The organism is Erythrobacter longus (genome assembly GCF_000715015.1).
GTDB lineage: Bacteria > Pseudomonadota > Alphaproteobacteria > Sphingomonadales > Sphingomonadaceae > Erythrobacter > Erythrobacter longus.
The window spans coordinates 55,056-112,726 of sequence record NZ_JMIW01000007.1 but is presented as its reverse complement, the minus strand read 5'-3'; the positions used below and the strand labels follow the sequence as shown (position 1 = coordinate 112,726).

Annotated in this window: 51 protein-coding genes (2 of these 51 cut by a window edge); 25 read left to right on the top strand and 26 right to left on the bottom strand. The window is 57.8% G+C overall.

Translation table 11 applies throughout. The features are described 5' to 3' along the window. A protein-coding gene (locus tag EH31_RS14400; protein ID WP_051699303.1) for a serine hydrolase domain-containing protein crosses the window boundary here: on the top strand, positions 1-634 show its 3' portion. Its footprint begins 584 nt before the window's first position; 634 of the gene's 1,218 nt are visible here — the last part of the coding sequence; the start codon falls outside the window, past its left edge; it ends in the stop codon at positions 632-634. Here EH31_RS14400 and EH31_RS14395 read toward each other — a convergent pair. The 6 genes from EH31_RS14395 to EH31_RS14370 form a co-directional block, all read right to left on the bottom strand. Beyond that, on the bottom strand, positions 617-1,711 hold the full coding sequence (locus EH31_RS14395) for a glutathione S-transferase family protein (protein ID WP_034961590.1): 1,095 nt from the start codon (positions 1,709-1,711) through the stop codon (positions 617-619). The two genes, EH31_RS14400 and EH31_RS14395, sit on opposite strands and share 18 nt — an antisense overlap. Positions 1,712-1,762: 51 nt before the next feature. Then, positions 1,763-3,208: an ATP-binding protein gene (locus EH31_RS14390; RefSeq protein ID WP_034961589.1), complete on the bottom strand. Its 1,446-nt coding sequence runs from the start codon at positions 3,206-3,208 to the stop codon at positions 1,763-1,765. Next, positions 3,208-3,948, bottom strand: coding sequence for a response regulator (locus EH31_RS14385; RefSeq protein ID WP_034961588.1), 741 nt, complete (start codon positions 3,946-3,948; stop codon positions 3,208-3,210). Before EH31_RS14385 ends, EH31_RS14390 begins: the two co-directional genes overlap by 1 nt. A gap of 187 nt (positions 3,949-4,135) precedes the next feature. Further along, positions 4,136-4,810, bottom strand: coding sequence for an EF-hand domain-containing protein (locus tag EH31_RS14380; protein WP_034961587.1), 675 nt, complete (start codon positions 4,808-4,810; stop codon positions 4,136-4,138). A gap of 273 nt (positions 4,811-5,083) precedes the next feature. Next, positions 5,084-5,470 carry a VOC family protein gene (locus EH31_RS14375; RefSeq protein WP_034961585.1) on the bottom strand — a complete coding sequence of 129 codons (387 nt, stop codon included), beginning with the start codon at positions 5,468-5,470 and terminating at the stop codon, positions 5,084-5,086. An 86-nt stretch (positions 5,471-5,556) separates the two neighbouring features. Then, a complete protein-coding gene (locus EH31_RS14370) occupies positions 5,557-7,371 on the bottom strand; it encodes an aminopeptidase P family protein (protein ID WP_034961583.1) in 1,815 nt (604 codons plus the stop codon). Positions 7,372-7,510: 139 nt separating this feature from the next. On the opposite strand from EH31_RS14370, the gene EH31_RS14365 reads away from it, so the two are divergent. Continuing rightward, positions 7,511-9,703 carry a S9 family peptidase gene (locus tag EH31_RS14365; RefSeq protein WP_034961582.1) on the top strand — a complete coding sequence of 731 codons (2,193 nt, stop codon included), beginning with the start codon at positions 7,511-7,513 and terminating at the stop codon, positions 9,701-9,703. Positions 9,704-9,844: 141 nt separating this feature from the next. Next, on the top strand, positions 9,845-10,237 hold the full coding sequence (locus EH31_RS14360; protein ID WP_034961581.1) for an acyl-CoA thioesterase: 393 nt from the start codon (positions 9,845-9,847) through the stop codon (positions 10,235-10,237). On the opposite strand, the gene EH31_RS14355 is transcribed toward EH31_RS14360, so the two are convergent. From EH31_RS14355 to EH31_RS14340, 4 genes are all read right to left on the bottom strand, one after another. Continuing rightward, positions 10,234-11,052 carry a nucleotidyltransferase family protein gene (locus EH31_RS14355; RefSeq protein ID WP_034961579.1) on the bottom strand — a complete coding sequence of 273 codons (819 nt, stop codon included), beginning with the start codon at positions 11,050-11,052 and terminating at the stop codon, positions 10,234-10,236. The two genes, EH31_RS14360 and EH31_RS14355, sit on opposite strands and share 4 nt — an antisense overlap. Before the next feature lie 14 nt (positions 11,053-11,066). Continuing rightward, complete coding sequence (locus EH31_RS14350) at positions 11,067-12,467, bottom strand: MmgE/PrpD family protein (protein ID WP_051699301.1); 1,401 nt, start codon at positions 12,465-12,467, stop codon at positions 11,067-11,069. A gap of 12 nt (positions 12,468-12,479) precedes the next feature. Next, positions 12,480-14,888, bottom strand: coding sequence for an FtsK/SpoIIIE family DNA translocase (locus tag EH31_RS14345; protein WP_034961578.1), 2,409 nt, complete (start codon positions 14,886-14,888; stop codon positions 12,480-12,482). Positions 14,889-14,964: 76 nt separating this feature from the next. Next, positions 14,965-15,477 (bottom strand): thiamine phosphate synthase, encoded by a 513-nt coding sequence (locus tag EH31_RS14340; protein ID WP_241765944.1) that lies wholly within the window; start codon positions 15,475-15,477, stop codon positions 14,965-14,967. A 44-nt stretch (positions 15,478-15,521) separates the two neighbouring features. Here EH31_RS14340 and EH31_RS14335 point away from each other — a divergent pair, with 44 nt between their 5' ends. Both EH31_RS14335 and EH31_RS14330 read left to right on the top strand, forming a co-directional pair. Then, positions 15,522-16,196, top strand: coding sequence for a YggS family pyridoxal phosphate-dependent enzyme (locus EH31_RS14335; RefSeq protein ID WP_034961574.1), 675 nt, complete (start codon positions 15,522-15,524; stop codon positions 16,194-16,196). Continuing rightward, positions 16,193-16,648 (top strand): hypothetical protein, encoded by a 456-nt coding sequence (locus EH31_RS14330; RefSeq protein WP_034961572.1) that lies wholly within the window; start codon positions 16,193-16,195, stop codon positions 16,646-16,648. Before EH31_RS14335 ends, EH31_RS14330 begins: the two co-directional genes overlap by 4 nt. Before the next feature lie 82 nt (positions 16,649-16,730). Here EH31_RS14330 and EH31_RS14325 read toward each other — a convergent pair whose 3' ends face one another. The 3 genes from EH31_RS14325 to EH31_RS14315 all read right to left on the bottom strand — a co-directional run bounded on the left by EH31_RS14325 (position 16,731) and on the right by EH31_RS14315 (position 24,116). Then, positions 16,731-19,454 (bottom strand): TonB-dependent receptor plug domain-containing protein, encoded by a 2,724-nt coding sequence (locus EH31_RS14325; RefSeq protein ID WP_051699300.1) that lies wholly within the window; start codon positions 19,452-19,454, stop codon positions 16,731-16,733. Between the two features lie 132 nt (positions 19,455-19,586). Further along, positions 19,587-22,361 (bottom strand): [protein-PII] uridylyltransferase, encoded by a 2,775-nt coding sequence (locus EH31_RS14320; protein WP_034961570.1) that lies wholly within the window; start codon positions 22,359-22,361, stop codon positions 19,587-19,589. 33 nt (positions 22,362-22,394) lie between these two features. Continuing rightward, on the bottom strand, positions 22,395-24,116 hold the full coding sequence (locus EH31_RS14315; RefSeq protein ID WP_034961565.1) for a class I adenylate-forming enzyme family protein: 1,722 nt from the start codon (positions 24,114-24,116) through the stop codon (positions 22,395-22,397). A 239-nt stretch (positions 24,117-24,355) separates the two neighbouring features. On the opposite strand from EH31_RS14315, the gene lgt reads away from it, so the two are divergent. The 3 genes from lgt to EH31_RS14295 are packed head-to-tail and all read left to right on the top strand — an operon-like array spanning position 24,356 to position 27,792. After that, the gene (gene lgt / locus EH31_RS14310; RefSeq protein ID WP_422110931.1) at positions 24,356-25,291 is read left to right on the top strand and encodes a prolipoprotein diacylglyceryl transferase; all 936 of its coding nucleotides are present in this window, start codon (positions 24,356-24,358) and stop codon (positions 25,289-25,291) included. Next, entirely contained in the window at positions 25,195-27,306 is a 2,112-nt protein-coding gene (locus EH31_RS18105; RefSeq protein WP_338390487.1) for a class I SAM-dependent methyltransferase, read from the top strand. The genes lgt and EH31_RS18105 overlap by 97 nt, the downstream gene beginning before the upstream one ends. A 54-nt stretch (positions 27,307-27,360) precedes the next feature. Next, positions 27,361-27,792 carry a DUF2147 domain-containing protein gene (locus tag EH31_RS14295; RefSeq protein ID WP_034961562.1) on the top strand — a complete coding sequence of 144 codons (432 nt, stop codon included), beginning with the start codon at positions 27,361-27,363 and terminating at the stop codon, positions 27,790-27,792. Here the strand turns inward: EH31_RS14295 and EH31_RS14290 are convergent. From EH31_RS14290 to EH31_RS14280, 3 genes are read right to left on the bottom strand one after another with little or no spacing between them, the layout of a single operon-like run. Next, positions 27,789-29,327 carry an ABC transporter permease/substrate-binding protein gene (locus tag EH31_RS14290; RefSeq protein WP_034961560.1) on the bottom strand — a complete coding sequence of 513 codons (1,539 nt, stop codon included), beginning with the start codon at positions 29,325-29,327 and terminating at the stop codon, positions 27,789-27,791. The genes EH31_RS14295 and EH31_RS14290 overlap by 4 nt on opposite strands. Then, positions 29,324-30,121, bottom strand: coding sequence for an ATP-binding cassette domain-containing protein (locus EH31_RS14285; protein ID WP_034961557.1), 798 nt, complete (start codon positions 30,119-30,121; stop codon positions 29,324-29,326). The genes EH31_RS14290 and EH31_RS14285 overlap by 4 nt, the downstream gene beginning before the upstream one ends. A 37-nt stretch (positions 30,122-30,158) precedes the next feature. Next, the gene (locus EH31_RS14280) at positions 30,159-30,656 is read right to left on the bottom strand and encodes a hypothetical protein (protein ID WP_034961555.1); all 498 of its coding nucleotides are present in this window, start codon (positions 30,654-30,656) and stop codon (positions 30,159-30,161) included. A gap of 204 nt (positions 30,657-30,860) precedes the next feature. Between EH31_RS14280 and EH31_RS14275 the strand changes: the two genes are divergently transcribed. The 8 genes from EH31_RS14275 (at position 30,861) to EH31_RS14240 (ending at position 36,975) form a co-directional block, all read left to right on the top strand. After that, positions 30,861-32,030: an isovaleryl-CoA dehydrogenase gene (locus tag EH31_RS14275; RefSeq protein WP_034961552.1), complete on the top strand. Its 1,170-nt coding sequence runs from the start codon at positions 30,861-30,863 to the stop codon at positions 32,028-32,030. A 31-nt stretch (positions 32,031-32,061) separates the two neighbouring features. Next, positions 32,062-32,487 (top strand): hypothetical protein, encoded by a 426-nt coding sequence (locus tag EH31_RS14270; RefSeq protein ID WP_152553586.1) that lies wholly within the window; start codon positions 32,062-32,064, stop codon positions 32,485-32,487. 105 nt (positions 32,488-32,592) lie between these two features. After that, a complete protein-coding gene (locus EH31_RS14265; protein WP_034961547.1) occupies positions 32,593-32,910 on the top strand; it encodes a DUF1330 domain-containing protein in 318 nt (105 codons plus the stop codon). Between the two features lie 14 nt (positions 32,911-32,924). Next, positions 32,925-33,287 carry a hypothetical protein gene (locus EH31_RS14260; protein WP_034961545.1) on the top strand — a complete coding sequence of 121 codons (363 nt, stop codon included), beginning with the start codon at positions 32,925-32,927 and terminating at the stop codon, positions 33,285-33,287. Then, entirely contained in the window at positions 33,284-34,891 is a 1,608-nt protein-coding gene (locus EH31_RS14255; RefSeq protein WP_034961542.1) for a carboxyl transferase domain-containing protein, read from the top strand. Before EH31_RS14260 ends, EH31_RS14255 begins: the two co-directional genes overlap by 4 nt. Next, positions 34,891-35,499, top strand: a complete 609-nt coding sequence (locus tag EH31_RS14250) for a hypothetical protein (protein ID WP_034961540.1) — start codon at positions 34,891-34,893, stop codon at positions 35,497-35,499. Before EH31_RS14255 ends, EH31_RS14250 begins: the two co-directional genes overlap by 1 nt. Before the next feature lie 64 nt (positions 35,500-35,563). Continuing rightward, positions 35,564-36,193 carry a lysophospholipid acyltransferase family protein gene (locus tag EH31_RS14245; protein WP_034961538.1) on the top strand — a complete coding sequence of 210 codons (630 nt, stop codon included), beginning with the start codon at positions 35,564-35,566 and terminating at the stop codon, positions 36,191-36,193. A 140-nt stretch (positions 36,194-36,333) separates the two neighbouring features. Continuing rightward, complete coding sequence (locus tag EH31_RS14240) at positions 36,334-36,975, top strand: TetR/AcrR family transcriptional regulator (RefSeq protein ID WP_034961844.1); 642 nt, start codon at positions 36,334-36,336, stop codon at positions 36,973-36,975. Positions 36,976-36,998: 23 nt separating this feature from the next. Here the strand turns inward: EH31_RS14240 and EH31_RS14235 are convergent, their stop codons facing one another. From EH31_RS14235 to EH31_RS14220, 4 genes are all read right to left on the bottom strand, one after another. After that, positions 36,999-37,790, bottom strand: coding sequence for a M50 family metallopeptidase (locus EH31_RS14235; protein ID WP_034961536.1), 792 nt, complete (start codon positions 37,788-37,790; stop codon positions 36,999-37,001). Between the two features lie 3 nt (positions 37,791-37,793). After that, entirely contained in the window at positions 37,794-38,993 is a 1,200-nt protein-coding gene (locus EH31_RS14230) for an AI-2E family transporter (RefSeq protein ID WP_081853431.1), read from the bottom strand. Positions 38,994-39,098: 105 nt separating this feature from the next. Next, positions 39,099-41,666, bottom strand: a complete 2,568-nt coding sequence (gene gyrB, locus EH31_RS14225; protein WP_034961534.1) for a DNA topoisomerase (ATP-hydrolyzing) subunit B — start codon at positions 41,664-41,666, stop codon at positions 39,099-39,101. 96 nt (positions 41,667-41,762) lie between these two features. Then, positions 41,763-42,719, bottom strand: coding sequence for a PIG-L family deacetylase (locus EH31_RS14220; RefSeq protein WP_034961531.1), 957 nt, complete (start codon positions 42,717-42,719; stop codon positions 41,763-41,765). A 143-nt stretch (positions 42,720-42,862) separates the two neighbouring features. Here EH31_RS14220 and EH31_RS14215 point away from each other — a divergent pair, with 143 nt between their 5' ends. The 6 genes from EH31_RS14215 to EH31_RS14190 all read left to right on the top strand — a co-directional run bounded on the left by EH31_RS14215 (position 42,863) and on the right by EH31_RS14190 (position 50,611). After that, positions 42,863-44,431 (top strand): class I adenylate-forming enzyme family protein, encoded by a 1,569-nt coding sequence (locus EH31_RS14215; protein WP_241765942.1) that lies wholly within the window; start codon positions 42,863-42,865, stop codon positions 44,429-44,431. A 1,025-nt stretch (positions 44,432-45,456) separates the two neighbouring features. After that, the gene (gene guaA / locus EH31_RS14210; RefSeq protein WP_034961530.1) at positions 45,457-47,031 is read left to right on the top strand and encodes a glutamine-hydrolyzing GMP synthase; all 1,575 of its coding nucleotides are present in this window, start codon (positions 45,457-45,459) and stop codon (positions 47,029-47,031) included. Between the two features lie 100 nt (positions 47,032-47,131). Next, positions 47,132-47,749, top strand: a complete 618-nt coding sequence (locus EH31_RS14205) for a YceI family protein (RefSeq protein WP_034961528.1) — start codon at positions 47,132-47,134, stop codon at positions 47,747-47,749. A 97-nt stretch (positions 47,750-47,846) separates the two neighbouring features. Beyond that, positions 47,847-48,041 (top strand): hypothetical protein, encoded by a 195-nt coding sequence (locus EH31_RS17745; protein ID WP_081853430.1) that lies wholly within the window; start codon positions 47,847-47,849, stop codon positions 48,039-48,041. Between the two features lie 81 nt (positions 48,042-48,122). Beyond that, positions 48,123-48,839 carry an endonuclease III domain-containing protein gene (locus EH31_RS14195; protein ID WP_034961523.1) on the top strand — a complete coding sequence of 239 codons (717 nt, stop codon included), beginning with the start codon at positions 48,123-48,125 and terminating at the stop codon, positions 48,837-48,839. A gap of 59 nt (positions 48,840-48,898) precedes the next feature. Next, a complete protein-coding gene (locus tag EH31_RS14190; protein WP_034961521.1) occupies positions 48,899-50,611 on the top strand; it encodes a S41 family peptidase in 1,713 nt (570 codons plus the stop codon). Between the two features lie 15 nt (positions 50,612-50,626). Here EH31_RS14190 and gloA read toward each other — a convergent pair whose 3' ends face one another. Next, positions 50,627-51,115, bottom strand: a complete 489-nt coding sequence (gloA, locus tag EH31_RS14185) for a lactoylglutathione lyase (RefSeq protein WP_051699299.1) — start codon at positions 51,113-51,115, stop codon at positions 50,627-50,629. A gap of 33 nt (positions 51,116-51,148) precedes the next feature. After that, entirely contained in the window at positions 51,149-52,129 is a 981-nt protein-coding gene (locus tag EH31_RS14180; RefSeq protein ID WP_034961519.1) for an oxidoreductase, read from the bottom strand. A gap of 175 nt (positions 52,130-52,304) precedes the next feature. On the opposite strand from EH31_RS14180, the gene EH31_RS14175 reads away from it, so the two are divergent. Beyond that, entirely contained in the window at positions 52,305-53,279 is a 975-nt protein-coding gene (locus tag EH31_RS14175) for an NAD(P)H-dependent flavin oxidoreductase (protein ID WP_034961518.1), read from the top strand. A 919-nt stretch (positions 53,280-54,198) separates the two neighbouring features. Here EH31_RS14175 and EH31_RS14165 read toward each other — a convergent pair. The 4 genes from EH31_RS14165 to EH31_RS14150 all read right to left on the bottom strand — a co-directional run bounded on the left by EH31_RS14165 (position 54,199) and on the right by EH31_RS14150 (position 56,415). Further along, on the bottom strand, positions 54,199-54,693 hold the full coding sequence (locus tag EH31_RS14165) for a hypothetical protein (RefSeq protein WP_034961513.1): 495 nt from the start codon (positions 54,691-54,693) through the stop codon (positions 54,199-54,201). Positions 54,694-54,809: 116 nt separating this feature from the next. Continuing rightward, the gene (locus EH31_RS14160) at positions 54,810-55,337 is read right to left on the bottom strand and encodes a DUF4402 domain-containing protein (RefSeq protein WP_241765950.1); all 528 of its coding nucleotides are present in this window, start codon (positions 55,335-55,337) and stop codon (positions 54,810-54,812) included. A gap of 158 nt (positions 55,338-55,495) precedes the next feature. After that, positions 55,496-55,693: a zinc-finger domain-containing protein gene (locus tag EH31_RS14155; protein WP_034961835.1), complete on the bottom strand. Its 198-nt coding sequence runs from the start codon at positions 55,691-55,693 to the stop codon at positions 55,496-55,498. 140 nt (positions 55,694-55,833) lie between these two features. Next, entirely contained in the window at positions 55,834-56,415 is a 582-nt protein-coding gene (locus EH31_RS14150; RefSeq protein ID WP_051699298.1) for a DUF4402 domain-containing protein, read from the bottom strand. Between the two features lie 147 nt (positions 56,416-56,562). On the opposite strand from EH31_RS14150, the gene EH31_RS14145 reads away from it, so the two are divergent. Both EH31_RS14145 and EH31_RS14140 read left to right on the top strand, forming a co-directional pair. Then, the gene (locus EH31_RS14145) at positions 56,563-57,513 is read left to right on the top strand and encodes an ABC transporter ATP-binding protein (protein WP_034961508.1); all 951 of its coding nucleotides are present in this window, start codon (positions 56,563-56,565) and stop codon (positions 57,511-57,513) included. Positions 57,514-57,539: 26 nt separating this feature from the next. Further along, a protein-coding gene (locus EH31_RS14140) for an MBL fold metallo-hydrolase (RefSeq protein WP_206742040.1) crosses the window boundary here: on the top strand, positions 57,540-57,671 show its 5' end (the start). Its footprint extends 861 nt past the window's final position; the window shows 132 of its 993 coding nt (coding positions 1-132); its start codon is at positions 57,540-57,542; its stop codon lies off the right edge, out of view.

Sequence of the window (57,671 nt, the reverse complement as noted above, 5' to 3'; positions counted from 1 at the left end):
GTTGGTGTTTGATCCGCTTGGGATAGAGGGCTGCGCCAACTGGATCGGCTGTTCACCCGAAATGGCGGCGCGCGCTGTGACGCTCTACCGTGACACAGGCGAAATTGCCCGCGATGATGTGCACGATCTTCCGCCTGGCTGCACAATCCCTGTGGCGGACGGGGTTGAATGCTCGCTTGAGGATTATGTGCCCGGCAGCAACGCCTCTGTGTTCAGCCCGCAAGGCGGCGTGCGCATCGGCATGGTGGACCTGGCCCGCGTCGGGCAAGCGCTCGTGCAAGAGGGCGAAACGCTGATCTCTGAACGTTCGATTCAGGCGATGCTTGCCGCCGCTGATCCGGTGATTGAAGGCCAAGAGTTCTTCTGCGGCTATGGCCTGCATATGCAAGCGCTAGAGACGCCGGAGCGCGAGTGTATGGACGCGCTCTTCAAAGATGGTGTCACCCGTTATGGCCATGCGGGCGAAGCATACGGCCTGCGATCTGGCCTATGGTTCGATCCTGTAAGCGGGACCGGCATCGCCTATTTCATCACCGCCGTTCCGCCCCGCCAAAGCGCTGAGGATGAGGGCGGGTTTGATGAAAGAGAGCTGGCCTTGATCGCGCGGTCGCAAAGATTACTCGCTGAGCGGTGAATGGGTCAGCCGAAAGTCTTCAAATGTGAGGCGGCACGGCATCTCAAACTCAAGGAGCGCCTGCCCCCCGCATTCGCGCAGCATCGCCCCTACACTTTCGCGCGCTTCGCCAGTCAATGACGCAAGATAATCGAGAGAACGTTGCAGCATCCACAGGCCGAATGGCAGGGCAGCGCGCTGCCCCGTTATCCCTTCAATGGTGAAGTCCACCATGCCAACCGCGCGCGGGACTCCGGCGCCCGGATTTGCCTTGGCCCAGTGCCCAAGCAAATGTGCGACTGATTGAAGATAGGGGATGTGTTCGCGCATCATCCGTTCCAGCACAGGGATAAGCGTTTGGGGGATTGCATCGCCGGGCAGGAACTCGCCTGAATGGGGAACAGGCGCAATCATCCGTTCAACCCAGCGCGCGACGTTGGGGGCAAGCCGCTTCATCATTTCGCCGCTCTTGGGATCGCGATAATTGTGGGCGTAGAGCGGACCAATGAGGCCATAATCACCAATACTTGGCCGCGATCCCAGCACAAAATCATGGGTGCCAAAATGGGCGTCGAGGTCGCTTAAAAGCGCCTCATACGATGCCTCAATTGCAGGGACGGTGCCTGCGTTAATGCCCAGCATCGGCACAAAGCCCTTGAACATTGCACCGCGCTTTTTGCCCGCTTCATATTGCTCACTCGCTGTTGCGCCGGGAAGCGCGGTCTTGCCAAATTCGGAGTAAATCCACTCCTCATTATAGTGCCAGCGATAATGCATGGCAGGGATCACAAGCCATTCATCGCCAAAGCATTCGAGCAGCAGGGCCGCGAGGCGTTGTCGCGGAGTTTCAGGATAGACGCGGGGGCCATCAGCCTTAGCCTCAAAATGGTCGATGATGATTGTTGTGTCTTGTAACAAGGTCCCATCGGCGAGCTGCACCACGGGGATCACAGGCCTTCCGACTTGGGGGACCACTTGCGAGGTAAACACCGGATCGCTGGGGAGCTTTTCTGTGTACTCAACGCCTTTCCAATCAAGATAGGCCCGCGCCTTTCCTGAAAAGAGCGAAGGGGGTGCACCAAACAACGTGACGCTCATCAAATGATCTCCCTTGGAATGGCCCTTGCGGCTCGGGGCGCTTGCTTTGGCTCAAAGGGGTAAGCGGATTTCTGCCCTTAAGCCACCTTCTTCACGGTTTGCGAGCACCAAGTCGCCCCCATGGGCCACAGCAATCGCGCGCGCCAATGTAAGGCCAAGCCCTGCGCCGCCGGTTGCTCGGTTGCGCGATGCCTCGCCTCTTGTGAAGGGCTCCATCATATCGGCAATGGCATCGTCAGGAATGCCCGGGCCGTTGTCCTCAAATCGCAAAATCGCATACGCCTCACCGCGGACCACGCAAACCTCTGCCTCCCCGCCGTAGCGCACAGCGTTGGATACAAGATTGCGAAGCGCGCGCTTGATCCAGGTGACTTGGACCTCAGCAACAAGGCGCTGCGGATTGATCATTGTGACAGGCTCGCCAAGATCCTCAAACTCCTCGACCACGCCCAGCGCCAATGCCCCAAGCTCTGTCGCCTCGGTTTGCAAAGATCCTTTGCGCCCCATCCGGGCAAGCATCAAAATATCGTCGAGCGTTGCGGTGATGTCTTCAATCGAGGCTGCCATCTTGGCGCGTTCATCATCGTCTGAAACGCCTTCAATCCGGACACGCAAAGCGGCAAGCGGTGTTTTAAGATCATGCCCAATGGCGCCGAGCATCACGTCCTTTTCATCAAGCAAAGCGGCGACGCGTGCTTCCATCGTATTGTGCGCGGCAATCAGGTGGCGGATGTCAGAAGGGCCGGTTTCCTCAAGCTCGACCACTGTGTCAGGGTCGCGTGAAAAGTCGGCAACGCGCTTCGTCAATGCGGCCAGAGGACGGGTGATTCGGCGCAGCACAAAGAACAATGCGGCGATCAGAAATCCGAAGGTCAAAAGCGTCTGCAAAAGCACCGCGCCAAGCGAGCCTGTGGGCCTTCCCGGTGCAAGCAGGCGCGTTGTTTCCCAAACGCCATCTGCTGTGCGCTGGATCGATGAAACGACCAAAGTGCGGTCGCGCCAATTGGGGTTGGCAGCCAGACGCGGGCGCCTGTCGGCCAGACGCCTGAGGCCGGGCGCATCGCCTGCGCGAAGGACACTGACCATGACGGCGTGGGGTCGCACCCCTTCTGCCTCAAGCACTTCTCGAAGCCGTTGTGCGAGGTCGTCGCGCTGCGTTCCTGCCTGAAGGACGGCTGGCGGATTGTCCGACACGCTGTAGCGCAATTGTGGCGGCAATCGGCCGCCGCGCTCACCATCTCGAAAAGCCCTCCTTGGCCCGCGCTCCCCGCTTTCGCGCCCGTTTTGTGTTTCGGGGCCAAGGCGCGCCGCTCTGATCTCAGCGCGCTCGGCCCCGTTGATCAGGCGAAACGCCGATGTTGTGACCGCCGCGCTTTCCCGGCGCTCCTCGCCTGCGCGAAACAGCAAGGTCACTGATATCGCTTGCGATATCAAAAGGGCGAGCGCGACGCTCACCATGACCTGTCCAAACAGGCTGGAGGGAAGGAGACGCTTCATCAGGCAGCAGGGCCTGGTGCCGCTCGTTTCACGTCTGCGGCAAAGCGATATCCGCCTCCGCGCACGGTCAGGATCAATTGCGGATTGCTGGTATCGGCCTCGATCTTACGGCGCAGGCGGCTCACCTGATTGTCGACGGCCCGATCGAACAATTGCGCGGTGCGCCCTTGCACAAGATCAAGCAGCAGGTCGCGGTCCATCACCTGACGCGGGCTATCAAGAAAGGCGCGAAGGAGGCGAAATTCTGCCGTAGAAATGGGGACGGTGACGCCGTGGGCATCGGTAAGCTTGCGCTTTAACGGGTCCAGCACCCAGCCTTCGAATTGGTAGTGCCAATCCTCCATAGCCTCTGGCGAGGCAGGCGTGCGATCGACTCGGCGAAGAACAGTGCGAATGCGCGCAACCAGCTCGCGCGGCTCAAAGGGTTTGACCACATAATCATCTGCGCCCAGTTCCAGTCCAAGGATCCGGTCCATCGCTTCGCCTTTGGCGGTGAGGAAAATGACCGGCAGGCCGCGTGTCTCAACCAGATGGCGGCATAAGGAAAGACCGTCTTCACCCGGCATCATAACATCGAGAAGGACGATATCGGGCTGCCAAGTGGTCAATTCCGAGCGTGCGGCCGCTGCGCTTATCGCCTGCGTCACCGAAAACCCTTGCCCTCCAAGGTAATCGGCCAAGGGCTCACGCAAAGTCGCCTCATCATCGACCAGCAGGATTTTGGGAGCATCGTCAGTCATCGCCGTCAGTCATCGTGGTCACTCATATTGCGCATTCTGTCATGAAAGGTGTCGGCCCGGCGCGCAAGTCCACCGCGGTAAGGGGATGCGGTGGGCGTGCACGGCCGGGCCGAATGATTGGCAAATGCAAAACGGACCGGGGAGGGGGTAAGCAAGTTTTGCAAATGCCAAACAGGGTCATGCGTTATTAGCGCGAGCGACGATTTTGCCGTTTCTCGCGGGCTGCTGCATGTTCTTCAGCGGTGATCGTGCCAGAGCCATCTGTGTCGAGGCGGTTGAAGCGTGCCTCAACGCTCGCATCAAATTCGGCTTGGCTCACGACCTTGTCGCCATTGGTGTCGGCACGCGCCAGCATCCGCATCGCGCGATCGCCTCTACCACCGCGACCACCTCTGGCATCTGGACCACCGCGCCCACGGCGCATTTCACCCCGTTCGCCACCCCGTTCAGCGCGGCGTTCTGCGCGAGCCTCGCGGCCAGCCATCATTTCAGCCTCTGAAAGTCCTCCGCTGCCATCGGTGTCGAGCCGCTCAAACATGCGGGCTTGACGCTCAGCTGCACGGGTTTGGCGCGCGGCGGTCATTTCGGCAGGGGTCACCTCGCCGTCACCATTTGCATCGGCCTCGGTAAACCGGGCTTTGGCGCGTGCTGCGCGGTCATCTTGACTAAGTTCGCCGTCGCCATTGGCGTCCATGCGGGCAAAGCGCGTCGCTGCGTGGGCTTTGGCTTCGGCAAGGGTGATCTCGCCATCGCCGTTGGCATCTGCGCGGGCCATACCGCGTTCTTGCTGCTGTGCGTATGCGAGGCCTGCACCGCCCACAAGAAGGACGGCGGCTGTGAGAGAGAGGGTTACTTTGCGCATGGGGCGTTCCTTTCAGGGCTTATTATATGTCTTATTTGCATGAAGCTGCAGCATGGACGAAACGCTGGCCTTCTACCCATCTCTCACCCCCACGCGTCATTTGGCGCGGGTCATCGGGGGGTTTGAAGGGTTGAGGGCCAGCTCTGGTTCCTCACCGCAACTCACAATGCCCTTTCTAGAACCTCATTGTCGCACGATTATGCCGGATACGCGCTATTGTGTCGCGCTTTGTATCAGGCAGACCGCCTCATTCATCGGAAGGCAAGAGAGCGCCTATTCAGCAGGCGGCGCCATGCAAAAGACGTTGAGTTTATTGCCGTCCATATCGCGGAAGTATCCAGCATAAAAACCATCGTCACCGCGCGGGCCCGGCTCGCCTTCATCGCTCGCCCCATTGGCGATGGCGACATCATAGACGGCCTTCACCTTTTCAGGGCTGTCGACCATCAAAGCGACCATGGTGCCATTGCCAACGCTTGCCGCTTCGCCATCGAAAGGCTTGGTTGCAGCAAGACCGGCGGTGCCGTCTTCGAAATTGCCCCAGGCGATAAATTCGCCCTCTTCCATCATCCGGCCATATCCCATGGCGCCTGCAACCTTGTCATAGAAGGCCGCCGCGCGAGGCAGGTCATTGGTGCCCAGTGTTACGTAGCCGATCATGTAAGTTCTCCCTTAACCGTGAGCCGCGAGCTGCGACTCGGAACATGGAGAACATTATAGGAACATGTGCGGCGGCGCAAACCGCTTCAAAGCGGCTGCGTCTCGCGTTCGACCCATGCAAGATCATCGCCTTCAAGCTGCGGAGCAAGCAGAGCGCGCACCTTCGCGTGATAATCGTCAAGCCATGCAATCTCGGACGCGGTCAGCAGGCTTTTTTCGATCAAACGGCGATCAATCGGCACCCATGTCAGGCAATCAAAACCGAGATATCGGCCTTCCGCGCCTTCGATTTCCTTCTCAACCGTCAAAACAAGGTTCTCGATCCGGATGCCGAATGCGTCTGGCTTATAATAGCCCGGTTCATTGGAAAGGATCATGCCAGCGTGCAGTTCAGCGTTTGTGCCTGCCTGCCCGCCGGTGGGTTTGGCGATGCGTTGTGGCCCTTCGTGGACGGCAAGGAAGCTGCCCACGCCGTGGCCGGTGCCATGCGCGTAATCGACGCCCGCTTCCCAAAGGTATTGCCGCGCGAGCACATCGATCTGGCCGCCGCAGGTTCCTTGTGGGAAGATCGCGCTATCAATCTGGATATGGCCCTTAAGGACGCGGGTGAAGCGGTCGCGCATTTCGGCTGTGGGCTCGCTGCCTTCGGGGGTATCGATCCACACGGTGCGGGTGATGTCGGTCGTGCCAGCAGGGTACTGCCCGCCTGAATCGACCAGATAGATCGAGCCGGGGGGGATGAGGATATTGCTGTCCTCATCGACTTTATAGTGCGGCAAAGCGGCATGCCCTGCAGCTGCTGAAATCGTGTCGAAGGATGTATCGCGAAGATCGCCGTGCTCGCGCCGGAACCCTTCCAGCTTGGCCGCAGCGGTAAGCTCGTCGATCTCACCAGCAGGGGCTGTCACTTCGAGCCAGCGCAGGAAGCGGCTGACCGCTGCGCCATCGCGGGCTTGTGCGTCCTTGTGCCCTTGCACTTCGGCTGGGTTCTTGACCGCTTTGGCAAGGATTGTCGGGTCATCGCGGAAAGAGAATTTCGCACCGCCTGCACGAAGCGCTTGGGCGATGCCAACCACACCGTAGTTGGGGTCAATGCTGACCTTCTTGCCCGAATATTCGCCCAAAGCGCCGGTAAAGGCACTGCGGTCGCGGATAGTCACCGCATTGCCCAGATGCTGGGTGAGTTCAGGCGTGACCTTTTCAGGCGCGATGAAGAGCTCTGCCGTCCCGTCAGATTTCACGATGACATAGGACAGGGCAACGGGCGTGTGATCAACGTCCTTGCCCCGGATATTGAGGAGCCACGCAATCGAATCGAGCGCGGGCACTACAACCGCATCAAGGCCTTTGTCAGTCAGCCAATCGGCTATCTGGGCCCGCTTGTCGGCGGATGACCTGCCAGCGAGGCTCTCTTCATGGACGAATGCTTGCGCCTCGGACGGCGCGGGCTGATCCGACCAGACCGCGTCCAAAGGATTGCTGTGCGCTGGCACCATGGTGATGCCAGCTGGTTCAACCTGCTTCTCCAGCGCCTCTACCCAGCCCCATGTATGAAGCCATGGATCGTAAGCGATCTTCGCGCCGTCTTCGCTCACTTCCCTGAGCCATGCGCCGAGGCTGTCGCCCGGAATGCTGCGATATTCGAAGAGGTTGCCATCCACCTGATCGCACACTTGCACGGTGTATCGACCATCCACAAAAATCGCCGCATGGGTGAGCGTTACGCAGGCAAACCCCGCAGATCCGCCAAAACCTGTGAGCCAATGGAGACGCTGGGCATAATCACCCACATATTCGCTCATATGTTCATCGGAAATGGGTACGACAAAACCATCGAGCCCGCGGCGTTTGAGTTCCTCGCGCAGGGCCTGCAATCTTGCTTCGTGGGTTTGCATCAGCATTCTATCGGTTCCATTCTCTCGGTTCCATTTGTGCACGCAGGGACTTGTCCCGCCATGGACTCGCATTACAAGTCTCACACATAGGCCTAAGCCGTCGCTCTTTCCAGCGCGGCCTTAGATGCTCCAAGGAGAAACTCGGATGTCGCAATCGCGATTGGTAAGTCTTACATGCGCTGCTGCCTTTATGGCGCTCACCCCGAGCGCCGCGTCCGCCAACACACAAAAGGAACACGCAAACGTGTCAGCCGTCACCCCGCCCATCGCTGAAAAGCGCGAGCATACCTACACTCACCACGGGATCACGATCAGCGACCCCTACGACTGGCTCTATGACAAGTCGTACCCGGTGATCGATGATGAGGATGTGCTCGATTACGTAAAAGCGGAAAACGCCTATTTCGAGGCGAATATGGCGGGGCAGGAGGCGCTGACGACAAGCCTGTTCACAGAGATGCGCGCACGGATCAAGGAGGACGATTCCAGTGTGCCCCAGCGATCAGGCAAATTCATGTATTGGTCCGAATTTGAAGAGGGCGCGCAATATCGCAAGCATTACCGCAGGCCCGTTGGCGCGCCTGAGAGTGCGCAAGCCCAGCTCATCCTTGACGAGAACGAGCTGGCTGAGGGCCTTGAATATTTCCGCCTTGGCGCTCTCACCGTAAGCAAGAACGGGCGTTTTCTTGCCTATTCGACCGACACGGATGGGTCAGAGCGTTACACCGGCCGGATCAAGGATTTGGAGACAGGCGAGCTTCTGGCTGACGAAATGCCGGAACTTCGCGGCGGGCTTACGTGGGTCGCGAATGACACAGCGCTTGTCTACACCCCCTCTACCGAAGAATGGCGCAGCCTTGAGATCAAGCTGCATACAATTGGCGAGCCCAATGACAGCGATGTAACGCTTTATCTGGAGGAGGATCAGAGCTTCAGCGTTGGCGCGGGGCTGAATGCGCAGGAAGATTATCTCATCATCGCGACCGGCGACAATGAGACAAGCGAAGTTCGGTTTGTTTCTGCTGACAATCCGACCGGAGAGCTGACTTTGGTGAAAGCTCGCCAAAAGGGTGTCGAATACAATGTCGATATTCGCGAAAGTGAGCTGTGGGTCTGGACCAATGACGACCACATCAATTTCCGCCTCGCCAAAGCCGATTTGCAGACACCCGGCGAATGGCAAACCGTCATTGCGGGCTCCAACGATTTCTACCTCACCGATTTTGATCTGTTTGAGACATTCTTCGTCACCGAAGGACGCTTGAATGGTCTCGATGCAGTGCAAATCCGTCGTTATGATGCGCCGCTGGAAATCGAGCCGGTTGTCTTCCCTGAGGCGAGCTATGACGCAGGGCTGACCTATAACCCTGAGTATGACCAAACGGTGCTGCGCCTGTCGTACGAGAGCATGGTCACGCCCGATACGGTGTATGACTACGACGTGGCGGCAAGGACGCTCACGACCCTTAAAACGCAGGAAATCCCGAGCGGTTATGATGCGTCGCTCTACACCACCGAGCGTGTCGAGATCGAAGCGCGCGACGGCACCATGGTTCCGGTCAGCATTGTGATGCGCAAGGACCGCGCGGAAATCTTGGCGAAAGCAGGCATCGAAGGCCCCGGCCCGCTGCATCTCTATGCCTATGGGGCTTATGGCTATGCCGTGCCTCCCGGCTTTTCCACCACGCGCCTCAGCCTCGTGGATCGCGGCTTTGCCTATGCGATTGCGCATATTCGCGGCGGGGATGACCTTGGGCGGCGCTGGTATCTGCAAGGCAAGATGTTCGAGCGCACCAACACCTTCAACGATTTCGTTGATGCAGGGCGCGGCCTTATCGCGAAAGGCTACACCGCAGAAGGCATGGTGACCGCGAGCGGCGGCTCAGCAGGCGGCGAATTGATGGGCGCGATCATCAACCAAGACCCGTCGCAATATGGCGCAATCGTTGCCCACGTCCCCTTTGTCGATGTGCTGGGCACGATGCTCAATAAAGACCTCCCGCTGACGCCGGGCGAATGGCAGGAATGGGGCAATCCGATCGAGAGCAAAGAGAGCTTTGCCTACATCCTCTCCTATTCGCCCTATGATCAGGTGAAAGCGCAGGACTATCCACCGATGCTGGTCACAGCCGGATTGAACGACCCGCGCGTTACCTATTGGGAGCCCGCCAAATGGGTCGCCAAGCTGCGCGATACCAAGACGGACGACAATTTGCTGCTCATGAAAACCAATATGGGCGCAGGGCACGGCGGTCAGTCGGGCCGTTGGAATAGCTTGAAGGAAACGGCGGAAGAGTTCGCCTTTATCCTGTGGCAAATGGGGATGGCCGGTGAATAACATCCATCCCCTCCCGCCTGCGGGAGGGGCAGCGAGACTTGCAAGCTTGCTTGCTAGTCGCAGCGGGGTGGGCTGTTTCCAGCATCACCTCGCGTGCCTTGCCCACCCCTCAATCCCCTCCCGCAGGCGGGAGGGGAGGCTTTGACCAGATTCACCCAAACCTTCACAGCCGAGCCTCATCACATTGATGAGCTTGGCCATGTAAACAATTCGGTCTGGGTTACGTGGGTGCAGGAAATGGCGACCGCGCATTGGGCTGCGGTGGCTGATCCTGTGCACCAAGAGCAGTTCTTCTGGGTCGTGATCCGGCACGAGATCGACTATCGCGGCAATATTGCGGCGGGCGAGACCGCCACCGGCACGACCTATATCCCCGGCGATGCCAAGGGGGCAAAATCCATTCGCATGGTCGAGTTTACCGATGCTGATGGAAAGCCGCTTGTGACGGCTCAGACCACATGGGCAATGCTCGACCGGGAAAGCGGCCGCCTTGCGCGGGTCCGGCCCGAAGTCCTCGCGCCTTTCCGCGTTTAGGCGTCGACCCCGCGGCGTTTCTTCAAAATGCCTTCGGTACGGGTGAAATCGCCCGGATTATCGACATCAATCGGCGCATCGGCAAAGGGCATGCGGATCACCTTCACCTTGACGCCCCAGCGCTTGGCGAGGTGGGCAGCCATGCCGTCAATCGTTGCGAGGCTGAATTTGTACATCAGCATAAAGCGAAGCCCGAAAGCTTTGAGGATGCGCCGGGGCTGCTTGCCGAACTGGCCGCCTGTTTCAAAAACCTTCGCAGCAGCGACCGCATCGGCGGATGTGGCGGCGTAAAGATTGCAGCTCGACCACCCGCCGTCTTTAAGCTCGTGAAAGGCGCGTTTGCCGTCGGGATAGGCTTCAAGAATGGTCGAAGCGGGCGTCATCGCCACTGCAACCTCTGCCCCGCTTGCCAGCACTTCAGCACAGAAATGGTCGAACATTTCCGAGGTGTGGAGCGCATTGTCGCCGGTCGATACCACCAGCGGATAGGCGTTCGGAATGGTCGCAGCCGCCTGCTCGATACTGGTGAAAAGGTTTGCGCCAGCAGCCACGAATTTGAGCCGCCCTGCTTCCATCATCTCATTAAGATAAGGGACGCCTCGCATCAATTCTTCGCTCTCGATCGAGACGTAGATATCGCCTGCGTGCGTGCTCTCGGCAATTTCGCGCACCACCCGCTGGAGCATGACTTCGCCGTCAATCTCGACAAGGCATTTGTGGCTTACATTCTGAAGTTTGGCGACCGCGTCCTGCGGCCCTGCGCGGCTTGCGGCGAGGACGAGGGCGGTGACTTTTGTTTCGGGCGTGGCGGCCATGGTGAACCTATCTGTCAGGATTGAAGCGCTGCGGTCAATTGGCGGGCTGGCTTTGCCGGGTCAAGGTCTGCGAGTTCCTTGAGCAGCGCATCGGCGGTAAATCCTGTGGCCGCTGCAAGGCAGGTTTCGAGCTTTTGCCACAATTGCGCATCCGACATGGGGTGCGCTTTGCTGCCAACAGGCATGGCTAGCGCGGTTTGCACGGTGCGCCCGTCTTTGAGCGTGATATGCACTTGCGTAGGAAATTCGCTTTCGAGCTTCTCGACATATTCCTTGGTAATCAGCGGCATCAGCGCGCGAACTTCGGGTCGCTGAATTGCGCCGGGTTCGTAATCGCCAAGACCCACCTCGCCAGCCTGCAGCGCGGCAGCAAGGCTGTATTCAAGGCTGAATTTCGCCTCTGCGGGCGTTTGCGGGTTTTCGTGCATCAGATTGCGCAAGTGGGCAGCGGGCGCGCGGACAAGAACGGTTTGGACCGCATCGGCGGTGATGGAGTGTTGCTCCATAAGGGCAAGCAAGCCATCAAGCGCGCGGTGCAGGCTCCCGCAATTGGGGAAACGTTTGATTTTGAGGCCATGCTCGGTCACGTGGAGCGGCTCTCCTACATTGGCGGTGTTGAAGCGCATGGTCTGCCCGTGCTCGGCCTTGCCCTCCATCGCCGCTGCCAGCTCTTCAACATCTTGCCCGACCATCAGCGTGCGAAGCCCCGTGGGACCATCGAGCGTGTCAGTGCCAGCGGTAATCCCGGCTCTCGCCATCAGGGCGGCTTGCACGCCGCCGCTTGCTGCAAAGCCTGCGTGGATGGGCTTTGTGTCGGAGCCAAACTGGCTCATAAATCCGCCTGCAAGGCTCGTTGAAAGCGAGATTGCGTGAGCGGCTTCTTCAGCATCAAGGCGAAGGAGCCTTGCACACCCCGCCGCCGCGCCGATCGCGCCCAGTGTCCCCGTCGCATGCCAGCCTCGGCTCCGGTGAAACGGGTTCACGCCTTGGCCAACAACGCCCATGATCTGCAATCCCACGATATAGCCATCGAGCACATCGCCAATGCTTGCATCCTCTGCATCGGCAAGGGCGAGCAGGGCCGGGATAAGCACCGCAGACGCGTGCGCTTTTGCCGGGTCGAAATTGTCATCGAAATCGAGCGCGTGGGCGCAAGTGCCATTGAACAGAGCCGCGCCGGGGGCAGACAGGCTGTCGCTGCGCGCCACAGCACGCGCATCGCCGCTGCCCCAGCCTTGCACCACCGGCCACAGCTTGGAAGGCGCGCTGTCATCTGCGCCCGGCACCATGCAGGCGACCGTGTCAATCAGCGACCGGCGCGCAATGTGCAAAGCCTCTTCGGGCCAATCACGCGGGGCTTGACCAACCCATTTTGCGTATGCTTCAAGTGGCAATGACGTGGCGGAATTGGACATATCGACGCTCCCTTAGAGCGGATTGCCGTCCTGGTCCCGGAAAATCTCGCGGCGGCCCACGTGGTTTGCAGGACCGACCAATCCTTCGCTCTCCATCCGCTCGATCCACTTTGCCGCGGTGTTGTATCCGACGCCCATCTGGCGCTGAAGCCACGATCCGCTCGCCTTCTGGTTCTCGATGACGATCTGGCAGGCCTGGCGATATTTGCGCTCTTCCGGATTGTCGGACGCGGTGAGTTCATCCTCGAAGTTCAAACCGCCGCCGTCTTCGGGTTCTTCGGTCACGGCATCGACATATTCAGGCGCGCCCTGGGCCCGCCAGAAATCGGCGACTGCCTCGACCTCGTCATCACTGACAAAAGGTCCGTGGACGCGCACGGTTGCTCCGGTGTTGGGCTTGTAAAGCATATCGCCTTTGCCCAGCAGCTGTTCCGAACCTTGCTCGCCCAGAATGGTGCGGCTGTCGATGCGGCTGGTGACCTTAAAGCTGATCCGCGTGGGCAGGTTTGCTTTGATAACGCCGGTGATGACATCGACCGAAGGACGCTGCGTCGCCATGATGAGGTGGATGCCCGCGGCCCGTGATTTTTGCGACAGACGCTGGATCAGGATTTCGATCTCCTTGCCCACGGTTACCATCAGATCGGCAAGCTCATCGACGATCAGAACGATCTGCGGCAGGGGTGCGTAATCGAGCTGTTCTTCTTCATACAGCTGCTCGCCCGTATCAGGGTCAAAACCGGTTTGAACGCGGCGGCCCAAAGGCTTGCCCTTGGCGATAGCGCTGCGCACCTTTTCGTTGAAGCCACTGAGGTTACGTGAGTTGATCGAGCTCATCATCCGATAGCGGCGCTCCATCTCTTCAACCGCCCATTTAAGCGCGCGCACCGATTTGTGCGGCTCTGTCACCACGGGGGAAAGGAGGTGGGGGATATCGTCGTAGGTCTTAAGCTCAAGCACCTTGGGATCGATCAGGATCAGGCGGCATTCCTCTGGAGTAAACCGGTAGAGCAGCGACATCAGGATGCAGTTGAGGCCCACCGATTTACCCGAACCCGTGGTCCCCGCGACCAGCAAGTGAGGCATAGCGGCAAGGTCTGCGACAATCGGTTCGCCTGCGATATCCTTGCCCAGAATGATCGGCAGCGCGCCCTTGCTCTCGGCAAAGTCTGCGCACGCCGCTAGTTCTTTCAAAACCACCATCTGGCGGTCTTTGTTGGGAAGCTCGATGCCCATCACGGTCTTGCCGGGGATTGGGGAGACGCGCGCCGAAATCGCGCTCATATTGCGGGCGATGTCCTCGGCAAGGCCCACGACGCGGCTCGCCTTGATGCCCGGCGCTGGCTCCAGCTCGTACATGGTGACCACAGGGCCGGTGCGAACCGCCGTAATCTCGCCTTTCACGTTGAAATCATCGAGCACGTTTTCAAGCAGGCGCGCATTGCGCTCCAACGCCAGCTTATCAAGCTTGGGCGCGGTATCCTCTGGCGGATCGGTCAGCAGATCAAGGCTGGGAAGCTCGTAATTTGCGAACATATCGCGCTGGTTTTTCTTCGTCGCCGGATTAGCCCGCTTGGGAGGCGCGGAGGGATCGGTGATTTCTGGCGAGCGGCGCGGCGCGGGCTCTGCCTTTGGTTCGATGATTTCGGCCTTTTTACCGCGCCGTGCCTTTGTCGCAGGGGCGGCGGTTTCGTCGTCGTCATCGGCGAAGGTGAGCGCGCGCTCTCCACTGCGGAGGAAAGGAATGCGCGAGAAAACCGCACTGCCAATCGCAGAATTGCGCACAAAATTGGGCAGGGTCAAAAGCAGACGCCAATCGATGGCGAAAACGCGAGTGAGCAAGGTTGTGCCAGCAGCAAGGCAAACAAGCGCTGCGACCAGCGTGATCCATCCCGATGCGCTTTCGCCGAAACGCGAGGCGACCGCTTCAATCCCGGTGCCCCCCAAAAGGCCGGAAACACCCCCCAATTGCGCAGGCAAAGACCCGGTGCTCGTATCAAACGCCAACGATAAGACGGTGCCCAATAGCACGATTGCGATCAGCAAAAGCCCGGTTGGAAGCCACCAGCGGGTGCGCTCGCCTTCCTCTGTGTCCAATTCCACCGCGCGCCACAATTTGCGCGCAGAAATGTAGAGGAGCGGCAGGAGCAACGCGCCAGGCAGGCCAAAGGCAAACAGCACGCGGTCAGCGGCCCACGCACCCCAACTGCCCATCCAATTGCTGACCTGCGCAGGGTCCGCTGCGGTCGAGGGGCTCGGATCGGTTTGCGTATAGCTTGCCAGGGCAAGCCCCAAGAACACCATGCCTGCCAAAAGCACGCCTGCGCCGGTCATCTGCGCCGCGCGCCGGATGGAACGGCGAAGGCCAATGCGCCAGTCTGCTTGTGCCTGCTTTCGGGTGCTCACTGCTCGGGTCGCCATGGGGCGTTCTCATCATTGGAAGGTCAGGTAGAACACACCATGAATCCTCAGAGGACTCCGGTCAAGCAAAGAGCGGCTAGCTGAGCCCGTCAATCGCCGCCCATCTGGGCCAATTGAGAGTGTGGGCGCGTTCCTTTGTCATACCCCCAAGGGCAATGACCGGCGCGCTGGAATGCTGTGCCAGCAGGCGAAATCGAGCAGGTCCAAGCACCTCTCCTCCGGGATGCGAATTGGTGGGGAAGATCGGCGATAGCAGCACGCCGTCCGGACCTAATCGGTTCGCAAGGCCCAGTTCGGCCAGATTGTGGGCGGTGGCCAAGTGCAACAGCCCCTCGCGCCTTGGCCAAAGCGAGCGCGGGCTTCCATAGATGCCGTCTGCGCCCCATTCCTTAGCCGTGATCGCGCTGTCAGACAGGATGACCGTATGCTGACACGCCTTGGCCACATGGCGAAGTTTGCGAAACCGCTCCCACCGTTGTGGATCGCCCAAATGGTAGTGGCGGTAAATAAACCCGCTTCCACGCGGCAGGCGATAAAGCGCACGCTCTAACCTTGCGTCATTGCGCTTGTCAGAGATCAGCCAAATCATCGGGAGAGTTGAGTTTCGCATGGCTTAGCTATAGCGGCTCTCCCATGGAAAGTGCAGCCGACAAACTCGATACAGTCCACGCCAACATCGCGCGTGTGTGCAAGCCGTCGCGGCGTAAGCCAGAAGACGTGATCCTCATCGCGGTCAGTAAAACCCATCCGGTAGAGCGCATCACGCCCTTGCTGGACGCAGGGCACCGCGTCTTTGGTGAAAACCGCGTGGCTGAGGCCCAAAGCAAATGGCCCGCATTGCGTGAAAAATATCCCGATGTGGAACTGCACCTGATCGGTCAGCTTCAGTCCAACAAGGCCGAAGAGGCGGTTGAGCTGTTTGATGTGATCCATTCGCTTGATCGCCCCAGCCTGTTGAAGGCGCTGGTCAAAGCAATGGACAAGACGGGACGCCGTGTTCCGTGTTTTGTGCAGGTGAATATCGGCGATGAAGAGCAAAAGGGCGGCTGCCCGATTGCCGGACTTCCCGAGTTCCTCGCCAAGGTGCGCGAGGCGGGCATTCCGCTGGCAGGGCTAATGTGTTTGCCGCCATCGGGAACAGAGCCAGCGCCTTTCTTCGCTTTCCTTGCAAAGCTTTCCAAGGGCAACGGGTTGGCCGACGAAGCTGCGGGCCTCTCGATGGGGATGAGCGGCGATTATGAAACCGCTGTGCAACTTGGCGCAACGCACATCCGTGTTGGCACCGCTTTGTTTGGTGCGCGTGGATGAACGATAAAGCGCAAAGCTTTATTGCGAAGTGGCAGGCCATTCTGGAAGAGGGCGCGCTCGTCAAATTTGCATATGGCCCGCGCGAGGGACAATCGGGTAATCACTGCGACGTTGCTGACCGATTTGTGCAAACACTGGGTCTTAAAACGATAGGTTTTAACTGGCAGCTGCTTGATGCGGGCGCGCCCAAAGCGGAAACGCGTTCGGGCAAGGGGGAGCTTATCAAGGCATTCACCCAAAACCTTGAAAATCCAAGCCAGCCCTGGCTTTCACGCCGCGAGGGTGAGGCCTGTGCCGATGAGTTCATGGACCTGTTTGATCCTGCCACTCTCATGCTTGTCTCCAACCGCTATGACGGCCTTTGGAACCCGATTGCGGGAGGGGCGACCGAATGGGGGTTCGTGGGCTTTGACGATAAGATGATTGCGCTTTTGCTGCTGGTGGAACGCTAGGCGTCTGCACCAACCCTAAACAAAAAGGGGCGCCTCCATTGCTGGAAGCGCCCCTTTTTTAAAAGGTGCTGTGCTCTAGGGCTTAGATGCCAGCAATAATACCGACGGTCACAAGCGTACCGCGTGGGTCGTGGACCCGGCTGTCGAAGCCGCCATTGGTCGCAACGCGCGGTGCGGTCACACCGAACAGGTTGCGCACACCGGCCGTCAGCCGCAGTTGGTTGTTCATGTCGAGCACCTCAGCCAGATCGAGCGAGTATTGCGCGTCAACGCGGAAGTCGCTGTCGATATCAGCGCCGCCATTCTGGTCATCGAGATAGCTATCGATGTAACGGCCAAACACGTTGAACGAGTGTGCGCCCGCTGCGATTTGGAGCCCAGCGTTGAATCGCAGTTCCGGAGTTGGTGAACCAAAGTTGGTGAAGTTGCGGTTGCCCGCACCATTAATCACTGGCCCGTTCACAGACGTTTGCAGATCGTAGTTGAAGACGTAGTTGCCCTCAATGCTTGGCGTGATCGTGAACGCACCCACATCAGCGCGGTACCGCATCAGGAAGTCGAGGCCCGATGTCTCAACGCTAGCTGCGTTCACATAACCGTTGTTGACCTGAATGATCGTGCCAGCCGGACTACGGATGATGTTCGGAGCGTTTGGATCTGCATTGATCAGTTCCTGAGGCGCCGTTTGAACGATCGCATCGTCAAACTCGAAGTTATAGTAGTCAGCGGTGATTTCCAGACCGGGCACAGGCTCTAGAGTGAAGCCCAGGTTGTAGGCGGTCGACGTTTCCGGGGTCAGGTTCGGGTTGCCCACTGCACGGATAGCAGCAAAGACGTTGCCGCCTGCGTTGTTCGGATCTGACACCTGTTGAAGCGTCGTTGACTGGCCCACCAACTGGAAGGTGGATGGCGCACGGAACGAGGTCGAGAAAGACCCGCGCAGCGAGATCCAGTCGGCTGGACGTGCCAGAAGTGCGATCTTCGGATCAAGCGTATCGCCGCCATCGATGCCGTAATCTTCGTAACGAAGGGCCAGTTGGAGATCGAGCCAGTCGGTGATCGGTGCGTTGGCTTCACCAAAGACCGCATAGACGCTTTGCGAACCGCTAAAGGGCTGTTCGCCGATCAGGAAGGCAAAACCATCAGCTGCTGTGATACTGTCAAACCGCGCACCAATCGACTGGTTGCGGTATTGAACGCCAAGCGCAACGCCAACGGGACCCGATGGCAGTTCAAACAAATCGCCTGAGAAGAATGCCTCACCAACGAACAATTCAGAACCGCGGTCTGCAGTTGAGAATTCCGTCACGTAATCGAGCAATGCCGCATTGGCATTTGTTCCACCCGCCAGGGCGGTTGCGAATGGGTTAAAGAAGGTCCCGTTAGCCGGAATGGTCGCCTGATTTGCATTCAGGAACGCGTTTTGCGCCGTACAATCAAGCCCTGTTGCAGCGTTGAATGCTGGAACTGCGTTGAAGCCGCGAAGCGCACAGGCGAATCGATCGCGCACTGTGTCTTCGGTCATGGTGGTGAAGTTGTTCTCGGCATAGGTGAAGCTTACGTTCCAAAGACCATTGGCCAGGAACCCTTCGAAATCACCTTCGACTTCAGTCGAGAAGCGGAATGTTTCACTTTCGGTAAACTGTGGTGAAACATCACCCCCTGTGCCGCTTGCACGGCCGAGGAAGACTACATTCGCGCCGAAGATATTGTTCGGGTTGAATGATGGGACAACGGCCTGACCAAGTTGCAGGAACGGGAAGGTCGGCGAGTTACCGCGTTGCGCTTCGTTATCGGCATAGCCGAATTCAGCAGACCAGCGGATCGAATCCGACAGATCAGCATTGGCCGACACGAATACGGTCAAACGCTCTTCTTCGGGCACGAGGTTGAAGAATTCGCCAAAGTCAAACCCGCAAAAACCAATGCCAGCAGGCAGAAGAGGTACTGCTGCTGCGCTTGCAGGAAGTGGAGTTCCGCCCGCATCGGCACAGCCTGGGTCAAGCGTTGGTGCACCGGCAGGCGCTCCTGGAACGCCGATGAATGCGCCGGGGTTACCAAGGATCGAGGTGTCATCCGCAGGCACCGAAAGGCGGCGCTCTGCCGTGGTCAAAGGTGAGCGGTCGACATAGCTGACGGCAGCCATCAGGTTCACACCGCCAAGCTCAACGCCGGCAAGCGCTTGAATGTTGTATTCGGAATAATCACCGCGGCTGGTGTGGTCGGTAAATTCGCCCGACACGGTGACGCCCTCGTAATTTTCGCGGGTGATAAAGTTTACAACACCTGCAACAGCGTCAGAACCATATAGCGATGATGCGCCATCCTTGAGGATTTCAACACGGTCCACAGCGATCAGCGGGACGAGCGATGCGGTGTCGACGAAGTTGATGCCATCATTGGTCGGACCTGATGAAAGCGTCTGGCGCTTGCCATTGAGCAGGATCAAGGTCGAGGCAACACCAAGACCGCGAAGGTTGATGTTTGACGTGCCGGTTGTTCCGCCTTGGGTGAAGGCATCAGGGTTGTTTTGCGCACCGGTGTTGATGGTCAGCGTTTGCGTTACATCTGCAATGTTCTGCGCGCCGATATCGGAAATGCTCTCGCTTCCGATGGTTGCCAATGGCGATGCAAGGTCAGCTTGCGATTGGCGGCGAATGCGAGAACCGGTGACGAGGATTGTGTTTCCTTCATCTTCCGAGGCAGCAGTATCAACGTCATTGTCTTGTGCCAAAGCAGCCTGAGGGGCCATGGCCATTCCGGCACCCAAAAGTGCCAACGCGCTAAGCGAAGTGAAGGAACGCATATATCTCTCCGTATTTAGGTTCTCTTGGCGAAACCCATTTAGGGGGGAAGGTCGCGTTACAACCCATGTCCGACGAAAAACAGTCCTAAAGCGACGAGATGTAACAAAACTCGCACAATATTGGCAATTTGGTCACACTTTTTCGAGTTCCAGCTGTCTCTCGTCGCTCGACGCTTGGAGAAGTACCGCCTCAATTTCGGCCAAACGCTGGGGCGAGGTTACTTTGCTGCCGGTTAGGTCAGTCACATAAAATGTGTCGGCCGCGCTTTCGCCATAGGCCGTGATGTGGGCCGATTGAACAATCAGATTGCAGGTAAAAAGCCCATGCGCGAGCCGGTTGAGAAGAGCAGGCCTGTCGCGCGCTGTCACTTCGATCACAGTGAAGTGGTTTGACGCCTTGTTGTCGAAGTTGACGGTTGGAGCGACCGCAAAGGCTTTGGCCCTTGAATGAGGAAGGGGCCGGGCTGCCAGTTTGGGGACCAGTTCGACCCTCGCAAACAAGGCATCATGGATGCCCTTTTTGAGCCGCGCGATTTGGGCATCCTCCCCGAATGGCCCATTATTCAGGTCCTGCACGAGAAAATTGTCGATCGCATAGCCGTTGGCGGCCGTATGAATGCGCGCATCAATAATGTTGGCGCCCGCCAAATGGATGCCGCCTGCGATGCGATAGAAAAGCCCCGGGTGGTCGCCTGCAATGACGCTAACCAGTGTGGCGCCGCGTTCTTCATCAACTTCGCAGTGAATTGAAAGCTGTTCCTTCAGCCTGCGCGCCTCTTCATATTGGATAAGGTTCTTGGCGATGATGTCTTCAGGTTCCGCAATCCAATACGCATCAGCCAGAAGGTCGCCCACTTCGGCGGCAAGATAGGCTTTGTCACCCAGGAGTTCGCTCACCGCAGCCTTGCGGTCTGCGACGCGGTGTTCGCGCCCGCTGCGTTTGTGCCCAAGCCGCAGACGCTCTTGTGCCGCATCATAAAGCTCGCCAATCAACTGCCCCTTCCAGCTGTTCCACGTGCCAGGGCCAACGGCGCGAATATCGACACAGGTCAGGATGGCGAGATTGCGCAGCCGCTCAACCGACTTCACTTCGGCGACAAAATCCTCAATCGTCTTGGGGTCGGTAAGATCGCGTTTTTGCGCGGTTGAGCTCATCAACAAGTGGTGCAGGATCAGCCATGCGACCAGATCGGTTTCTTTCTGGTCGAGCCCAAAGCGCGGACACAGCTTGTACGCTATCTCAGCGCCAATGACCGAGTGATCTCCGCCGCGCCCTTTGCCGATATCGTGGAGCAGCACCGCCACATAAAGTGCGCGCCGTGAGCTCACCTTGTGGATCTGTTTGGTCGCACGCGGGTGATCGCCTTCAAGAAGGCCGCGCTCAATCTGGCTTAGAAGACCGATCGCGCGAATGGTGTGCTCATCCACTGTATAGTGGTGATACATGTCGAACTGCATTTGAGCGTTCACGCGGCCAAAATCAGGCACGAAGCGGCCAAAAACGCCCGCCTCATTCATCCACCGAAGCGCGCTTTCAGGGTCTTTGCGCCCGCACAAAACGTCGAGGAAAAGCGCATTGGCATGAGGGTCAGATTTGATGGCCCTGTCGATCAGCTTTGCATCGCGGTTCGCCTGCCGCATTGTCTCCGGGTGAACTTCGACCCCTTGCTCTTCTGCGATCTTGAAAATCTCGATCAAGCGTACGGGGTCCTCGGCAAACCATGCATTGCTCGGAGCTTTGATTTTGCCGCCTTCAATGCTGTAGCCTTTGTGCATGCGCGGTTTGGAAGACCAGCCTGCAAAAAAACCGCTCGCCACGCGCTTCTTTGCCAGTTTCGCATCAAGCTGTGACAAGAATACGCCGGTGAGATGGCCGACGCGCTTGGCTTGCAAAAAGTAGTATTGCATGAAGCGTTCGACCGCGCTTTTGCCTGGACGGTCGGCAAAATTCATGGCTTTGGCGACCTCGCGTTGCAGGTCAAACGTCAAGCGGTCTTCGGCGCGCCGCGTGATCGAATGCATGTGACAGCGCACCGCCAGCAAGAACCCTTCAGCACGGCGAAAGCTGCGGTATTCGCTCTTTGTAAAGAGCCCCACATCCACCAAATCGTTGGCGCTTTCGACGCGGTGCATGAATTTGCCGATCCAATACAGCGTTTGCAGGTCGCGCAGGCCCCCTTTGCCATCTTTGACATTGGGTTCCACCACATAGCGGCTGTCGCCCATGCGTTTGTGGCGCGCGTTTCGTTCTTCCAGTTTCGCGCTGTGGAATTGCCGCTCTTGCCCGTGCACAACTTCGCTCCAGAACCGCTGTCGCAATTCCTCGTAAAGCTCCTGATCCCCCCAGATGAGGCGCGCTTCAAGCAGCGCGGTGCGGATCGTCAAATCCTCTTTCGCCATACGCATCGTATCGCTGATCGTGCGGCTGGATTGGCCCACTTTGAGGCCCAAATCCCACAGCATATAAAGCATCGCCTCGATCACCTGTTCGCACCAAGGTGAGCGCTTCATCGGAGTGATAAAGGCAATGTCGATATCCGATTGCGGTGCCATCTCGGCCCGGCCATACCCGCCCACAGCAAGCACAGAGAGCCGTTCTGCGGTGCTGCGATTGGCGACGGGAAAGACATGGGTCACCACGTAATCATAAATCACACGAACCAATTGATCGGTAAGGAACGCATAGCCAAGCGTGATCTCATGACCTGCTGATGGCTTGTCCTTAAGCCGCTGCTCCAGCTCTGCATGCCCAGCCTCCAGCGCGCGTTTTAGTTCGGCAAGGACGTGGGGGCGGGCCGAATCTGCGAACTCATCGACAAGTCCATCGACCGCAGCGCTAATCGCCCGGCGATCAAAAATTGCCCGTTGGCGTGGGACGCGCCGACTGGATTGAGCCCAGTACGTCATGGCGCGTCCCCCACATCACAAGATGCGAGCGTATCAAGCAGCAGCAGTGACCTGCTCGGTGTAGTGGGCGCGCAGGCTTTTCTTGTCGATCTTCTGCGTACCAAGGCGGGGAAGTGCTTCATTGACCACCCAGATATGCTCTTCAAGCGGAACCTTGAAGGGGGCGATATGCGAAAGCAGGAATTCGCGCAGGTCCGCCGCCGACATCGCATCGCGGCCTTCTTTCACGTTGAAGACCGCTGCTGGCACTTCGCCCATGCGTTCATCCGGCAGACCAAAGACCGAACATTCGGCGATATCGTTGTGCGCGTAGATCGCGTCCTCCACCTCGATACAGGTGATATTCTCACCGCCGCGGATGATGATGTCCTTCTTGCGGTCAACGATATAAAGATAACCATCTTCGTCGAGATAGCCGAGGTCACCGGTGCGGAAATACTGGTCGTCGGTAAAGGCGGCATTGGTCGCCTCTTCATTGCGCCAATAGCCGCGGAAATTGGCAACCGAGCGGATGCAAACCTCGCCAACGCCGCCTTGCGCGACAGGGTTGCCATCGTCGTCAAGGATCGCAAGATCCACCAGCGGCTTGGAGGCTTTGCCGGTCGAATTGGGCTTTGCGAGGTAGTTTTCGTTGAAGTTACCGCAGCCCACCGCATTGGTTTCGGTAAGGCCGTATCCCAGAAGCGGAAAGCCGCCTGGCAGGGCTTCTTTGATGCGGGTGACGTGCTCCACCGGACGCGGCGCGCCGCCAGCGGCAAAGCTCTTGCACGCTGAAAGGTCGTAATCCTTCAAGTCAGGGTGCGTGGCGATTTCATAGCTCATCAGCGGAACACCGACGAAATAGGTGACCTTCTCTTTGTCCATCAACTGGATCGCGTGGAGCGCATCCCATTTCGGCATCAGGACAAGCTTGCGCGCAATTGCATAGGATTGCAGGAACAGCGGAATAGCGCCGGTCACGTGGAACAGCGGCACAGCGACCAGAGCACATGGCTGCGCGCTCATGTCTTCGCCTCTGCCTTCCATCAGGAGTTTGGCCATCGCGCTTTGCGCAACGTAATTCATCACCCCTGAGACAACGCCCAAGTGGTCAGAATAAGCGCCCTTGGAATTGCCGGTTGAACCCGAGGTGTAAAGAATGGTGGCAAGGTCATCTGGTCCAATTTGACCAAGCATCGCCATCGCAGCAGATGCCTCAAAACTTGTCGGAGCGCGCCAGACGTTCGATAGGCCTTCATGCGGCGCGTTGTGGTCCATCATCACCAGCTTTGCCGAATGATCTGTGCCCTCAAGCCGCTTTGCCCGGCCTGCATCGGCAAGTACGATTTTGCACTCAGCAAGGCGAATACCGTAGGCAAGCTCGTCACCTGACCAGAAACCGTTGAGCAGCGTTACGCAGCCACCAGCCATGGCGATGCCCATATAGGCGATCATCCAATTGGCCGAATTGCGCGCCGCAATCCCGATCCGGTCGCCTTTTTCGACGCCGTGATCTTTCACAAGGCTTTCCGTGACACACACAGCTGCCTGATAGGTCTCGCCAAAGGTCAGCCGCAGATCACCGTCAACGATGAAAGGCACATCTTTGTGTTCCTGGCAGAAGTGAGCGAAATAATGCGCCAAAGATGGCGGAGCGGTGGTGAACGCAGGGATTGCCGTGCCGCCGCGATCAATCGGCGTCGTGTGAAACGGCTGACCCTCTTTGGTCAGCTCGGTCATGATTGCGTCAAGGGCATTGTCCAACTCTGTGGCCATGCGGTTCTCTCTCCTCACTTCGCTCTGTTAATCCGAGCGCATTTCGATCCCGCCTATCTGTCAACCTCGGGCAAGCCGAGCAATAGGCCAAATGGCTAAAGTGCCATAATCTTCTGCCAAAGCTTTTGTTCAAGCCCCTTTTCGTAAAGGGCTTGCTGTGCCAAAAGCCAGAAAAATCCATTAGCTGGTAAACACCGGGTGCCGTCAAGGCACGCGCATATCTGTAAGAGGTTCCTTTCGTGCTGTCACTACTTGCTGCAAGCGGCGGCGTTTTGAACTTAGTTGCGGCCAGCAACGGGGTTGATCCGATTTATTGGTCCGATCTTGGGATGCGGCCTTATCTTTTTGAGATCGGCACATTCCAGCTGCGCTTTTATTCGCTCGCTTATCTGATCGGCGTGATCTTTGCCTATTGGCACACGTCAAAGGCGATCAAGACACCCGGCGCCCCTATGGCGCAGCGTCATGCCGACGACCTGTTTTTCTATTGCACGCTTGGTGTGATCCTTGGTGGGCGGCTCGGCTATGCCGCCTTCTATACAGGCGGCAGCACCGGCATCCCAAGCGCCTTCACCGATTTTTCGGGCGAGGGGATGATCAGCTGGAAGCTTTTGCGCATGTGGGACGGGGGAATGAGCTTTCACGGCGGCGTCCTTGGTGTGCTAGCCGCGATTGCGTGGGTGACATGGCGCGATAAACTGAACTTCCTGCGCGTCTTTGACTACGTCGTTGTCAGCATTCCGATGGGTATGCTGCTTGGCCGTCTTGCCAATTTCAACAATGGTGAATTGTGGGGCAGGGCCAGCGATGTGCCTTGGGCGATGGTGTTCCCGGACGCACGCGCAGGCGAAATCGCGCGCCATCCCAGCCAGCTTTATCAAGCCGGGCTCGAAGGGCTTTTATTGCTTGTCGTCCTGATGCTCTTGTTCTGGAAAACCCGCGCGCGTTTTCGCCCCGGCCTTTTGGTGGGTGTTTTCACCTTTGGCATGGGCTGTGCGCGCTTCTTCAACGAATTTTTCCGCGAACCTGATGAACAATTGGCTGACTTGGTGGTGCAAACTGGTCTATCTATGGGCCAATGGCTAAGCATACCGCTCATAGTGACTGGATTGATTGTCGTGATCTACGCGATGACCCGCAAACCGGTGGGGACCGGAGCGCCGCAAGCGGCGTAAAAACCGGCCTTGGCGTTATCACGCTGCGCACACAGCGTTGCGCTCCGTTGCAACTGATCGAGCCGGACGGCACCGTCACCAAGGTACCGGTTGATACGCCCCCTACGCAGCAGCCCGCCAAGAAAAACCCGCCTCGCAAAGGCAGGCCCCCTGCTGATGCGGAAGCAGCGACCCTCGCTAAGCTTCTGAAAGAGGAAGAAGAAGCGCGCATCGCCGAAGAGACGGCGCTTGCGGCGAGAGCGCTCGAAGACAAAAAGCAGCGCGAAGAAGAGCAAGAGAAGCGCCGCAAAGAGGCTGAGGCCAAAGCCAAGCAGAAGGCAGAAGAAAAAGCGCGTTCCGAAGCGGAGCGGATAGCCAAGCAAGAGGCGCAGGCGGCGGCCCAGGCCAAGGCTGAGGCGGAGGCGAAAGCTCGCGCGCTGGCAGAGGCTAGGGCCAAGCAAGAGGCCGAGGACAAGGCGCTCGCCGAAGCGGAAAGAAAAGCGCAGGAGGAAGCTGCTCGTAAGGCAGCAGCAGAAGCCGAAGCGCGTGCGAAAGCTGAGGCAGAAGCCAAAGCGCGCAAGGAAGCCGAGGCTAAGGCGCCAGCAGAGGCCAAAGCTGTAGCAGAGGCCAAAGCCAAAGCAGCAGCCGAGGCCAAGGTAAAGGCCGAAGCAGAGGCGAAAGCCAAAGCTGAAGCAGAAAAGAAAGCAAAGCTGGAGGCTGAGAAAAAGGCCAAGGCTGAGGCAGAGGCGACAGCAGCGGCCAAAGCCAAAGCAGAAGCAGAAGCAAAGAAGAAGCGTGAGGCCGAAGAAAAGGCGCGGATAGCGGCTGAGAAGAAAGCCAAAGAGGAAGCCGAAAAGGCAGAACAGGCTCGCCAGAAGGCGGAAGCTGAGGCGAGGAAAAAAGCGCTCGCAGCGCAAAAGGCTGAGGAAAAGGCCAAAGAGAAAGCGCGCAAAAAAGCCGAAGCCAAAGCGCTCGAAGAGGCCGCCGAAAAAGCAAAGAACCTTGGCCAGACCTTCCGCCGCCTGATCCGCGAGACAGGGCCCATCAGCCTTGCGCATTACATGGCAGAGAGCAACGCGCGCTATTACACCAGCCGCGATCCCTTGGGCGAGGAAGGCGATTTTATAACAGCGCCCGAGGTGAGCCAGATGTTCGGCGAGCTTATTGGCCTGTGGTTTGCCGATCTTTGGGTGAAAATGGGTGGGCGCAAACACATCCATTTTGTTGAGCTTGGGCCAGGGCGCGGAACTTTGAGTCAAGACGCGCTACGCACCGCTGCCCGTTATGATTTTGCACCCAAGCTGCATTTTGTTGAGACCTCACCAGCGCTTCGTAAAATTCAGCGCGAGGCATTTCCCGATGTCATCCATCACGATGACCTCTCAACCCTGCCCGATGACGCGCCGCTTTTGATTGTGGCAAATGAATTCTTCGATGCGCTGCCGATCCATCAGCTCATCCGTTCTGCCGATGGCTGGCACGAACGCATGGTGGGGCTTGAGGGTGACGACTTCATATTTGTCGCAGGCGACAAGCCGATGGATGCGATCGTGCCCAAAGGTTGGAAAAGCGCAAGCCAGGGCACGATGATCGAAACCAGCGCTGCGGCCTCGACATTGATGGCGGAGATTGCCTCGCGTCTCAAAAATCAGGGCGGGGCTGCGCTTGTCATCGATTATGGCCCGTTTGAGGCGCGTTCGGGTTCAACACTGCAGGCTTTGAAATCCCATGAAAAGGTCGATGTGTTCGATTTCCCTGGCCAAGCCGACCTTACCGCCCACGTCGACTTTGAGATGCTCAAAGATGTCGCCGGTGCAAATGGCGCCGATGTGATGGGCGTCCAAATGCAGGGCGAATGGCTGCGCCAGATGGGCATTGATGTGCGCATGGAAGCGCTCCAGCGGCAAAACCCGGGCGAGGCGGACAAGATAAAACGGCAATATGACCGCTTGGTTGGTGATGGCCAGATGGGGCTGTTGTTCAAGGTTCTTGGCATTTGCGGGCGAAGGTGGCCCGATGGCGTTGGGTTTGACTGACTGTAACTTTTGCCCCCCTTCGCGCGAACCTGCAAATGAACTCAGGAGACGTCCATGATCCACCGCTTGTTTTTGTCACTTGGGATGCTTGCGGCTGCCTTTCTGGCTTTCCCGGCGCAGGCTCTGGCAGCCGATTCCATCGCTGGGCGCTGGGTCACGCAGGACCGCGATGCGGTGGTAGAGATCAAGCAATGTGGCAATGTGACCTGCGGCCGGATCGCGCGTTTTTTGGTGACGCCGCCTGATGGCGCGGACCAGCGCGACATCAATAATCCAGACGCCAATCTGCGCCAACGCAAGCTTCTGGGCCTGCCGATCCTGACCCAGTTTCGCGAAGATGGCAGCAAATGGCGCGGGCGCATTTACGATCCCAACAATGGCAAAAGCTATCGCTCTGTGATCCAGCGAAAGGGCGCGAACACTATTGAGGTGAGCGGCTGTATCGGACCGTTTTGCCAAACGCAGACTTGGCGCCGCGCGCGTTAAAGCCCAATCTTTCGCGCCAGCTCTTGCGCTGCCTCTTTGGGGGTAAGCTTGCCTTCGCCCTCGCGGTCGACAGCGTAATTCGCCTCGCGCATGGCTGCTACAGAGATGGCTCCGATCAGGGGCTTTAGCGCGGCGGCAATATCCTCGTCCCCGGCAATGCGCGGGCTCATCATCAGCATGGCGTCATAGCTTGGCAGAGCTTCACGCGGGTCTTCGAGCACCACAAGCTTGTCCGCTGCAATCCGTCCGTCCGATGTATAGGCGCTGATCGCATCGGCTTCGCCAGATCGAAGCGCATTATACATGAAGGTGGGCGAGAAATTACGGGTTTTCCCGACGCGCAAACCATAGGCCTCGCGCACTGCAATCCATTCGGGCCGCTCGAAGAATTCGGGGTCCCCACCAAGGGTTAGCTGCGGGGCGACCGCGACCAAATCCTCAAGACTGGTGATGCCGAGTTCCGCCGAACGATCGCTGCGCATCGCAAAGGCATAGGCGTTTTCAAATCCCAGCCGCCCAAGCACGCGCACGCCCGTGTTTTCGCGCTCCCATTCGACGATAGTTTCATACATCGCCTCGCGGCCCGGATTGTCGGTGCGCTCCAGTTCATTGGTCCAGATCGTTCCGGTGTAATCGACCGAGATGTCGATGTTGGAAGAGGCAACTGCGCTGTGGACGACGGCTGATCCAAGGCCATCGCGGTAAGCAACCGAGTAGCCTGCCTTTTCAAGCTGCGCACCGATCAATTGGGCCAGAATATACTGCTCTGAGAACTGTTTGGACGCGATGACGATGGTGTCGTCATCCTCGCCCCCGCCTTGCGCAAACAGCGCCGCGCCAAGGCCAAGCGCGACCGCGACAAACCCTGCACCCCATTGCCATTTGCGCCTGTTTGCAATGCCGTTCTCGATCATTCCGAGCAGCCCATCGACCACGAGGGCAAGCCCAGCGCTCGCGATACATCCCGCGACCACGAGCGCCCAGTTCTGGGTTTGAAGCCCGGCAAAGATCGGATCGCCAAGGCTGGGTTGCCCGATAGTGGTGGCAAGGGTGGCAGCGCCGATGGTCCAAACGCTTGCTGTGCGAATGCCCGCCATGACAAAGGGCGCAGACAGAGGCGCTTCGACAAGGCGCAGTTTTTGCAGGCTTGTCATGCCAACCCCATCGGCGGCCTCGAGCACTTGCGGGTCGAGATTGGCCTGCGCCGTGACAGCGTTCCGAAGGATTGGGAGCAGCGCGTAAAGCGCAAGCGCGAGCAGAGCGGGAAGGAAGCCAAGCGTTGGCAAATCCTCGCCAAATACGGCGCGAAGGCTGAGCAAAATGGGAAAGAACAGCGCCAGCAGCGCCAAGGCTGGAATGGTTTGCACCAGGCTTGCGAAGCCGAGGGCAAAACGCGATACGGTTGGCGAACGGCTCGCCCAAATCGCCAAGGGCAATGCGACCAGAATGCCAAGCCCAATGGCGCTTGCAGCAAGCACAATATGGCTCGCAAATTTATCGCCAAGGCCAAAGAGGATTTCGACGATCTCGTTCATGCCCGACCATCCTTCGCGGGCGCATCTTCCATAGCGCTAAGGCGTTCGGCCTGTTCCCGAGGCACTGCGACCAGCCCTTGCGCAATATCGCCGCCTTCCCCTTTCAAAAGCGCGCGCGGAGCTTCGTCAGCGACCAAAGCGCCGCTATCCATCACCAGAACCCGGTCGGCGAGAAGCAGCGCTTCTGCCATGTCGTGGGTGACCATAATCGTGGTGAGGCCCAGCGCCTCGTGCAGCTCGCGCACCTTATTGCCCAGCGCATCGCGGGTGATGGGATCGAGCGCGCCGAAGGGCTCATCCATGATGAGAAGCTCAGGATCATTGGCGAGCGCGCGCGCAACGCCGACCCGCTGGCGTTGTCCGCCCGACAGTTCATCAGGCATCCGGCTGGCCATATCAGGTTCAAGCTCGACCAGTGTCAGCAGCTCTTCAATCCGGCTCTCGGCGAGTGCCTCTCCTGCAAGGCGTGGCCCGATTGCGATGTTCTCGCCCACGGTGAAATGCGGGAACAATCCGATCCCTTGGAACACATAGCCCACTCGCCTGCGCAGCTTCGCCTGGGGCACGGTGGTCACGTCATCGCCAGCAAACAGCACGCGTCCAGCGGTCGGCTCGACTAGCGTGTTGACCATCTTCAAAAGGGTCGATTTGCCCGATCCCGATGATCCCACAAGCGCGACAAAACTGCCCTTCGCAATTTCGCAGGTGATCCCGCCCACCGCGATAACATCGCCATAGCGCCGCTCGGTCCCTTCAAAGCGGACCAGCGCCTCACCCGCGCTGAAATCTGATATTGTTATAGCGATGCCGCGACCCTAACCCTGTTTGAGCTCAATTGCTTTCTTGTGCCCCACCATCGGCCCCATCATCAGCTGGCGGAGAGTACGTGATAGGTTTGAGCTCCACGCGTTTCGCATCATCGCTGCTCACCATAATAGAGCCGTCTTTGGCAGGCCGATCAGCGCTCCAGCAAGCACTCTTTCCTGCATCAGGCTGCATACAAAACGCGCCATCCGGACGACGTTCCCAGCTGCCAGTATCAGCCGCCACGCCGTTGCGAAAATCGCGATATCGCCCGTCTGCATCAAGGAAAGTCGTTTGCACCGACCCGTCCGCGCCAACGCTAAGCCAACCGGTGTTGGCCACCAACATGGGCCGGGACGCTATGGCCGTGTCGCCCGTCTCTTCGCCCGCTCCCGCTTCGCTGGGCGTTTCTGATGCCTCGGCCTCGCTTGAACCCTCTGATCCTGCATCGTCCGGAGCACACCCCGCCAATGCAAGGATCGCAAGAGGAGTAAGAAAGCGAACAGGTTTGATGCGTTGTGCCATGATGGTCGCAACGTAATGCGCAAATCGCTTGAGGCCAAGCGCTGTGCTAGGTTCTGACCCTAGAAGACTTTGACCCGTACGGCCACACGCGCGCGGTGGTTGGCCCTAATGATTGGCGTCATCCAATAAGATTGCTAAGGCGCGCAACATATGAATACACCCGTTTGAACACCGGCTGGTGAGCCTACTAATAAGAGAGCACTGATGCGAGCTACCCCTGATTTCGATTTCCAACTGGGCGAAAGCGCCGAGATGATCCGCGAAAGCGTCGGGCGTTTTGTTGACGAACAGCTCATGCCGCTAGGCGACAAAATCGACCGCGAAGACTATTTTCCGCGCGATGAAGTTTGGAAGGCTATGGGCGATCTTGGCCTTCACGGCATCACGGTGGACGAGGAAGACGGCGGGCTTGGCCTTGGTTATATCGAACACGTGATCGCGGTTGAAGAAGTCGCGCGGGCAAGCGCTTCGCTCTCGCTATCCTACGGCGCGCACTCGAACCTTTGCATCAACCAAATCCGCCGCTGGGCAAACCCTGAGCAAAAGGCGAAGTATCTGCCCAAACTGATCAGCGGGGAGCACGTGGGCTCGCTTGCTATGAGCGAGGCGGGCGCTGGCTCAGACGTGGTTTCGATGAAATTGAAGGCTGAAGCTGTGCAGGGCGGCTATGTGCTGAACGGCACCAAGTTCTGGATCACCAATGCGAGTGAGGCCGACACTTTGGTGGTCTATGCCAAAACGGACGGCGCGGCGGGATCACGCGGGATCACGGCGTTTTTGATCGAGAAAGGCATGCCCGGTTTCTCCATCGGCCAGAAGATCGAGAAAGTCGGCATGCGTGGGAGCCCCACCGCAGAGCTGGTCTTCGACAATTGCGAAGTTCCTGAGGAAAACATCATGGGGCCTTTGAACGGCGGCGTGGGCGTTTTGATGAGCGGGCTGGATTATGAGCGCGTTGTGCTCGCAGGCCTTTCCATCGGCATCATGCAGGCCTGCCTCGACACGGTCATCCCGTACGTTCGTGAGCGCAAACAATTCGGCAAACCCATCGGTTCCTTCCAGCTGATGCAGGGCAAAATCGCCGATATGTACGTCGCCCTGCAAACCGCGCGCGCCTATGTCTATGCAGTCGCCAAAGCGTGCGACGCCAACCAGACCACCCGTTTCGATGCGGCTGGCGCAATCCTTTATGCGAGCGAGAACTCGTTCAAAGTGGCAGCCGAAAGCGTGCAAGCCTTGGGCGGCGCAGGCTACACCACCGACTGGCCGGTGGAGCGCTATATGCGCGATGCGAAGCTGCTCGATATTGGCGCTGGGACCAATGAGATCCGCCGGATGCTGATCGGGCGCGAATTGATTGGGGCAGGTGGATAACTCTGCGGCCTTGAGAAAGGGGACTAAATCTATGACGGAGAGACCAGACGGGTCGCAAGCAACAGCAAGCGGATGGGTGTTGGTAGCTATCGGAGTGTTGGCGGTCTTCGTGGCTGCTGGCGCCGAAACCTTTGAGGGTATGGTGTGGGGAGCTCTGGTTGCCAACCTCGGAATAGGTTTAGGTATACTCCTCCTCTCTTTAGGCTATCTCGTAAAGGCAATCTGGTTTTTGCCAGCTCGCGACATCGAAACCGCCGATGCAAAAAATGAAAATCTGGGAAGCGAAGGTGCGGATGGCTTCCATTTTTGCGACTGGTGCCATCTGGGACTTTACTCGCCTGATGTGGCTTGTTCCCGTCAGAGCGAGGAAGAGATACTAGCCGATGTTGAAAGCAAAGACTCCTTACAGGCGGCCTGTCAGCATGAGTTGAAGAAGCGGGGGCTAATCAGTGAATGATAGGCCCGAACAAATCCGCCATCCTGAACTTGTTTCAGGATAACACTGGTAGCGTCCGTCGCTTATTATCCCGAAACAAGTTCGGGATGACGAACTGAGGAAAAAATGACCGCACCCGTTTATATGATCAGCCGCATGACCATTCATGACCGTGCGCAATACGACAAATATGAAGAGCGTTTCATGGAAATCTTTGAGAAATTCAAAGGCAAAATGCTCAGCGTCGATGAAGAGCCGCAAGTGGTCGGCGGCGAGTGGAATGCCACCCGCAGTGTGCTGATCGAATTTCCCGACAAGCCCAAGCTTTTCGCATGGCTCACCTCGACCGAATATCAGGAAATCGGCCAATTCCGCGATGCGGGCAGTACGGCTGAGGCGATTATCGTCAAGGGGCTTGAGCCCGGCGATATTCCCGGAACGTAAGGCCCGCCCGCCTGATGCCAACTATTGCGAAAATCATCTGGTCGCTGGGATTTGTCATCGGGACGATTACCCATTCGCTTGACCTGTTTCACCTGGGCTGGCTGCCCTATGATTTCATGCCCTTGCCGTGGAACATCTATTGGACTTCGCTGACCTTCCTGGACCCGCTGGCGGTTTTGCTCATCTGGGCGCGAGAGCGTTGGGGTGTGTGGCTGGGGCTAGCCATTATGGCCTCCAACGTTCTGGTGAATGGCTACACTTACCTCATCGGCTATGACGAGTTCCTATTCGGCCTAACGCTACAGACCCTGTTCGCCGCATTTGTATTTTTCGCGAGCTGGGAGCATTTTCGAGCTGCAAAGAAAGAGACCACATGACCGCACCTGTTCTCACCACCAAGCTTGATAGCGAAGCGCCAGAAGCCAAGGCCCGCGCTGCGCATAACAAAGCGCTGGCCACCGACCTGCGCGAAGCAGTCGCTAAGGCTAGCCTCGGCGGGCCGGAGCGCTCCCGCGAACGCCACGTATCGCGCGGGAAACTGCTGCCTCGTGAGCGGGTCGAACGGCTCCTTGATCCGGGCTCGCCCTTCCTTGAGATCGGCCAGCTTGCCGCCAATGGCATGTACGAGGGCGATGTGAACGCGGCCTCCATCATCTGCGGCATCGGGCGCGTTTCGGGGCGTCAGGTCATGATCGTATGCAACGATGCGACGGTGAAAGGCGGCACTTACTATCCTCTGACGGTGAAGAAGCATCTTCGCGCGCAAGAGATCGCGATGGAGAACCGCCTGCCGTGCATCTATCTCGTCGACAGCGGCGGGGCGAACCTGCCGCATCAGGCCGAGGTCTTCCCCGACCGCGACCACTTTGGGCGCATCTTCTTCAATCAGGCGAATATGTCGGCCGCTGGCATTCCGCAGATCGCCTGTGTGATGGGCTCTTGCACCGCTGGCGGGGCCTATGTCCCGGCGATGTCCGATGAGACGGTGATTGTGCGCAACCAAGGTACAATTTTCCTCGCAGGCCCCCCTCTGGTGAAGGCGGCGACGGGTGAGGAAATCACTGCCGAGGATCTTGGGGGCGGCGACCTTCATGCCAAGAAATCCGGCGTGGTCGATCACCTCGCTGAGAATGACGAGCACGCGCTGACCATCGTGCGTGATATCGTCTCACAGCTTGGCGCGAACACCGGCGCGGCCACAGACATAGCGCTCAAAGACCCGCGCCCGCCCAAGTTTGACGCAGACGACCTCTATTCAATCGTGCCCGACGATGTGCGCGCGCCTTACGATGTGAAAGAGGTGATTGCGCGGCTTGTGGACGGCAGCGAGTTCCACGAGTTCAAGGCGCACTACGGCTCCACACTGGTCTGCGGCTTTGCGCATATCTGGGGGATGCCGGTCGGGATTATCGCCAATAATGGCGTGCTCTTTTCCGAGAGCGCACAAAAAGGCGCGCACTTTATCGAGCTTGCGTGTCAGAGGCGCATCCCGCTCCTGTTCCTCCAGAATATCAGCGGCTTTATGGTCGGCGGCAAGTACGAGGCGGAAGGCATCGCCAAGCATGGCGCAAAGCTTGTCACCGCCGTCGCCACCGCGACCGTGCCCAAGATCACCGTGGTCATCGGCGGCAGCTTTGGCGCAGGCAATTACGGCATGGCGGGCAGAGCCTATTCCCCGCGCTTCCTTTTTACCTGGCCCAATGCGCGCATCTCGGTGATGGGCGGCGAGCAAGCCGCAAGCGTGCTAGCAACCGTCCACCGCGACGCCGACAAATGGAGCTCAGAGCAAGCCGAGGCCTTTAAAGCTCCGATCCGGCAGAAATACGAGGATGAAGGCAACCCCTACTACGCCACCGCAAGGCTGTGGGATGACGGGGTGATTGATCCAGTGCAGACACGCGATGTGCTGGGGCTGGCCTTTGCGGCTACGTTGGAGGCCCCGATTGCTGAGCGGCCTCAGTTTGGTGTGTTTAGGATGTGATGCAACAGCACGATCCTGGGCGCTACAAAAAATGCATGCACGAGCTCAAGCACCGCATTGCCATTTTTGATAGTGCTATGGCCCCATTCCGCAAACAAAATGAGCTGGCAGTTCCCAATCTTGAGCTGGCTTTGTTACAACTCCGGAAGTGCTACGAGCTAATTGCGTTCGCCTCGATTTCAGCAAACCAGAAACAGTACTCTTTGAACCGAAAGCGCTTTGAAAAGGACTGGAGGATCGCCGAGATTGTTAAGAACGTTGAGAAAATCAATCCTCGGTTTCTACCTGTCGGGGTGAGGAGAATAATAACGGATGGCGACACTGAGGCTCCACATGAGTTGTTGCCAAACGGGTTTTCAATAACATCGAAAGAACTCTTGAGTTGGCACGGTCGGATTGGTGAACTCATGCATGCCTCGAACCCCTACTCGTCAAAACCACAGTATTTGAAGCTTCACGGCTGGGCCTGCGAACGTCGCGACCACTTAATCGGTCTTCTGTCAAACCACACGACAGTTATTGAGTTCGAGCGCATTTTCTACCTGTGTTCGATGGAAGTCCATCCAGAGTTAGAGATACAAGTCTCAATCTTTGAGATTGCAGAGTAGCTAAATCCCTCTCGCTTTCCGCAACGTAACTGCTAATCATGCGTAAGGGACGAGAGAGAACGCTTTGAAACACAACGAAACCCGTAATGTCGGTCTGCTGTCGCGGATCGTGAACCGGATCATTCTGTTTATCTACTGGCTCAAAGGCTGGCGCATCGTCGAGCGCTTTCCCACCGAGGTGAAGAAATGCGTCATCGCGGGCGCGCCGCACACGTCCAACTGGGATTTCGTGTTTTTCGCAGGCGCGACCAAGGAAGAGAAAGTGCAGCCCAACTTCATGGGTAAACACACACTTTTCAATGGAATGATGCGCAATTTCATGCTCGACATGGGCGGTATCGGTGTGGATCGAAGCAAAGCGGGCGGCACGATCCAGCAATTGAAAGACGAATACGACGCGCGCGATGAGCTTAACCTCGTGATCGCCTGCGAGGGCACTCGCAAGTCTGACGGCAAGTGGAAATCGGGCTTTTACAATATCGCCAAGGCAGCAGGCGTACCCATCGTTCTGGCCTATGCTGACAATGACAAACGCACCATCGGATTTAGCCAGCCCATGATGCCAACAGGCAACTATGGCGAGGATCTTTTGAAGATCGCGGAATGGTTCCGCTCCAAAATACCCGATCTCGAACGGTACAAAGTGCTGGAGCAACAGGCAAAAGACATCATCGCGGGCAAGAACGAGTTTTAGGAACGAGATTTCTACGCCCCTTATGTTCGCGTCACGGATCGAATGCGATTTTGCGTCGCACCGTTTTTGTGACGAAATGCCTTTAAGCCTTGGCCCTGCGCTCCTATGTAACCCTGAAATCAGGAGGGCCCCCGCAAGCCATGCCTTTGAGCGAAGAAACCCGTAAGAAAGAACGCAAGCGCATCGCGACTATGGTCATCGACCTTGTCAAAGAGCGCGGGAGCGAGATATCCTTTGCCACTGCGCAAACCGAAAGCGGGCTTTCGCGCAGCCGGTTTGAATGGGTTTTTGCAGACTACGACGATCTGTTCGATGCGGTCGCTGGCATTTGGCTCGCGCCGCATATGGAAGTCATGGAAAAGGTGCTCGACGCTGATCTTCCACCCATCCGCAAGATGTACGAATTCTTCCGTAAACGCTTTGTGATTTCGCGAGATCGCTGGCGCGCAGACCCGCATAACTTCACCATGATTTGTGAGATGGGTGCGGCCAATTTTGAACGGGTGCGCTCTTATGTCGATTTGGCCGACCACTATTTGTGCGAGATTATCGTCCAGGCGCAGGCCGAAGGATATTTTGCAGGGCTGGAAATTGATGAGACATTGTCGCTCATCAATCAGATGCTGGCCAATTACACGATCCCCGATGCTCTCATTTACCTCGGCGATAAGCTCAATGAGGAAAAGCTCGCGCGGATTGTTGATACGATCTTCATCGGTCTTTCAAAAGAAGCAGGCGACGAGGCGAAGGGCTTGAACACCATTCGGGTTGCCACTTCTTAAGGCCAATAGCCGCCTCGATATGATTATCTGTCGTGGTCCGAACGCCGTTTAAACTGCAGCACATTGGCGGGCAGTTTACGCTCGTTTTTGAGCCTACGCTCATCATTCAACGCATATTTGAGGCTTGCGCCGACCATGCCGCCTGATGTGAGCAGGATAACCGCAGCCCACACCCAATGCGGAAGCCATAAAGCCGCCTCGATCTGGCCGGTGTCAGACAGGATCGTCTGCCCGCCAATCTCCACGCTTTCCGCAAAGAAATAGCGGTAGTCGCTAAACATGCTCATCGCGCCCAAGACGCCGAGGAATTGCAGGGTGAAGCGGTTGATGCCAGGTGACGCTTTCCATGCGATCAGTGCCAACATCGCAGCGATCAGTGGTAGCACTGCGACCCCTACGCTTGAACGAACGTAGAGGATTACAGAGGCAAAGATCGCGGCAGATGTGCCCCAAAGAACCGGGCGCCACAGCTTGGAATGCGCGCTTGCGACAATCAATCCTGCGCCAACAAAGGTGGGAGCAAGCGGCCCGCCTGCTGCAATTGCCGCCCGCAATAATGGCGATGCGTCCGTCGCCACCCGGCTTTGCGCAAGGCCAGAGCCATTGGAGTAAATCAGCAGGCTGTCAAAGCTTTGCCCCAATGCGAGCGCGGTGAGGCCGTGTCCCATTTCGTGAAACCAGGTGGTGAGGATGACAAACGGATAAACGAGGTAATTGCCAAACGGCAGCGAGGGTAGAGCCATTACGATGAACGCGGCCAAGATCAGGCGTCCGACTTCTTCGGCCTGACTTCCCGGTTCCACCATTGAGCGCATGGCCTAACCCTCCTGCATCGCAGCAGTGTGCGTAGGGCCTTCGTCTGACAATCGCTCTAGTGCGTCCAACTCTTCATCGCTGCGCGCCTTGCCATCGGGGCCAACGCGCATCCGGTAGCGGGCTGCAGCCTCTTCGTCCTCGGCGCGTTGTTCCTGAAAAATGGACCAGCTGGCAAGGAACATTCCCGCGACAAGCGGCCCCAGAACAATGCCGGAAAAGCCTGCAAGCGAAATACCGCCAAGGGTGGTCACCAGCACGATCCAGTCAGGAATGCCGGTGTCTCGTCCTACAAGGATCGGGCGCAGCACATTGTCGACGCTGGAGATGATGATGAAACCTGCGCCCAGCACAAAGACGCCCTGCCAAACCTGACCAGCAAGGATGAGCCACACTCCTGCAGGCGCCCAGACAAGGGCGGTGCCCACTGCCGGGATCAGCGCGAGAATTGCCATAAGGACGCCGAGCAACAAAGCGGATGGCACACCCGCAATGGCAAGGACGATGCCTCCGATCGTGCCCTGGATAATTCCAACGACGCCTGACCCTTTGATGACAGCCCGTACAACGCCGAGGAACCGGTCTGACAAGCGGTCAGCAATTGCCCGGTCGATGGGCGCGGAATGAAGGATGGTTTCCCCGATGCGTGACCCATCGCGAAGGAGGAAAAAGAGCACGTAGAGCCCGATGCCAAAGCTCAACACGAAGCCCAAAGCGCCGCTGCCGATGGAAAGAGCCTGCTGTGCGATCATACCTGCGCTTTCCCCAAGGACGCCCTGGAGCCGATCCTGTATCGCGGAGAAGTTGGCAAAGCCGTTTTCGGCGGCAAACTTTTTCATGTCCGCAGGCAGCATCGCGTAGGTTTCATTCACCCATGCGACGATATCGATCGGCTCTTCCTGAAATGCGTTCACAAGCTTGATCGCTTCATTGGCGACCATTGACCCGAGCCATAACGCCGGGAGCAGGACCGCGACGAATATGATCAAAAGCGACAGGGCCGCTGCTGGATTGCGGCGCCCGCGCGTTTTAATGAGTGTCCACCTGTAGAGTGGCTGAAACATGATCGCAGCCAAGGTTGCCCACATAAGCGGGCCAACAAAGGGCCATGAGACCCATACCAAAAGAATAGAAACCGCCGCGAGAATGAGCAAAAAGCTCCAGTGTTCAAGCGCGGTCGTATCGTTGGGTTCAGCTTCGGACATAGTCCAGTTGATGTCGGTGCAAATGCCCCAAACATCAAGAGCTAACCACGAGGGTCTCTTTAAAAGTGAGGCCCCACGTAGCTTTCAAGCGACAAGCGCTATTGATTACACGTCGAGATTGGCGACGCTGAGCGCATTGTCCTGAATAAACTCACGGCGCGGTTCGACCACATCGCCCATAAGGCGGGTGAAGATCTCATCCGTCACATCGGCATCCTCGACCTTTACCTGCAAAAGCACACGGTTTTCCGGGTCGAGCGTGGTTTCCCAGAGCTGTTCCGGGTTCATCTCGCCAAGGCCCTTATAGCGGCTGATCGAGAGGCCCTTGCGCCCTGCCGCCATGACTGCGGCAAGCAGCTGGCTTGGGAGCGAGATCGCATCTTCGGCCAAGATAACGGGTTCATCGCCCGCATCGTCTTCGTCTTCATCTGAAGATGTCTCCGGCTCTGCCTCGCCCGCATCGCCTGCTTTTACCAGACGCACCGCCTGGTTGTAGGTTTCTGCCTGATCAGCGGCGATGGAGTGAAGCTTTTGGCCTTCCGTGCTGATAAGGAAGCGGCCTTCAATCTCGTGGACATCGGTAACGCCGCGCCACAGACGCGAGAATTGAACAGCGCCGTTTTCGAGCATGCGCACGGACCAACGCGCGTCCTGGTCGCCTGCCTCAAGCCTTTCAGCGGTCAACTCAAGCGCTTTCAGCCGCTCTGTATCGCCAAGCCCTGGCTTCAGCGCGCCCGAAAGCGCCATTTGCTCGATAATTTCGCTGTTATAGCGGCGTGGCACAAATGCGATCATGTTTTTTAGGCGCAGTGCCCCGTCGACAAGAGTGCGCAAGTCTTCGCCTGAGCGAGCACCGCCTGATGTTTCGAGAATGCGCCCTTGAAGGCCTGCATCCACGAGATAACGGTCAAGCGCGCCTTCGTCTTTGACGTACACCTCGCTCTTGCCCTTGGCGACTTTGAACAAAGGTGGTTGAGCGATGAAAAGGTGCCCGGCTTTCACGATCTCCGGCATCTGGCGATGGAAGAAGGTGAGCAAAAGCGTGCGAATGTGCGCCCCGTCGACGTCAGCGTCGGTCATGATCACGATCTTGTGATAGCGCAGTTTTTCAAGGTCGAATTCATCGCGAATACCGGTGCCCATCGCCTGGATCAGCGTGCCGACTTCTTTGGAAGAAATGATCCGGTCAAAGCGCGCGCGTTCCACGTTCAGGATCTTACCTTTAAGCGGCAGGATCGCCTGATACTGGCTGTCGCGCCCGCCTTTGGCTGAACCACCAGCCGAATCACCCTCGACGAGGAAGATTTCGGCCTTGGTCGCGTCGCGTTCGCGGCAATCGGAAAGTTTGCCGGGCAGCGAGGCAACGCTCATGGCACCTTTACGGCTCATTTCGCGCGCGCGTTTCGCGGCCTCACGAGCAGCGGCCGCATCGATGATCTTCTGAACGATCGATTTGGCTTCATTGGGGTTTTCTTCCAGCCACTCGTTCATCTTCTCGCCCATCAGCGATTGGAGCGGTTGGCGTACCTCGGAAGAAACCAATTTGTCCTTGGTTTGCGAGGAGAATTTGGGATCGGGCAGCTTCACGCTGACAATCGCGGTCAATCCTTCGCGCATGTCTTCACCCGAAAGCGAGACTTTGGCTTTGCTCAGCATCCCGGAGCGTTCAGCATAATTGTTGAGCGTGCTGGTCAGCGCTGCGCGGAAGGCTGCCAAATGCGTGCCACCGTCGCGCTGAGGAATGTTGTTCGTGAAGCACAGGACGTTTTCGTAATAGCTGTCGTTCCATTCCAGAGCGACATCGATGCCGATACCTTCCTTTTCCGCCGAGACCGAGATCGGCTCAGGAATGAGAGCCTCCTTGTTTCGGTCGAGGTATTTCACGAAGGCTGCAATCCCGCCCTCGTAATAAAGGTCGTGCTCAAGAGGCTCTTCGTGACGCAGATCGCGCAGGAGAATGCGGACACCGGAATTGAGGAAAGCAAGCTCGCGGTAGCGGTGCTCAAGCTTGTCAAAATCGTATTCGGTCACGTTTTTGAACGTGTCATTTGAGTGGTGGAAGGTGACCCGCGTGCCTTTTTTAAAGCCATTATCGTCCGGGTTTTGATCAACCTTTGGCGCATCGCCCTTGATCTCAAGGCTGTTCACCGCATCGCCGTGCTCAAAACGCATCCAGTGTTCTTTGCCGTCGCGCCAGATCATCAGCTCCAGCCATTCGGACAGCGCGTTCACCACCGACACGCCCACGCCGTGCAGGCCGCCAGAAACCTTGTAGGCGTTGTCATCGGAGGTGTTTTCAAACTTACCGCCCGCGTGCAGCTGGGTCATGATGACTTCGGCGGCGGACACGCCTTCTTCCTTGTGCATCCCCACAGGGATGCCGCGGCCATTGTCTTCGACAGAGACGCTGCCATCGGGGTTCAATTCGATCAGAACAAGGTCACAGTGCCCCGCGAGCGCCTCGTCGATTGCGTTGTCTGAAACCTCGAACACCATGTGGTGGAGGCCAGAGCCATCATCGGTATCGCCAATATACATGCCGGGCCGTTTGCGCACGGCGTCCAAGCCCTTGAGGACCTTGATAGAATCGGCGCCATATTCACCCTGCTGCTTTTCAGGCTTGCTCGGGCTCTGGGGCGAATTTTGTGGCGCGTTTGATGAGTTCTCTTCCATCCCCAATATATAGGCGCTCTGGTCAGGAAACCCAAGCTGTGGAGGGCCCATAGTGAAGCTTTTCCACCGCCCTGCACTATGGGGTGGATGCTGTTCTCAACGCTCGCGTGGAAAGGCGAGGCGAAATGGGACTTGTCCGCGCCAGATCCGCTCGTGCAATGTCCCTGCGAGCACCCGGCGCGGGGCCGCTGCAAACTGACTTTCATAGCAATCCACGGCTGCAATGGTCGCATCAAGATCGGGCAATTCGTAACTGATGCTGTTTGTCACCAAAGAGGGATGAAGCCGCGCCCACCCGTCAAAGCCGGCGAGCTCACCTTCCTCGGGATCGCTGGCTGCGGGAAAGGCGGCGTATAAAAGGTCGGGACGCTCTGGGCCCATGGCTTGCACCACTTGCGTAACCGCATTGCTGGTGATCCGGTGGTCAGCATGGCCATAGCCGCCATCAGGGCCCCATGTCATAATGACATTGGGTTTTTGGAGAGCGATAAGCCCCGCAATCCGCTCGCTCATATCGCGCATCTGGCTTTGCGTGTTGCGCGCCTCGCCTGCAAGCGTCCCATCGCCAAATCGCCAGAAAATCGGTTCCTCAATGCCCAGAGCAAAGGCTGAGCAGCGCGCCTCGTTCTCGCGCAAAGTGGCCAATTTAGCGCCTGGTTCCAAGCCGCTATTGCCGGGCCCCGCATCGCCGCTGGTCGCAAAGACGAGCGTCACCTCGCCTTTCTCGCGGGCAATGCGAGCAAGAACGGGTGCCATGATCAGCTCATCATCGGGATGCGCAAGAATGGCGAGCACCGATGCCACTTCCGGGATGATCGGGTTATTGGGTCCTGCATCATCACGCTTTGCATCGCTTGCGCGCGGCGCAAGGGGTATGGCCTTGGGCCTTTGTCCCGGCGTAATGCGGGTGACAACCTGACCATCCTCCAGCGTTTCTTCCTGGGGCTGTGGGCCTGCGGTTTGGGCAAGCGCGGGAGCAGCCAAGGTCGCAAGGCAACCCATTGCCAGCGCGAATGGGAGTTCTACTCTGAAATGTGAATATGCCGCGGCCATTGTTCTTCCCTTTTGCCCGAACGCCCGTCACGCGCCCTTATTCCCAGCACACTTGTGCCAAAGGGGTAAAGAAATGGCCACCAGAGCGATTTGTGTCGTTTCGCCTCTTGTCGATAAGCCCATGAACCGTATGGTTCAGCGCCATGATCGCAAATGATGCAAAAGAGGCCATGAAGGCCGAACTCGCCCGGCCATTTGGCTCCTTCCCGGAGGTCTTGCGCAAATGGTCGCAAATTCAGCCAGACGCCATTGCGATGGTCGACGACGTGCGCGATGTCGCTTGGGCAGAGCTGATTGGCGAGGTTGAACGCCTTGCTGCGCGCATGATCGAAACGGGCCTAACGCGGGGGCAATCGGTTGCTATCCTTGGCACAAGTACGGTCAACTATGCGCTCGTATTCCTCGCCGCCGTTCGTGCGGGCGGGGTTGCGGCGCCGCTTACGACCAGCGCTTCGCCCGAGCAGCTTGAGGGGATGGCCAGGGATTCAGGCGCACGCCACCTGTTCATCGATGCAGGCAAAGCGGCAGAGCTTGGCCCTGATTTCATGTCAGAACTGATCCGGGTGCCTTTGGAGGATATTGATAGCTGGATGGCGCCTCCCGGAAGCCGCGCGCCCGATTTTGAGCCTGCCCCCGGCGACCCGTTCAACATCATCTATTCCTCTGGCACGACCGGAATCCCCAAGGGGATCGTCCATTCGCACCAGATGCGCTGGCTGCAATTTGCCTCGACTGCGCTCTCTTATCTGGAGGCAGGGTTCCCGGTAAGAACGCTCGCCTCGACCCCGCTTTATTCCAACACCACAATGGTGGGTTTTCTGCCAGCGCTTCTGGCGGGAGGCACGATGCGGGTCATGGGCAAGTTTGATTGCGGGCAATGGCTGGGGCATGCGCAAAGCGATCGTACGACGCTCACCATGCTGGTGCCGGTACAGTATCAGCGGTTGATGGATTATCCCGCCTTTGACGAACACGATTTGTCATCGCTCATCCTCAAATACTGCACGTCTGCACCCTTTTCACCGGAGCTCAAGCGCGAGGTGCTGGATCGGATGCCGGGCGGTCTTGTTGAGATATACTCCATGACCGAGGGCGGCGTTGTGTGCCTTCTTCCAGCGCATGAATTCCCCGACAAGCTTCATACTGTTGGCAGGCCCGCACCGGGCAGCGAGATGCGGGTGCTTGATGACGAAGACAAGGAGGTGCCAGCGGGCACGCCGGGCAATCTCATCGGCCGCTCTCAAACCATGATGAGCGGCTATAAAAACCGCCCGGACAAAACCAACGAAGCGCAATATGTCGATGCACAGGGCGGCGTCTGGATGCGCATGGGGGACATTGGCCGGGTTGACGAAGATGGCTTTGTTGAACTGGTTGGCCGCGCCAAGGACATGATCATTTCGGGCGGCTTCAACATCTATCCAACCGATCTCGAGACGCAGCTTGAGCATGAAGATGACGTTGTCGAAGCGGCGGTTGTCGGCATCGCATCAAGGGCATGGGGGGAAACGCCGGTGGGCTTTGTCGTATTGGGCAATGAGCCGCGCGATGTGGATGCAATTCTGGCCAGCGTGAACGCGAGGCTTGGCAAGACGCAACGCCTCTCAGCGCTGCACGCGATTGATGAAATGCCGCGCAGTCATATTGGCAAGCTCTTGAAAACTGAGCTGAGGGAAATGGCAGCCGCAAAGGCGGCATTGGCGGACAGCTAGCTTTTGCCAATCACCGGGCCGCTCGCATCAAAGCGAAGCGACCCGGTTTTTAGCATTTACACGATAAGCGCACTGAATGTCGCACCGCTTACGGCGAGAGCGACAACCATTGCGAACGCGTTTTGAGCAAAGCTACGCATTTTCATTTCCTATGACGGAGGTTGGAGAGGGAGGGGTTCCGCCAATGCGCAATATATAGTGCGTGGTAAGAAACAATGTAACACCGCCCCCTGCGCAAATACCTATACAGTGTGATAGATTTTCTCGGTCACAGCCCGATCGAATACAGCGCTCCGGGAGAGGGGGTGTCCCCGACAGTTTTGAGACGCGGCCACCATTGGGAGGGAGGGAGAGTGGTGGCCGCGTCTCGCTAGCTGCGCTAGCCGCTAAGCGCTTACCGTGTCGAACATCGGACCTGCGATCCCGGCGCTATAAAAAGCGCCACCAGGTCAGAGCCAATCAGCGGGGCGGCAGCCACAGCGTAGGGGAACGCTGCTGAGGGATTTGGACGTTTTGTGGCAAGGTGCTGGAAGTCACCGGGCCCGTCACAAACCACTCTCATAAAGGCTACCGACTTGCGGCAGGCAGTTTAGATGGGTCGAGGTCGGGGAAACTTGACGACCCATCGTTTGCGCCGGGCCAGCTTGGAGAGAGGGGGCTGGCGGCGCGGCGTTGGGCCCTATCTGGCGTTCGATTGCACGAAACTCAAATGCTAAAACCTGTAGATAAGATGCAAAATATGCAACTAGTCTGGGGCGCTTGCAATGGGCTTACGCTGCGATGCAGCAAATTTTCTCCTCAGAAAAACGCCACTCCTCGCATTCATTTCTGAAATCTACCGCAGTGCAGCAAGTTTTTGCGCGCTCTTGTAAGCGCCTGAGGTTGTTTCGAAATTCTCACCATTCCCTTGGTGCTCAGATCCGGCGACATCGGCGGGGTTGTGGCCCCTATTTACGCAATAGGATTGGTATTGCACCTATAGTGCGCTGGACAGTGAGCGCTGCGCTGCCGTAACGGGTGCGCGCATGGAAAAAGAGCATCTCCCAGATTCGATCCTCATCGTCGATTTCGGCAGCCAGGTGACCCAGCTTATCGCGCGCCGTGTGCGCGAGGCGGGCGTTTATTCCGAAATCGCACCCTTCACCATGGCCGAAGAGGCATTTCGCCGCTTGAACCCTAAAGGCATTATCCTTTCAGGCGGCCCGGCAAGCGTGTGCGACGATGGCAGTCCCCGCGTACCCCAAAGCTTCTTTGAAGCGGGCGTACCGATCCTTGGCATTTGTTATGGCCAACAGGTGATGAGCCAGCAATTGGGCGGCGAAGTGCGGCCGGGACACGAAACGGGAGAAGGCGGCGAATTTGGCCGCGCTTACCTGACAGTCACCCAAGAATGCGCGCTGTTCGACGGGCTCTGGAAAGAGGGCGAGCGCCATCAGGTCTGGATGAGCCACGGTGACAAGGTCACGCAGTTTGCCCCCGGATTTGAAATTGTCGCAATCTCAGATGGCGCGCCATTTGCGGTGATCGCAGATGAGAAACGCAAGTTCTACGGCACACAGTTCCACCCCGAAGTCGTCCACACGCCCGACGGTGGCAAGCTGCTCGCCAATTTCGTGCGCCACGTCTGCGGCCTCACTGGCGATTGGACCATGGCAGAGTTCCGCAAGACCAAGATCGAGGAAATCCGCGCACAGGTCGGTTCTGGCCGCGTCATCTGCGGGCTTTCGGGCGGTGTTGATTCAGCAGTCGCAGCGGTCCTGATCCATGAAGCGATCGGTGACCAGCTCACCTGCGTCTATGTCGATCACGGCCTCATGCGGCTCAACGAAACAGAGCAAGTTGTCTCGCTCTTCCGCGACCATTACAACATTCCGCTGGTCGCCGTGGATGCAGAAGAAACGTTCCTCGCTGGCCTTGCTGGCGTCACTGATCCAGAGAAAAAGCGCAAATTTATCGGCGGTGCCTTCATCGATCTGTTCGAGGCAGAAGCTAGACAAGTCGGCGGCGCGGATTTCCTCGCGCAAGGCACGCTCTATCCCGATGTGATCGAAAGCGTCAGCTTCACCGGCGGGCCAAGCGTTACGATCAAGAGCCACCACAATGTCGGCGGCCTTCCAGAGCGCATGAATATGCAATTGGTCGAGCCCTTGCGCGAGCTTTTCAAAGACGAAGTGCGCGATCTGGGCCGTGAACTGGGCCTTCCCGAAGCGTTTGTCGGGCGCCATCCTTTCCCTGGCCCTGGACTAGCGATCCGCATTCCGGGCGAAGTTACCAAGGAACGCTGCGACATCCTGCGCAAAGCCGACGCGATCTACCTCGAAGAGATCCGCAAAGCTGGCCTCTATGACGCGATCTGGCAGGCCTTTGCTGTGTTGCTCCCGGTCAAGACGGTTGGCGTGATGGGCGATGGCCGCACCTATGACAGCGTCTGCGGCCTTCGCGCGGTCACCAGCACAGACGGGATGACGGCCGATGTCTATCCGTTTGACGCGAGCTTCCTGACAGGGGTCGCAACGCGCATCGTCAATGAAGTCCAAGGCATCAACCGGGTGGTCTATGACTATACGTCAAAGCCGCCCGGCACGATTGAATGGGAGTAAATCTGCACAATCGAGTATTCTCGCAGCCTTGAGTGGTTGGTGATTGCCGTAAACTTGCTAAATGAGCGTTCAACAATCTAGAACTTGAAGGACCGATCCCATGCCCCGCTTTTACCTGAAAGCCAGCCTCGCAGTTGTCGCCACGTTTGCGGTCATTGCATGTTCGCAAGGCCCCGTCGAAGCGCCATCGGTTACGGGGACGCAATGGACCGTCGATACCGACGCGTCCGAGCTTTCCTATGTTTCGATCAAAGCGGGCGAAATTGCCGAGGCAAATACCTTTGAAACGGTCACAGGTTCGGTAAGCGGAGAAGGCGCCGCTACGATTGAGATTGACCTTGCTTCGGTTTCAACGGGCGTCGACATTCGCGATGAGCGTATGCGCGATATCTTCTTTGTAGTTGCCAACAACCCTAAGGCGACGGTCACCGCCCAAATTGATCCCGCCGCTTTTGAGGCGCTGGGCGTGGGCGAAAGCGCGGACACCACTCTGGATGGCACGCTCTCACTTGCCGGTGTTGAGGCACCCTTTCAGGCTGAAGTCAGCGTGACGCGCGCAGGGGCCGACCGAATTATCGCGGTGACCGACAAGCCGGTGATCATCGATGCAGGCCGGTTTGAACTCACCGATGAATTGGCACAATTGCAGGAGCTCGCCGGGCTTGCATCCATCACGCCCGCGGTGCCCGTCACATTCTCGATTGCCTTTGAGCGCTAGGCCAAGCGGCTAATTCGTTTGAATTGAGGTGGATCAATTATCGGCTGCTTTGATCTTGCCATAGGCCTTTCCAATGCTTGCATAGAAAGGACCGACAATGTTGAAAGTTGCCGCTATTTTGTTTCCAGTCATCGCGACCACTTTGATGGGAGTTGCGGTTATCGCCGTGCTGACAATGGATATGCAATCGACGTCGCAGCCAATCCTGTTCGCCGCAATTGGTGCCTTTGTGCTGTCGGTGCCGATTTCATGGTTCGTCGCCAAGCAGATTCCGGGCGTCAACAAGACTTGAAGCATCTCGCCTTCTGATCTGGTGTGGAATGCCCCATAAATTCGACTTGTGAAGGGCCGGCCCGCGTCGCATTGTGGTGCCATGCAATTGGACCTGGGCGGCGATCATCGGACCGATATTCTGCGGCGGAGCCAGGCGGCGCTGATTGCTCGCTTTGGCCGGATTATCCGCCCACCCAACAAACGCCGCAGCCCTGAGTGGGTGCTGGTCCATGGGGTGATCGGTGCGCAGACCAAGACAGCGGCCTCCAACGCTTCTACTGATGGGCTTCTTGCGGAGTTCGGCTCTTGGGAGGCGGTGGCTGAATTGCCGGAGAAGGCGCTCGAAGATCGACTTCAGCGCCAGAGCTTCCCCAGCGTGGCGGCCAAAAGGCTGAAGGCGTGCTTGCAGGCAATCATTGCCGAGCGGGGCAGCGTTACACTCAGCCACCTCTCCAACCTGCCTTTGCAAGAAGCGATGGCGTGGCTTGAAACCCTCCCCGGCGTTGCGCGCAAGAACTCCGCAGGCGTGATGAACGCTAGCAGTTTTGACCGCAAAGCCATGGTGATCGATGGCCACCACCGCCGGATTATGCAGCGTATGGGGCTGGTCCCCGCAAAGGCTGATACAGCGAAAACCTATGATGCGTTGATGCCAATTGTGCCGCCCGAATGGTCGGCTGCGGATATGGATGAGCACCATTTGCTGCTCAAAAAACTGGGTCAGACTTATTGCCGACCGCGAGCGCTGCGCTGTTCCTTGGGCGAGGGATGCCCGGTTCGCGGTGACTGTCAGACAGGCCAATCACAAGACAGCTAAGGTTCATCTGCGAGGCCTAGCCTCACCCGATCAAAGCGGGAAATGGTGGAGTGAACGCGATGAAATCACATTTGAAACTGGCCGGTAGTCTGGCGGCAGCTGTGGCGGTTCTGGTCGCTCCTGCCACGGTATTGGCTAAGGATGCCGGGACATCGCACAGCGCGGATCAGGAGCCTCGAAACGCGGAAGCGATTGCGCGCCTGATCGCGGTCTGGGGTTTTGTGAAATACCATCACAACGATGCGCGCGATGGCCTCATGCCGATGGATAAGGCCTTCTTTGAGCTTTACCCTCAAGTGGCAAGCGCTGGATCTCTGGAAGACGCTGACGCAGTGATCGCGGCCTGGCTGGATGCGATTGGTTACGGGGAGCCATGCGACCCTTGCGCCGATGATGCCATGCCGAGTGCGGACCAGATCGCCATTGTTCGGCCGACCAACGCCTGGATCGCAACCCTTCCAGAAGCCCTCGCTCTTCGGGTAAAGGCAGTCTTCAATAACCGCAGCGCTGCGGCAGGGAATTTCTTCGTCCAAACGGCGCCGGTCATTGGCAACCCTCTATTCTCTAACGAGCCGGATTATTCGAACACCAGCCGTGTGGACGATGAGGCGATGCACCTTTTGACGCTTGCACGGCAGTGGAATTTGCTGCGCTATTGGTTCCCCTATCGCGATGTGATGGACACCGATCCGCACGCCTTGCTGGAGGGAGCGCTTGATGAGTTCTTGACCGCAGAAACCCCCGAAGACAGGCAACGTGCCCGGCTGCGCTTTGCCGCCGAGTCCGACGATGGCCACGTCAATATTGCAGCGTATCGAAAGGCTGGCTCGCCGATAGGTGAATGTATGTCACCTCACGGCTGGCAATTTGTCGAAGGGAAGCTGGTGCTCGACGGCCGAGGCATTGAGGGTCACGAACAGCTGCGCCCCGGTGATGTCGTGACAAAGCTTGATGGCGTCGAAGTCGTGGATCTGGCGCAAGAGTACGGCGCAATGATCGCTGCCTCAAACTCTGCGTGGCGCGAGCGAATGCTGGCCGCAACATTGGCTCGCGGTGTTTGCGCAACTCGCCAGATTACGGCCACGCGTGGGGAAGAGGCATTCGATGTCGCAGTTGACTGGACCGCGCAAGGGGCCTCCGCCAGCCCCGATTTTGGCCGCGCAGGCGAGACAATTCAAAAGCTTGAGGACACGGTCACTTATGTGAAGTTCGACCAGCTAAAGCGTGACCAGCTGCCTGAACTGGTTGAAGCTGCCAATGCTGGCACAGGGCTGGTGCTGGATATGCGCGGTTATGTGAGTGATTTTCTGGTCTTTGCGCTGGGTCAATATCTGGTTGATGAACCCACCGAATTTGCGGTTTTCACACGCGCTGACGTGGCGACGCCGGGTCAGTTTGTCTGGGGGCAGACAATGACGCTCAATCCCGATCCCGATGGCCAGCGCCTAACCGTGCCAGTCGTCGCGATCGTTAATGCTGCAACAGTAAGCTCGCCTGAGTATCATGCGATGGCTTACCGGGCTGGTGGTGTAACAATCGTGGGCAGCACCACTGCTGGCGCGGATGGAAATGTGTCGAGTTACCCCTTGCCCGATGGTGCAGGGATGCGGTTTTCAGGGATCGGGGTGTACTACCCTGACCTTACCCCAACTCAACGGGTCGGGATCGTGCCTGATGTCATGGTCAAGCCAACGATTGCCGCAATAGTGGCTGGCCGCGATGAACAGCTGGAGGGGGCTCTTGCGTACCTGAAGGCGCAAACCGCCGGCTAGGCAGACGTTCGGGCTTCAGAGCCCCGCCATCATCTTTGCGCTGAGGATTTCGACCCAGTAACCATCGGGGTCTTTGATGAAAGCGATGTGCTTCATGGCGCCGTCTTCCGGGCGTTTCTGGTATTCGACATTGTTTGCATCAAAATGCGCGATGGCTGCGTCAAAGTCCGGCACGTCGAGGGCAATGTGGCCAAAGCCGCGCGGCTCTGAATTGCCGTCGTGATAGACCGCGCCCTCGTCCTCTTCTGTGCCCCAATTGTGGGTGAGTTCGAGGACGCCCTGGCGCGAAAAGACATATTGCATGGCCTCTTTGGGGTCTTGCGGCACCTCGTCTTCATCTTGCGTAAAGCCGAGGAAATAGAGCGAAAACTCGCCCATCTCCACGTCCACTTTGCGAAGGAGCGTCATGCCCAAGACGCCGCAATAAAACGCAAGGCTCGCATCCGGGTCCTTGATCCGCAACATGGTGTGATTGAGGGTAAAACCGTGGGGGTTGGAGGTCATTTTTGATCCTTGGTAATTGGGGTGAGGCGGCGCTTAGCCTGAGAATGACACGCCGGTAAGCTCTTCGGTTTTGCGCCAGAGCTTATCTGCCAACGCCTCATCGCGGATATGCGGATACACGCCTGAGCCAGCTGGCGTATCTTCGTCCGCCATCGCCCCGATATTGCAATTCTCGCAGTAAACGCCGCCCATCCCGTCTAGCAGCGGAGAGACGGCACACCACACACTGGTCGATGCGCCTTCTTCGGTTGATTTGAAGGCCTCATGGGTATTGCCTTCATCATCATACCAACCCATCGCGCGTTGCTCCTCCATGGTGAGGTGGCGTTGCAGCGGCGTTGCGATCCCACCGGGGTGCACCGCAAAAGCGCGCACGCTATGGGGTTCGCCCAACTTGTCCAGATGGAGCGCAAACAGTGCATTTGCGCTTTTCGCGGCCCCATAGGCGGGCCATTTCTCGTATTCGCGGGCTTCCCAATTGAGATCGTCAAGATCAAGGCCATTCAAGCGGTGACCGATGGAGGACAGGCACACCACCCGCGCGCTATCTGCTGCGACAAGCAGGGGCCAAAGCCGGGCGGTGAGATGAAAATGGCCCAAATGATTGGTCGCAAACTGCATCTCGAACCCGCGCGCATCACGCATCAGCGGGCTGGCCATGATCGCGGCGTTGTTGATGAGGATGTCGAGGCTGGCCCACTCCTTCGCCACGGCTTCGGCGAAAGCATCAATCGAAGCAGGATCGGAAAGATCGAGCGGCAGGATTGTGATAGACCCGTCCATCTCGGCCAGCACCTCTTGCGCCTGCTCCGGTCGCCGTGCCCCTACGATCACATCAGCGCCAGCCCCGGCAATGGCGCGTACGGTCTCGGTCCCGATCCCGGAATAGCCTCCTGTGACCAACACGCGTTTGCCCGTGAGGTTGATGCCCTCCACCACCTCGCGCGCGGTCGAGCGATAGCCAAAGGGCGAGTCGATAGGGGACTGATCGCTGGGGGAATTTGGTGAAGGCATGTGTCTCTCTCAAACTTGGGGAAGCTGCACAAAACTACGCAACTCCCGGCTGACGCTACGGCGCTCAAAGCCTTGGTGCAAACGATTTGCGAACTGACCAAACGCCCTCTTGCGCGCGCGGTCATATTAGGCTTGGTTCCATCTCAAATTGAAACCAAATGAGAGGAATGCGACCATGAAAACCGCCATCACCGAAATGTTCGGCATCGAGCACCCGATTATCCAAGGCGGCATGCACTATGTCGGATTTGCTGAAATGGCAGCGGCTGTGTCCAATGCGGGCGGGCTTGGCATCATCACCGGGCTTACGCAGAAAACACCCGCCGATCTCGCCAATGAAATCGCACGCTGCAAGGATATGACGGACAAGCCATTTGGCGTGAACATCACCATTCTGCCAACGCTGACCCCGCCTGATTATCCCGGCATTGTGAAAGCCGTGATCGAAGGCGGCGTGAAAGTGGTCGAGACCGCCGGGCGCAATCCGGTTGAGCTTATCGGTCCGCTTAAGGATGCAGGGATCAAGGTGATCCACAAATGCACCAGCGTGCGTCACTCTTTGAAAGCCCAATCCATCGGCTGTGATGCGGTTTCGGTTGATGGCTTTGAGTGCGGCGGTCACCCCGGCGAAGACGACATTCCAAACTTCATCCTTTTGCCTCGGGCCGCTGATGAGCTTGAAATCCCATTCGTTTCGTCGGGGGGCATGGCCGATGGGCGAAGCCTTGTGGCAAGCCTTGCGATGGGCGCGCAGGGGATGAACATGGGTACCCGCTTTATCGCTACCAAAGAGGCACCGGTGCACGAAAACGTGAAAAAGGCGATCGTTGAGGCAAGCGAATTGGACACGCGCCTTGTCATGCGCCCGCTACGCAACACAGAGCGTGTGATGAACAATGCAGCGGTAGAGCGGCTCTTGGAGAAAGAGAAGGAATTGGGCGACGCTCTGACCATTCAGGACATTTTGCCAGAGGTTGCAGGAGTTTACCCATCAATCATGCAGGAAGGCGACATGGACAAAGGCGCGTGGAGCTGCGGCATGGTTGCTGGCCTCATCAACGATATTCCAACCTGCAAAGAATTGATCGACGGCATTATGAGCGATGCCGAAAAGATCCTTGCCCGGATGAACGCGATGCAGGCGGCATAACCGCAAACTGCGCGCGCGAACAAAGCGCGCTTGAGCGGGCAGGCCCTTGGTCAGTAATTGGCGCGTCGCTGAGCGGCGTGTCTTTACTGCTGCGGCCTGCCCCAATTTCTTTCACAATTGTGATGACTGCCCGCTGCTATCCACAATCGGCTGCTCCCTCGCAGCGATACTAGGCTCAGGACCTATTAATCCCACCTTCGAGGTTTGAAGCAAAATGGCCTTGTGCAAGGAGTAAAGAGGCAAAAAGCCTTCCCGGCGCGCGCTTTCGCCCGATATGTTCGTCATTCCGGCGCCTCGATGGAGGGGTTAATAGGTCCTGAGCCTAGGTAGCTCTCCTGATTCGCTGCGCAAGAAGCTGGTGTATTTGGCCGCGGCGAGAGATCAGTAACGGCTGGACGGGAGACGTTGTTGTGACGGACTTTGCACTGAGTGGGTTTTGGTTTTTATCCGTTTTCGTGGCGGTTGCCGCTGGCTGGTTTCTCGGTCGGCATGCGCGGGGTTTGGGCAATATTGCGGGTCAGATTGAAGCGGGCGGTTTGGCGAAAGCGCGCGCAGCTCCTCTCGCGTCTTCAATGGGGGTGAGTGTCGCACACGCATCCGACGTCCGCCATCAGACAAAGAGCGCAGCCAAAGCGCGCCCCCATGTTTTTGACGACATGCCGCCTGTGGAAACGGTAAGGGCCCAGGCGAAATCCATCCTCAACTCCGAGAACGTCTGGGATGCAAAGAGCCTGAAGAATAGCCCTGAGACATGGGAGTTTCTGGCAAAAGCGCGAGTGATCCGGGTGGGATCATGGTCTGCTGGTGCGCCTATTACTTCATGGGGAAACCATGAAGTCGCAGGGCTGCGTCGCGGGCCGGAAACACATTACTCCTCGCCCAATATTAGACCCGAACACGGCCCTCATAGGGGGCTCGATTAAAGCTGTTCTTCGTCGACGCGGGTGTAAGGCACGAACTGGTCGAACTGGACACCGCCGGTGAAAAAGCCGCTAAAACGGTCAACCGTGGTGATAAAGTCCAAACGGCACAGCTGAGTGCTTCCAAACCGCTGAATTACGAGGACGTCATCTCGATCAATATCGCCTGGATCGCGGGTGCGTTGAACGTAGATCGTTTTGCCCCTGCCATAAACATAGGCGGTTTCATCGATGGTTTGCATGCGGGTGCTGCGAAAGTCGTTGATGCAATCGCGCGGTTCGCCTGCGACGCGTCCTTCCAGCAGACGGGCAAGCTTTTCCTCGCCTTTGGTCATCTCTTCAGAAGGTTGGTCGCTACCGTTATTTTCGGGGGCGTTATCTTCGCTACCGTTATCTTCGGGGGCGTCATCGGCAAAGACCGGCGACGCACACATCAGGGCAAGCGCGGCAATTGCGGATGAAAGGATCAAATGCGGTGATATTTTCCGAATCATAATGAACTCCTTGGACCCTCATATACACCATGCAGCAGTGTCACTGAACGGTGCATGACCAAGGTAGGCTGAGGGCAGGCCGAATGATTGCGGTGTTCGAGCCTGTCTAAAGGTGTTCACTCATATTCGAGAGTGACCGCAAATTCGCCTTCATAAGTGCCAGGCACAGCGTTTGCAGGCACCTGCAAGCGGCCAGCGATAGTAAAGAAGAAAAAGCCATCAGGATTGATGATGCGGAACCGGCGCGGGTTGGTGTTGATGATGATGGGGGGCTGACTTCCGATGAGGAGCGTATCCATCACCATGGTTTCCGTCCCGCCATTGCGTGTCAAAATGTAAGAGTTTGCATCGACATTGATAAGCACGGTCTGGCGAAAGGCGCCAAACCCGGCGAAGCGGGCTGGTTGCTGGGTGCCTTCAAGGTGGATGACGCCGCCGGTGACCGAGACATTTCCGGCTGAATCCATCGTGATGACGCCCGGTGTATCGCCCGGAACGATATCGCCAAAGTCAAGATCGAGTTGCTTCACAAAGCTGAGTGGTGTGACCAAAAATGCCTGCGCATCGGAAGGCTCGGCCTGTTGTGCAGCAGCGCTCGCTGGCACAAGCCAGATGCTGAGCACCGCGCCCATAAGCGCTATCATTTTCTTCAAGTGGTACATCAATTTCTGCCTAACCGCTTTAACGGTCATGCTTTAACCAAGGACCCTTAATTTTCTTTGAAATTTGCAGCCGGATGATGCCGCCATTTTGCCGTCATAATCGACGTTTTGTCTGACGATTTAGGTTTCAAACCAATTTCTTAGTCGTCAGCAGGGCCGCCGCGCAGAACAAAGCGGCGATCGCAATAGCCACAATCGACAAAGCCGCTGTCATCGATCTGCATATACACGCGCGGATGGCCAAGTGCGGCCGGGCGATAATCCTTGCCGCCGCGAATAGAGCTTGCCCCGTCACAGCTGACGCGGCGGGTATCGACCTTGATGGTTTCCGGAATCATTTCTTTTGCCGTGTTGCTCATGGAAAGACCGGGTAATCGGCCCCTTGCGCAAATTCAACTGCGTTCGCATCGGAATTGGCAAAAACGAGACGCAAAAGGCTCACCCAGCGGATTATTGCCAGTAGATTATTGCCAGTAGATTATTGGTAGTCGATCCGGATGTCGAAAGTCCCGGTGTAAACGCCTGGTTGTTGGTTGGCGTTAACGTTGAGCGTGCCTCCGACCCGGAAGATGAAAACGCCGTCAAAGGTGTTGATCCTGAAGCGTTCCCAGTTGGGGTTGGAGTTCACCCGGTTGAGCGTTGCCCCGCCATCAATGGTGAGGTCGGTCACTGTCATATCAGCGCCCGGCCCGGTCAACGTGATCGTGCGTCCGATAGGCCGCCTTACGCGAATGCGTTGGTTGGGCTGTCCCAATCCGGCAAAGGTCGCGGGCTGGCACTCCTGAGTGTGCACCACGCCGCCTGTCGTAACGCAGGTCGTCACAGGATCTGCTGACAGAACAACTGTGCCCCCGGTCGTCACGATCAGATCGCCAAAATCCATATCCGACAGCTTCGCCAGCGATAGCGGATCCAGAAGAACCGTGCGCGTATCGACATTGCTGGTGGATTGGGCATGGGCAGGGCTTCCCAAAAGCCACACAGCGCACAGCGCCGCGAATAGCTTGATCGGGGAAAGGGCGTTGAAGCCCTCGTGTATATGGTCATTCCCTGTTTTCACGATGATGGCGTTTAGGCCGCTTGTGTGTCGAGGTGCTGACCAAATACCCTTAACGCGCGCTTCATATTTAGAGCTTCGGGAAGAATCAGGACCCGCGCAGCGACTGCCCACTTGCGTCCGCGTGCCTTGCGGCTATGGCTGACCCCCATGACACCGCCTGCTATTCGTATCGACAATATCGCCAAACGTTATGCACCGCCCAAAGGCGCAAGCGGGCCGGATGCAGAAGGAAAACTGGCGCTCAAAGGCGTCAGCTTTGACGTGCCCCAAGGCTCGATCTTCGGGCTTCTTGGTCCCAATGGTGCGGGCAAATCGACCCTTATCAATATTCTCGCCGGTCTCGTTAACAAGACCAGTGGCAGCGCCGAGATATGGGGCTTTGATATCGACACCCAGCGCCGCAATGCGAGCCGCGCAATCGGCATTGTCCCGCAAGAAATCGTCTTCGATCCGTTCTTTACCCCTTACGAGGTGCTGGAAAACCAGGGCGGATTTTATGGCATTGGCGCAAAGGATCGCCGCAGCGAGGAATTGCTCGAAGCGGTGCGACTGGGTGACAAACGAAACGCCTATGCGCGCACGTTGTCCGGGGGCATGAAGCGGCGCTTGCTGGTGGCCAAAGCGATGGTGCATTCGCCGCCTATTCTGGTGCTCGATGAACCGACCGCCGGGGTCGATGTGGAACTGCGCCGACAATTGTGGGATTTGGTGACGGAGCTGAACCGCGAGGGCGTCACCATTGTGCTGACCACGCACTATCTCGAGGAAGCCGAGGAGCTGTGCGATGAAATTGCGATCATCAACCACGGTGAATTGATCGCGCACAAACCCACCGCCGACCTGATCAATATGGCGCGTGAGAAAATCGTTGCGGTGACCCTTGCCGATGATCTTGTGCAGGCGCCACGCCACGAGGCGTTCAGCAAGGTCGAACTGGCGGGCGAGCGCGGGGTCGAGGTGACCTATGACAAAGACAAACTCAATGCAGGCCAGGTTCTGGGCATTTTGCAGGAACAGGGCCTAACAGTTGAAGATGTGACCACGAGAGAGGCGGACCTTGAAGATGTGTTCGTGCAGTTGACCGGGTCTGGCAATTAAGAGGTAAAGCGATGCGCGGACCATTGATGGCATTGGTATTGATTGCCCTTGTCGGCTGTGGCGCTGACGAGAGTACGGGTGAAACTCCGGGTAAAACTGGGGCTTCTAGTAATGTCTTTAATAGCTCTGTGCCTCGCGGTGGACAGCTTCGGGACTGC

Coding starts and splice junctions, on each gene's coding strand:
- EH31_RS14330 (WP_034961572.1), top strand. CDS start 16,193: ATGAACGATAAAGCGCAAAGCTTTATTGCGAAGTGGCAGGCCATTCTG.
- EH31_RS14220 (WP_034961531.1), bottom strand. CDS start 42,719: ATGGCCGCGGCATATTCACATTTCAGAGTAGAACTCCCATTCGCGCTG.
- EH31_RS14315 (WP_034961565.1), bottom strand. CDS start 24,116: ATGGCCACAGAGTTGGACAATGCCCTTGACGCAATCATGACCGAGCTG.
- EH31_RS14375 (WP_034961585.1), bottom strand. CDS start 5,470: ATGATCGGCTACGTAACACTGGGCACCAATGACCTGCCTCGCGCGGCG.
- EH31_RS14250 (WP_034961540.1), top strand. CDS start 34,891: ATGCAACAGCACGATCCTGGGCGCTACAAAAAATGCATGCACGAGCTC.
- EH31_RS14230 (WP_081853431.1), bottom strand. CDS start 38,993: ATGTCCGAAGCTGAACCCAACGATACGACCGCGCTTGAACACTGGAGC.
- EH31_RS14240 (WP_034961844.1), top strand. CDS start 36,334: ATGCCTTTGAGCGAAGAAACCCGTAAGAAAGAACGCAAGCGCATCGCG.
- EH31_RS14350 (WP_051699301.1), bottom strand. CDS start 12,467: ATGTCCAATTCCGCCACGTCATTGCCACTTGAAGCATACGCAAAATGG.
- EH31_RS14385 (WP_034961588.1), bottom strand. CDS start 3,948: ATGACTGACGATGCTCCCAAAATCCTGCTGGTCGATGATGAGGCGACT.
- EH31_RS14195 (WP_034961523.1), top strand. CDS start 48,123: ATGCAATTGGACCTGGGCGGCGATCATCGGACCGATATTCTGCGGCGG.
- EH31_RS14205 (WP_034961528.1), top strand. CDS start 47,132: ATGCCCCGCTTTTACCTGAAAGCCAGCCTCGCAGTTGTCGCCACGTTT.
- EH31_RS14355 (WP_034961579.1), bottom strand. CDS start 11,052: ATGGCCGCCACGCCCGAAACAAAAGTCACCGCCCTCGTCCTCGCCGCA.
- EH31_RS18105 (WP_338390487.1), top strand. CDS start 25,195: ATGGCTAAGCATACCGCTCATAGTGACTGGATTGATTGTCGTGATCTA.
- EH31_RS14395 (WP_034961590.1), bottom strand. CDS start 1,711: ATGAGCGTCACGTTGTTTGGTGCACCCCCTTCGCTCTTTTCAGGAAAG.
- EH31_RS14145 (WP_034961508.1), top strand. CDS start 56,563: ATGACACCGCCTGCTATTCGTATCGACAATATCGCCAAACGTTATGCA.
- EH31_RS14160 (WP_241765950.1), bottom strand. CDS start 55,337: ATGATAGCGCTTATGGGCGCGGTGCTCAGCATCTGGCTTGTGCCAGCG.
- EH31_RS14155 (WP_034961835.1), bottom strand. CDS start 55,693: ATGATTCCGGAAACCATCAAGGTCGATACCCGCCGCGTCAGCTGTGAC.
- EH31_RS14380 (WP_034961587.1), bottom strand. CDS start 4,810: ATGCGCAAAGTAACCCTCTCTCTCACAGCCGCCGTCCTTCTTGTGGGC.
- EH31_RS14345 (WP_034961578.1), bottom strand. CDS start 14,888: ATGGCGACCCGAGCAGTGAGCACCCGAAAGCAGGCACAAGCAGACTGG.
- EH31_RS14295 (WP_034961562.1), top strand. CDS start 27,361: ATGATCCACCGCTTGTTTTTGTCACTTGGGATGCTTGCGGCTGCCTTT.
- EH31_RS14325 (WP_051699300.1), bottom strand. CDS start 19,454: ATGCGTTCCTTCACTTCGCTTAGCGCGTTGGCACTTTTGGGTGCCGGA.
- EH31_RS14290 (WP_034961560.1), bottom strand. CDS start 29,327: ATGAACGAGATCGTCGAAATCCTCTTTGGCCTTGGCGATAAATTTGCG.
- guaA (WP_034961530.1), top strand. CDS start 45,457: ATGGAAAAAGAGCATCTCCCAGATTCGATCCTCATCGTCGATTTCGGC.
- gyrB (WP_034961534.1), bottom strand. CDS start 41,666: ATGGAAGAGAACTCATCAAACGCGCCACAAAATTCGCCCCAGAGCCCG.
- EH31_RS14165 (WP_034961513.1), bottom strand. CDS start 54,693: ATGATTCGGAAAATATCACCGCATTTGATCCTTTCATCCGCAATTGCC.
- EH31_RS14180 (WP_034961519.1), bottom strand. CDS start 52,129: ATGCCTTCACCAAATTCCCCCAGCGATCAGTCCCCTATCGACTCGCCC.
- EH31_RS14235 (WP_034961536.1), bottom strand. CDS start 37,790: ATGCGCTCAATGGTGGAACCGGGAAGTCAGGCCGAAGAAGTCGGACGC.
- EH31_RS17745 (WP_081853430.1), top strand. CDS start 47,847: ATGTTGAAAGTTGCCGCTATTTTGTTTCCAGTCATCGCGACCACTTTG.
- EH31_RS14215 (WP_241765942.1), top strand. CDS start 42,863: ATGATCGCAAATGATGCAAAAGAGGCCATGAAGGCCGAACTCGCCCGG.
- EH31_RS14270 (WP_152553586.1), top strand. CDS start 32,062: ATGACGGAGAGACCAGACGGGTCGCAAGCAACAGCAAGCGGATGGGTG.
- EH31_RS14320 (WP_034961570.1), bottom strand. CDS start 22,361: ATGACGTACTGGGCTCAATCCAGTCGGCGCGTCCCACGCCAACGGGCA.
- EH31_RS14265 (WP_034961547.1), top strand. CDS start 32,593: ATGACCGCACCCGTTTATATGATCAGCCGCATGACCATTCATGACCGT.
- EH31_RS14390 (WP_034961589.1), bottom strand. CDS start 3,208: ATGAAGCGTCTCCTTCCCTCCAGCCTGTTTGGACAGGTCATGGTGAGC.
- EH31_RS14190 (WP_034961521.1), top strand. CDS start 48,899: ATGAAATCACATTTGAAACTGGCCGGTAGTCTGGCGGCAGCTGTGGCG.
- EH31_RS14175 (WP_034961518.1), top strand. CDS start 52,305: ATGAAAACCGCCATCACCGAAATGTTCGGCATCGAGCACCCGATTATC.
- EH31_RS14280 (WP_034961555.1), bottom strand. CDS start 30,656: ATGGCACAACGCATCAAACCTGTTCGCTTTCTTACTCCTCTTGCGATC.
- EH31_RS14260 (WP_034961545.1), top strand. CDS start 32,925: ATGCCAACTATTGCGAAAATCATCTGGTCGCTGGGATTTGTCATCGGG.
- EH31_RS14335 (WP_034961574.1), top strand. CDS start 15,522: ATGGAAAGTGCAGCCGACAAACTCGATACAGTCCACGCCAACATCGCG.
- EH31_RS14340 (WP_241765944.1), bottom strand. CDS start 15,477: ATGATTTGGCTGATCTCTGACAAGCGCAATGACGCAAGGTTAGAGCGT.
- EH31_RS14275 (WP_034961552.1), top strand. CDS start 30,861: ATGCGAGCTACCCCTGATTTCGATTTCCAACTGGGCGAAAGCGCCGAG.
- EH31_RS14255 (WP_034961542.1), top strand. CDS start 33,284: ATGACCGCACCTGTTCTCACCACCAAGCTTGATAGCGAAGCGCCAGAA.
- EH31_RS14370 (WP_034961583.1), bottom strand. CDS start 7,371: ATGCTGATGCAAACCCACGAAGCAAGATTGCAGGCCCTGCGCGAGGAA.
- EH31_RS14365 (WP_034961582.1), top strand. CDS start 7,511: ATGTCGCAATCGCGATTGGTAAGTCTTACATGCGCTGCTGCCTTTATG.
- gloA (WP_051699299.1), bottom strand. CDS start 51,115: ATGACCTCCAACCCCCACGGTTTTACCCTCAATCACACCATGTTGCGG.